Source organism: Streptomyces sp. NPDC054842 (assembly GCF_053611025.1).
In genome coordinates this window covers 57672-114913 of the sequence record NZ_JBSGZN010000010.1, presented here as the reverse complement: position 1 = coordinate 114913, position 57242 = coordinate 57672, and the positions used below count along the sequence as shown (strand labels likewise).

Sequence of the window (57242 nt, the reverse complement as noted above, 5' to 3'; positions counted from 1 at the left end):
ACTCCGCCGTGGCGGAACTGTCCGTCGAGATCACCGAACAACTGCGTGGGGAGATCCGCCGCCATGGCCAGCACTGAGACCAAGGCCGGCCCGGACGCCGGGAACCACGGCGACCTGGCCGGACTGGAAGCGGGCCTCGACGCACTGGAGACGGTCCAGACCGGGCGTACGCCCCTGCGCCAGACCCTCGTGCAGAAGGTGCTGCCGCCGCTCGTCGCCATCGCGCTGGTGCTGGTGGTGTGGCAGGCGCTGATCTCGTTCAAGGTGGTCGACGACCCCACCAAGCTGCCCTCGCCCGGCGACGTGTGGGCCGAGGTCGAGGACGCCTGGCTCGAGGGCAAGCTGCTCGGCTACATCTGGACGAGCGTCTCGCGCGGCCTGCTCGGCTTCCTGATGGCGCTGGCCATCGGCACCCCGCTGGGCCTGCTGGTGGCACGCGTGCGGTTCGTGCGCGCGGCCATCGGCCCGGTCCTGTCGGGCCTGCAGTCGCTGCCGTCGGTGGCCTGGGTGCCGCCCGCGGTGATCTGGCTGGGCCTGGAGCCGTCGATGATGTACGCGGTGATCCTGCTCGGTGCCGTCCCCTCCATCGCCAACGGCCTGGTGTCGGGCGTCGACCAGGTGCCCCCGCTGTATCTGCGGGCGGGCCGGACACTGGGCGCCAAGGGCCTGCTGCACACCTGGCACATCGTCATGCCGGCGGCGCTGCCCGGCTACCTGGCGGGCCTGAAGCAGGGCTGGGCGTTCTCCTGGCGCTCGCTGATGGCCGCGGAGATCATCGCGTCCTCGCCCGAACTGGGCGTGGGCCTCGGCCAGTTGCTGGAGAACGGCCGCACGGTCAGCTCCATGTCCATGGTCTTCCTCGCCATCCTCCTCATCCTGATCGTCGGTATCGCCATCGACCTGCTGATCTTCAGCCCGCTGGAGCGGTGGGTGCTGCGCAGCCGCGGTCTCCTCGTGAAGAGCTGATTCCCCATGCCCGTAGCCGCCCGCCCCGTCCTGCTGGTCGTCGCCCACGGCAGCCGTGATCCGCGGCATGCCGCGACGGTGCACGCCCTGGTACGGCGGCTGCGGGCGGCGCGGCCGGGTCTGCGGGTGGAGACGGGCTTCCTCGACTTCACCCTGCCGTCCGTGCAGGGGGTGCTGGAGTCCCTGGCGGCGGAGGGCGTACGGGACGTGGTGGCGCTGCCGCTGCTGCTGACCCGCGCCTTCCACGCGAAGGCGGACATCCCGGCGGTGCTGCGGGACGCGCCCGCGCGGCTGCGCGTCCGGCAGGCCGAGGTGCTCGGCCCGTCGCCCCTGCTGACGGCGGCGCTCGAACGCCGGCTGTACGAGGCGGGCCTCGGGCCCGCCGACAAGTCCTCGACCGGGGTCGTACTGGCCTCGGCGGGGTCCACCGACCCGGAGGCGATCGCAGTGATCGCTGACATCGCGCGGGAGTGGCGGCGCACCGGTTGGTGCGCTGTGCGGCCTGCGTTCGCCTCCGCGGCCCTTCCGCGCACGCAGGACGCCGTGCGCGAACTGCGTGCGCTCGGGTGCGAGCGGGTCGCGGTGGCGCCGTACGTCCTCGCCCCCGGCTTCCTGCCCGACCGCATCGCGCGGGGCGCCGCCGAGGCGGACGTCCTGGCCGAGGTCCTGGGCACGGCGCCGGAGGTCGTGCGGGTCCTGCTGGACCGGTACGACGAGGCACGGCGCCCCGCCCTGGCAGCGCTCGGCGCGTAGCCGCGACGACACGCGACGCCCGGGAATCCGGCCCGCGCCGCCGGCCTCGGGCGCACCCGCGCGAGGCGCGCAGACCCGGCGTCCCACACCTCTCCACGGCGAGGCTCGCCCGCCCGGCCGCGCGCACCCCTCCACCGCGCGGCGCGCCAGTCCGCCCTCGCACGCCTCTCCCCCGGCGCGCGCCGGTCCCGCCCTCGCACCTCCCTCCCCCGCGAGGCGCGTCCGCCTGGCGTCGTGTTCCTCAGTGGTCGGCCGCGCCCTGGCGCGGGTCCCGGCCGCTCGCGGCCAGCGCGCGGTCGAAGACGGGTGCGTCGTCGGGAACGGCGACCGGGTCGGCGAAGCCGTCGTAGCGGCGGTACAGCTCACCGTGCTTCTCGACCACGTCCAGCACGAGCCGGGCGGCGCCCTCCGAGACGCGGAACTCCTGGCCCGTGGAGACGGCGACGTCCCAGCCGTGGACCGCCATCTCCTTCACGATCATCTCCGCCACGTCGGCGGCCGGGATCGCCGCGGTGCCGAGGTCCACCTCTCCCTCCCACACCGCGGGGTCGTCCCAGGCGGCGACGGCGCGGTCGAGCTGCGCGGCGTACGCCTCGGCCCAGTCCGGGTCCGCCGTGAAGTCGCGGCCGGTCAGCTCGTCGGGGAGCGGCTCGCGCAACGCCCGGTGCTCCAGCCCGTGCGAGGTGTAGAGCACCCAGTGGTTCACCAGGGCGCGGACGTCCCAGCCGGCGCAGTGCGTGGGCCGGTCCAGCCGCGCGGTCGCGGCGTCCCGGGCCACCCGGGCGGCCTCGGTGGCGCACTCCCTCATGTACGGATGCACGTTCTTGTATGCGTCGCTCATGCGCCCCACGCTAGGAGCCGCGCCCGTGCCCCTTCTTGAAGAAACGCGACAGCCTCGGACGCCCTGCGGGGAGGGCTACGCGGTTCGGGGCCGCCGGCCCTGGACCTTGCCCCTGGGGCAGGCCCGATGGTCCCGGCATGGATCCCTATCTGACGCAGAGCGTCTACAGCGACCCCGGCGCACTCGACCTCGGAGCGCTTCCCCGTGAACCGGCCCAGCTCGCGAGGCTCGTACGGAATGTGATGATCCATCGGGGCGAGGGCGAACTGTTCGGCCATGCCGTGGACGGGCGGTGGCTGCGCGAGGACGCGGAGTCGCGCCGGGTGACGACCGTGCTGCGCCTCCTGCGGGAGCGCTCGGACCTGCCGCTCACCGAACGGCGGGAGCCGGCCGAGCGGTTCGTCGGGACCTGCCGTGACTTCTCGCTGCTGCTGTGCTCGCTGCTCCGGGCGACCGGGACCCCGGCTCGCCCCCGCTGCGGCTTCGCCGACTACTTCGTCGCCGACTGGTACGAGGACCACTGGGTCACCGAGTTCCGTCTGCCGGGCGTCGGTTGGCAGCTGATGGACGCGCAGATCGCGTACGGCCCCTACGACGTGTCCTTCGACCCGCTGGACGTCCCGCGGGACCGGTTCCTCGTGGCCGGGCGGGCCTGGCGGGAGTGCCGGGCCGGCCGGGCGGATCCCCGCTCCTTCGGCCTCAGCTGGGACGAGGGCCTCAGGGGTCTGTGGTTCGTCCGCGGCAACGTGCTCCGCGACCTGGCGGCGCTCAACGGCGTCGAGGTGCTGCCCTGGGACTGCTGGGGCCCGGAGATCGTCGACGACACGGGCCTCACGGACGGCGAACTCGCGTCGGTCGACCGCGTCGCCGCCGCCCGGACCGACGAGGAGGCGCGACGGCTGTACCGGGACCCGCGCCTCGCCGTCCCGGACGAGGTCGTCTCGTACACCTCCTACAGCGGGGTACGGAAGGTCAGGCTGCCCGGCCCCTGAAGGCGGCCTCGGCACGCGGAGCGGTCACGCGCGGGTGAGTTCCTCCAGCTTGACGACCGTGTTCCAGTTGCGGGTGGTGGCCGTGAGGCCCTTCAGGAGGCGGGGCTTCGACAGGGCCTCCCCCAGCTTCGAGCGGCCGAGGCCGTCGGGCGCGTACAGGTACAGGGCGCGGTCGCCGAGGCGGAACTCCTCGGGCAGGAAGGCCCCCGGGTCGACGGCGGCGAAACGCTCGGCGTCGACGGGCTCGGAGAAGTACGTGACGTGCAGTTGCCTGGACTCCAGTTCGGCGGCGGGGAACGGGCAGGCGTCGCGTACCGCCGCGAGGTAGGCGTGGTCGCGCACCAGCACCCCGACGGGGAACCCGAAGTGCTCCTCGACCGCTTGCGCCAGCTCGGCGGCGAGGGACCGCTCGTCGCCGTGGTCGCTGCCGAACACGGCGTTGCCGCTCTGCAGGTAGGTGGCGACCCCGGCGTACCCGAGCCCCTGCATCAGGGTGCGCAGCTCGGCCATCGGCACCTTCTTGCTGCCGCCCACGTTGATCCCGCGCAGCAGCGCCGCATACATCGTCATCCGCACACCTTAGAGCGGCCGCCGGCGGGCACGGGGGTGACGTGGCGGCCGGCCCCGGAGCGGCCACCGGCAGGCCGCCCCGGGCTCCCGCGGGGCGCACCCTGATCCACATCCCCGACAACTCCCTTTACGTGTAAGGGGCTTACATCATCCCCAGTGGGGAGGGACCGGGGGCCGGGGGGAGGAGCCGGGCCGGGGGCGGGTCACCGGCAAGCACGACGAGACGCTCTTATCCGCCCCATACCTTCGTAGTGCGAGGTGACGGCAGGGGGTTGTCACCACGGACGAGGGGGCAAGCCCGTCATGGGGAACGGAGACACGAGAGTGCGGGGCATCGCCGCCAGAGCGGGCGGCTGGAGCGCCCGGCACCGATGGGCGGCCGTCGGGATCTGGGTGCTGTTCGTGGTCCTGGCGATGGGGCTCGGCTCGGCCGCGGGCCGCGTCGACGTCAAGGACAGCGAGCAGCTCAAGGGCGAGACCAGCACCGCCGCGCACATCATCGAGGACGCGGGCATCGAGGAGCCGGCCGGCGAGACCGTCCTGGTCCAGGCGAAGGACGCGGGCACCAAGGCGACCGACGCCGGGTTCCGCAGCGCCGTCGCCGCCGTCGTCGAGGCGGTCGAGGCGACGGGCAGGGTCTCCGACGTGACCTCGCCGTACGAGACGAAGACCATCTCCAAGGACGGGCGCAGCGCGCTCGTGCAGTTCGACGTCCGGGGCGACTCGGACACGGCGGGCGAGCGCATCGAGCCGGTGCTGAAGGCCGTCGAGGGGGTGCAGAAGGACCACGAGGAGCTGCTGATCGAGGAGATCGGCGGCGCCAGCATGATGAAGACGTTCGACGACGCGTTCGGCGACGACTTCAAGAAGGCCGAGCTGTCCGCCGTGCCCGTGGCGCTCGGCATCCTGCTCATCGCGTTCGGCGCGCTGGTCGCCGCGCTGCTGCCGGTGGCGCTCGCGGTGACCGCGATCATGGCGACGATGGGCCTGATGGGCATCGTCAGCCATGTGATGCCGATGAGCGACACCGCCAACTCCGTGATGCTGCTCGTGGGACTCGCGGTCGGTGTCGACTACTGCCTGTTCTACCTGCGGCGCGAACGCGAGGAGCGCGAGGCGGGCCGGGACCCGCAGACCGCGCTGCGGATCGCCGCCGCGACCAGCGGCCGGGCCATCATCGTCTCGGGTGTCACGGTGTGCGTCGCCATGGCGGGCATGCTCTTCACGGGGCTGGCCGAGTTCGAGGCGATGGGCCTGGCCTCGCTGATGGTCGTGGCGGTCGCCATGGTCGGTTCCGTGACGGTGCTGCCCGCGCTGCTCTCGCTCCTCGGTGAGCGGGTGGAGAAGGGCCGTTTGCCGTTCCTGCACCGGGACAAGCGGCGCAGGAAGAACGAGGAGGCGCCGGCGCGTGCGGGCCGGGGCGAGAGCCGCTTCTGGAGTGCCGTGCTGCGGGGCGTGCTCGCCAAGCCGGGCATCTCCCTCGTCGTCGCGGCGGGCGCGCTGCTGGCCATCGCCGCACCGGCGCTCGGCATGAAGACCGAACAGCTCACGCTGGACAAGGAGTTCGGGGACTCGCTGCCCATCGTGGCGACGTACAACCGGGTCAACGAGGCGTTCCCCGGCGGCACGGAGCCCGCCGAGGTGATCGTCAAGGCGCGGGACATCAACTCCCCCGAGGTCAAGTCCGCGCTGGCCGACTTCCGCAGCCGGGCGATCAGTTCGGGTGCCACCCGCGGCCCGGTCGACATCAAGGTGCACGACGCGCAGAACGTCGCCTTCGTCTACGTCCCGCTGGTCGGCGGTTCCGACCAGGAGAAGGCGGGCCGGAGCCTGGACCTGCTGCGCGACGAGGTGCGGCCCGCCACGCTGGGCAGGGTGGACGGCGTCGAGGCGCCGATCACCGGACAGGTCGCCGGCTCGCGGGACTTCAACGACCAGCTCGTCGGCTCGGTGGTCCCGGTGTTCGCGTTCGTGGTGGTGTTCGCCTTCCTGCTGATGCTCCTGTCGTTCCGCTCGCTGACCGTCGCCATCACCTCGATCGTCCTCAACCTGCTGTCCGTGGGCGCCGCCTACGGCATCCTGGTCGGGGTCTTCCAGCACGGCTGGGGCGCCTCGCTGGTCGGCGCGGAGGGCGTGGGCGCCATCATCACCTGGCTGCCGCTGTTCCTCTTCGTGATCCTGTTCGGACTCTCCATGGACTACCACGTGTTCGTCGTCTCGCGGATCCGCGAGGCGCGGCTGCGAGGGCTGGAGACCAAGGAGGCCATCCGGCACGGTGTGGTCACCACCGCCGGTGTCGTCACCAGCGCCGCCGTCATCATGGTCGCCGTCTTCGCGATCTTCGGCACGCTGTCCATGCAGTCGATGAAGCAGATGGGCGTGGGTCTGGCCGCCGCCGTCCTGATCGACGCGACGATCATCCGCGGGGTGCTGCTCCCGGCGGTGATGGCCCTGCTCGGGGAGCGCAACTGGTACTTCCCGAAGTGGCTGCACCGTCTGCCCGACCTCACGCACGACGAGGCCCCGGAGCAGGTCTCCGGGCCGCCGCAGCCGCCGGCGGTCGAGGGCGAGCGGGTCGGCGTCTGACCGCTCACCGATGAGGACGTACGTGGCCGGGGCGCACGCGCCCCGGCCACGTCGTCGTGCGGTCAGGCCGCCGCCGCGACGTCCTCGCGCTCGAAGGAGTCGATGGTGCGGGTGAAGTCGCGGGTCGACAACAACAGCTTGTAGATGATGGCGAGTTCGAAGACCAGGAGCAGCGCCCCGGAGACGATCGTCGCCTCGATCACGGAGTCGAGGAGCGGTCCGAGGATGAACACGCCCATCTGGAACTCGATGCCGCTGATCAGGTGGGTCCGGATGCGGTGGCGCAGCAGGAAGGAACGGGCCCGCAGATACGACGGGAAGCGGTGCCGGAACTCCTGGTGCAGGTCGATGACCCGGGACGGCGGCAGCGCGGGGTCGTCGCCGGTGCCGTCCCCGGCAGCCGTCTCACCGCCGCTCGCGCCCACGGCCGTCACGTCACCCACGGGGGCCGGGCCGCCGGCGACGGCCGGGTCGGCGGTGGTCGGGCCGCCCGCGGACGCCGACGCCGCGCGGAGGTCCTGCTCGATGTCGGCCTCGGGGTTGTCGCGGAGCAGATCCTCCATGAAGGCCAGCTCGGCCTGGTTCTCCGCGCGGCGCGCCGCCCGCAGGCGGGCCTTGATCTGCTTGCGCATCGTGTGCCGGATCTTGAAGATCTCCAGCGAGTTGATGTAACGCAACGTGTCCAGGCCGACGACCGCGAGCGCCAGCCAGATGTAGACGGTCTCGCCGGTGCGCTGGTACTGGCCCGCCATCAGCGCCACCGCGCACACCATCACGCGGATGCGGTCGAAGACGAAGTCCAGCCACGCGCCGAAGACCGAGCCCTGGCCGGTGAGCCGGGCGACCTTGCCGTCCATGCAGTCGAGGATGAAGCTCAGGTGGTAGAGGAAGGCGCCGGCCACGAGCCAGCGCCAGTCGCCGAGGGCGAAGAACACGGACGACGCGAGACCCAGCAGGAAGGCGCCCCAGGTGATCTGGTTGGGCGTGATCCGGGTGCGCAGCGCGACCTGTCTCACCAGAGGCGTGGCGACCGGGTCGACGAGCAGCACGGTCCACCACGCGTCGCGCTTCTTCTCCGTGATGCGTCGGACCTCGGGCAGGGGCGGTATGTCTCGTCGTGGGGATCGCATGGGTCAACTTCCTGGCGTTCGACTGGAATTCATCTCACGCTAGGTAGCCGTTGTCCCAAGGAACAAGATCCCGCCCGTGCAACCTTCCCAGGGGGGTAACGGTCTCCCTTTCCGGACAAGTCCGTGACTTCTCCAGGCAGTACCCGCGTTATCCGAGCGTTATCGAATGACCTGTCCGTTATCCAACGTGCGCCAGGACTTCACCGTTGCCGTGCAACCGTGACGCACGGGGTGGACGAGGTGCCTGGACGGTGACGTTCCGGCCCATACGGGGCGCTTACACGGGACAAAGCGGTGCGCTCGATCCGTCTTCCAGCCCGGAAAAAAACATGCCGCTCCGAGGGGCCGGCTTCTCTCGTGCGGCCGGTCGTGTGCGGGGACCGCTGCGGTGGCCTCACGTCCCCCGGTCGCGACCGCGGGCCGGTGATCCCCACCTGCGGTCGCGGGCACGGGTGCGATCGGGTAGTACGGAGAGCAGGGGCCGGTCGGACGCGGAAGGACGGTTCCGGCCCGCATCCCGGGCTCCACGGCTGAGGTCACCGCTGGTAGCGCGCGAGCACCAGGTTCCCGTCCGTCACCAGCCGCTCGCGCAGCTCCGCCAGGCCGATCGCCCCGCTGTAGTACTCCTGGAAGGCGGGGGTGGCCACCTTGTCCTTCCACTCGGGATAGCCCCGGACGGACTGGGCGGGCGCCGAGCGCAGGTGCTTCGCCAGCGCCGTACCGGTCGCCCAGTCGTGCTTCGCGGTGTGCAGGGCCGGGTCCCGGAGCGCCTCGGTGCCCGTGGGGAGCATCCAGTCCCCGAGCGCGAGCCTGACCATGTTCGCGGGCCGGAGCAGGTGGGCGACGAACGCGGCGGCCTCCTTCTTGTGCGGGCTGTCCTCGGCCACGGACAGGGTCTGCGGGCTGACGCCCTGGGTGAGACCGTCGGCGCCCGCGGGGGCGGGCAGCACCCGCCAGTTGAAGCCCTTCGGCGCCTGCTGGACGAGCTGCTGCCGGTAGGAGAAGCCGAGCGGCACCATGGCGTACCTGCCGCCGAAGAATCCGGGCAGCGTGTCGGAACCGCCCATGCCGAGCGTCGTGCCCGAGGCGCTGCCGTCCGTGTTCACCCCGTCGTGGACGATCCGCGGCACCACCGCGTCGGCCGCCTCGAAGCGCACCTCCACCCGGCCGTCCGCGTCCCGGTGGAACAGCCGCCCGCCGGCCGACAGCGAGAGGTTGAGGGTCGCCGAGACCGGCTCCTTCAGGGGCCAGGCGACGCCGTACCGGCCCTTGCCGCTCAGCCGCTTCGCCACCGACCGGAACTCCTCCCAGCTCCAGGGGTCGCCGGGCGTCGGCACGCGCACGCCCGACTCGCGCAGCCGGTCGGCGTCGGCGACCAGCACGCGCGGCTCCTGGAGGAAGGGCACCCCGTAGATCCCGGCGCCGAACGTGACCGACTCCCAACTGCGCTCCGGGATGTCGGACGTGAGGCTCTCGGGGAGCAGGTCGCGCAGATCGGCGAGGTACCCGCCGTACGCGAAGTCCGCGAGGTCGTCCGAGGCGTCGTGGATGATGTCCGGTGCCTCGCCGCCCTCGAAGGAGGTGAGGAGCTGGTCGTGGACGCTGTCCCAACTGCCTTGCACGTACTTGACCTTGACGTCCCGGTGGGTGGCGTTCCACTCCTTCACCAGTTCCTTGTTGGCCGCGACGGACTCCTCCTGCCAGGCCAGGGACTGGAAGCGCAGCACGACCGGTCCCCCGCCGTCCGTCCCGTCGTCGCCCGAGCAGCCGGCCAGCAGCAGCCCGCACACCGCGAGGAACACGACCCACCGGCTCCGCCGCATCAGCTCTTCACCGCCCCGGCGAGCATGCCGCCCGTGATCCGTTTCTGGATGACCGCGAAGACGACGAGGGAGGGCAGCGTCGCGAGGAACGCGGCCGCCGCCAGCGGGCCGAGGTCCGCGACGCCCTCGGCCCCGATGAAGTGCGTGAGGACGACCGGCAGCGTCTGCTTCTCCGGGGTCTTCAGCAGCACGAGCGCGAAGAAGAACTCGTTCCACGCGCTGATGAACGCGAACAGTGCCGTCGCCACGATGCCGGGCGCCAGCAGCGGGGCCGTGACCGACACCAGCGTCCGCGCCCGGCCCGCCCCGTCCACCGCCGCGGCCTCCTCCAGCTCGGCGGGCACCGCCCGTACGTAGCCCACCAGCATCCACAGGGCGAACGGCAGCGCCCACACCACGTAGACCATGACGAGCCCGGGCACCGAGTCGATCATCCGCAGGTTCTTCAGCACCAGGAACAGCGGGATGATCACCAGCACGAAGGGGAACGCCTGGCTGACGACCACCCACCCGGTGGCCGCCCTGGCCAGGAGGGTGCGGTGCCGTGCCATCACGTACGCCATCGGCGTGGCGACGACCACGGCGATCAGCGCCGCCGCGAGCGCCGCGACCAGGGAGTTGAGGGCGGCGCGCAGCAGCGGCTGCTCGTCGAAGGCCTGCCGGAAGTTGGCGAGTGTCGGGGCCTCGGGGAGCCACGTCGGGTGCAGACTCGCCAGCTCCCGCGGCGGTTTGAAGGCCGTGGAGACCAGCCAGAGGAGCGGGAAGGCGAGGAACACGAGGTACGCCAGCAGCGCGGCGTACTGTCCGACCCGGCCCGCCCTGCCGGTCCGCAGGCCCGAGGCACCCCTGCGCGTGCGGGGCGCGCTCACCGGTCGTCACCTCCCCGCAGACCGGCCGCCAGGCGGAACGCGAGAATCACCGAGATCACCGCGACCATCACACATCCCATCGCCGCCGCGTATCCGAACTGCCCGTACCGGAAAGCCTCTTCGTACGCGAACAGCATCGGCAGCCGGGTGCGCCCGCCCGGCCCTCCGTTGGTGAGCACGTAGACCAGCGCGAAGGAGTTGACGTTCCAGATGAAGTTGAGCGCCGTGATGGCGAGCGCCACGGGTCTGAGGGCGGGCCAGGTGACCGTCAGGAAGCGCCGCCAGGCACCCGCGCCGTCCATCGCCGCCGCCTCGTGCAGTTCGCGCGGGGTGTTCTGCAGCCCGGCGAGCAGGGCGACGGTGGTCTGCGGCAGGCCCGCCCAGACGCCGACGACGATCACCGCGGGCAGGGCCGTGCCGAGGCCCGAGAGCCAGTCCCGGCCCTCGCCCAGGCCCAGGTCGCGCAGGGTCTCGTTGAGGATGCCCGCGTCCGGGTTGTAGACCAGCCGCCACATGATGCCGACGACCACCTCCGGCATCGCCCACGGGACGATCGCCAGCACCCGGGCCAGCCGGCGCAGCCGCAAGTCCTGGTTGAGCAGCAGCGCCAGGCCGAGGGCCAGCAGGAACTGCGGCACGGTGACGCCGACCGCCCACAGGAGGCCGATCCGGAACGAGTCCCAGAACAGCGTGTCGTGCAGCAGGTCCCGGAAGTTCAGCGCGCCGATCCACCGCGTGGGCGCGGTCCGGCCCGACTGGGAGTCGGTGAACGCCAGCGCGACGCCGTAGAGCAGGGGTCCGACGCTCAGCACGAGGATCGGGATCAGCGCGGGCAGCACCAGGAACCAGGCGCCGAAAGCGGCGGGCCCGGGGGTTCCGGCGCCCTCGCCCGCACGCTTGCCCGACCGCCTCGTCGCGGTCGCCTGTGTCACGGATTCGGCTCCTTCGGGCGGCTCGTACGGATCTCGGTCTCGTCGTCGCGGCACCGTGCGTCCAGGGGACAGGACCTCGTCATGGTCCTGACACCCTGACGCGGCGTCAAGGCCGGGCGTCAGCCCTTGTGACCGCTCCGACCAGTGCCGATGCGACACTGGCGGACGGATGGCCGGAACTCGCCGCTGGACGGGATCCGCGGCGGCCGGAACCGGGGACAAGGCGTGGCCGGGACGCCGGACACGCGGGAACACGGAGGCGGACGATGGACGAGGCACGGGCGCGGGACGTGCTGGACGCGGCGGGCGTGCTGCCCGGGACCGCGGGGGACGCGCGGCTCCTCGCGCTGGGCGAGAACGCGGTCTTCGCCGCCGGCGACCTGGTGGTCAAGGTGGGGCGCGACGCGGAACTCCTCGGCCGGGCGCGGCGGGAGCTGGACATCGCGGCCTGGCTCGCCGAGGCGGACGTCCCGGCGGTGCGCGCGGCCTCGCCCGAGGCGCTGCTGGTGGACGGCTGCCCGGTGACCGTCTGGCACCGGCTCCCCGATGCCGTACGTCCCGCGGAGCCCGCGGATCTGGCCGCGCTGCTGCGTGTGGTGCACGCGCTGCCCGCCCCGCCCTTCGCGCTGCCGCCCCGCGAGCTGCTGGGCGGGGTGGAGCGCTGGCTGCGGCTGGCCGGCGACGCGATCGACCCGGCGGACGCGGCGTACCTGCGCGAACGCCGTGACGGGTTCGCGGCGGCCGCCGCCGCCCTCATCCCGCACCTGGAGCCGGGCCCGATCCACGGCGACGCCCTGCCGCGCAACGTCCACGTCGGACCGGACGGGCCGGTCCTCGTGGACCTGGAGACCTTCTCCGCCGACCTGCGCGAGCACGACCTGGTGGTGATGGCGCTCTCCCGCGACCGCTACGGGCTGCCCGCCGAGGCGTACGACTCCTTCACCCGGACGTACGGCTGGGACGTCCGCGCGTGGGACGGCTGCGGGGTGCTGCGCGGGGCGCGGGAGACGGCCAGTTGCGCGTGGGTGGCGCAGCACGCGCCGGCCAACGCGAAGGCGCTGGCCGAGTTCGAGCGGCGGGTGGCGTCCCTGCGGGACGGCGACGACACCGTGCGCTGGTATCCGTTCTGACACCCGGCCGCGGGACTCCGCCGCTCACGTCCGCCCCTGGATCGTCCCGGCGGCCCGGCGCAGTTCCGCGAGGACGGTGCGCACGGCGCGCCGCGCGGTGCGCTCGGGCCGGTGGAGGGCGTCGATGTGCCGCCGGGCGCGGACCCCGCTCAGCGGTTTGAGCACCAGCGCGGAGTGCGCGCGCGTGGTCCAGCGCGGCATCAGGGCGAGCCCGCCGCCTGCGGCGACCGCCTCGGCCACCACCGCGAACTCGTTGATGCGGTGCGCGAGATGGAGACGGCGGCCCGCCGCGGTGGCGATGGCGTCGATGGTCGCCATGAGCGGGAAACCGTCGTGCACGGTGATCCACGGCTCGTCGGCGACATCGCGCGGGACGAGCCGGCGCTTGGCGGCGAGCGGATGGCCGACCGGCATGGCGACGTCGAGCGGTTCCCGCAGCAGGGTGGTCGCCGTCACCGTCCCCGGCCACGCCGGGGCGTGCTCCAGGCGGTGGGCGAGGACGAGGTCGTACTCCCTGGTCAGCGGCGGGAAGTCGTCCTGGGGTACGTCCTCGTCGGCGAGCGAGAGCCGGGGCCCGCCGGGCGCCGCCAATGCGCGCAGCAGCAGCGGGAAGAACGCCGAGCCCGCGCTGTGGAAGGCCGCGACCGACACCTCGCCGTCCGGCCGGCCGACGAACTCGGCGACGGTGTGCCGCGCCCGCTCCAGCGCGGTCTCCACCTCGATGGCGGCCCCGGCCAGGGCCTGGCCCGCGTCGGTGAGCACGAGCCGGCGCCCCTGGCGCTCGGTGAGCGGGACGGGGATCGCCCGCTGGAGCAGCCGCAGTTGCTGGGAGATCGCCGACGGCGTCACCAGCAGGGCCTCGGCCACCGCGGTCACGCTGCCCAGTTCGCCGAGCTCCCGCAGGATCCGCAGCTGCCGTTCGTCCATCTCCTCAGTGTAGGGAAACTGAAAGGTCGTTTAAGAGGTTGGCCCTGGGCTTCACGGAGCGGGCCGGGCAGGGTGGGCGCGTGCCTGATGCCCGCCGTACCGATGCGGTACTCCTGCTGGTCGCGCTCGTCTGGGGTTCGAGTTATCTCTCCGCCCAGACGGCCACGGCCGTCCTGCCCGTCCTCGTGGTGCTGTTCGCGCGGTACGCGCTGTCCGCGCTCGCCTGCCTCGGCCTGGTCGCCGCCGACCGCCGGTCCGGGGGCTGGACCCGCGACGAGCTGCGCGTCGGCGTGCCGCTGGGGATCACCCAGGCCGCCGTCCTGGTCGTGGAGACGTACGGGGTCGCGCACACGAGTGCCGCGAACGCGGGGCTGATCATCAGCCTGACGATCGTGCTCACCCCGCTGCTGGACCGCACCGGCCGGCACGGCGGGCTGCCGCCGTCCTTCTACGCCGCCGCGGGTGTCTGCCTGCTGGCCGTCGCCCTCCTCATGTCGGGCAACGGCTTCCACGCGCCCCGCCTCGGCGACCTCCTGATGCTCGCCGCCGCGGTGGTACGGGCGGTGCACGTCGCCCTGGTCGGGCGGCTGACCGCGCACCGGGCGGTCCGGCCGCTGCGGCTGACCACCGTGCAGACCCTCGTCGGCACGGCGGTGTTCCTGGTGCCCGCCGCGAGCGGTCTGCCGGACCTCGCCCGGGTGGGCGCCGGGGGCTGGGCGCAGCTGCTGTATCTCGCCCTGTTCTGCAGTGTGTTCGCCTTCCTGGCGCAGACGTGGGCCGTGCAGCGGACCTCGGCGAGCCGGGCCAGCCTGCTGCTGGGCACCGAGCCGGTCTGGGCCGCCGCGGTGGGCATCGGCCTCGCCGGTGAGCACTTCACCCCGCTGACCGGTCTGGGCGCGGCCCTGCTCGTCGCGGGGACGTACTGGGGCCAGGCGGTGGAACGCGCGCACCGGGCCCACCCGGAGCCGAAGGACGACGACAGTCCGCGCGCGGTCCCGTCACCCGTGCGGGAGGGAACAGCCGGCGGTCCACCCGTCCCGTCGTCCGCACCGGGGTGACGGGACGGATGCCAGGACCCGTCCGGTCACCTCGCCCGTGTCCTGATCCCGGAGGTCGCCGGTGGTCGACCCCGGCCCCTCGCTCCCGGCCCCTCGCATCTCACTTCTCGAAGCGATAGCCCATTCCCGCCTCCGTGATGAAGTGCTCGGGATGCGACGGGTCCGCTTCCAGTTTCCTGCGCAGCTGGGCCATGTACACCCGCAGGTAGTTCGTCTCCGTCGTGTACGACGGCCCCCAGACCTCCTGCAACAACTGTTTCTGGCTGACCAGGCGGCCGGTGTTGCGCACGAGCACCTCCAGCAGGTGCCACTCGGTCGGCGTGAGCCGTACGTCCTCGCCGCCGCGCCTGACCTTCTTGGCGGCCAGGTCGACGGTGAATCCGTCGGTCTCCACGAGGGCGTCGTCGCCCCCGCCGGTGGGCTCGGCGCGGCGGACGGCCGCCCGCAGCCGGGCGAGCAGCTCGTCCATGCCGAAGGGCTTGGTGACGTAGTCGTCGGCGCCCGCGTCGAGCGCCTCGACCTTCTCGTCGGAGGCGTGCCGGGCGGACAGCACGATGATCGGCACCCGGGTCCAGCCGCGCAGGCCCTTGATCACCTCGACACCGTCCATGTCGGGCAGGCCCAGGTCGAGGATCACCACGTCCGGGTGGCGGGCGGCGGCGGTCCGCAGGGCGGTGGCACCGTCGTGCGCCGCGTCGACCTGGTACTTGCGCGCTCTGAGGTTGATCACCAGCGCGCGCACGATCTGTGGCTCGTCCTCGACTACGAGCACCCGGGTCATGGAGTTCGCCTCTCGGTCTGTACGGGGTGTTCCGGACGTGCGGTCCCGGCCGGTACGGGTTGCGGAAGCCTGCCGCCCGGTCGTGCCGCGGGGAGGGTGAGGACCATCGTGAGGCCGCCGCCGGGGGTGTCCTCGGCGGTGAGGGTGCCGCCCATGGCCTCGGCGAAGCCGCGGGCGACCGCGAGGCCGAGGCCGACTCCGTTGCCGCGCGGGGCGTCACCGTAGCGCTGGAAGGGCGCGAAGATGCGGTCCTTGGCCTCGTCGGGGACGCCCGGACCGCGGTCCACCACCCGGACCTCGACCCGGTCGCCCAGGGCGCTGGCCGAGACCAGGACGGGCTCACCCGCGGGACTGTACTTGACGGCGTTCTCGACGACGTTGGCGACGACCCGCTCCAGCAGGCCCTTGTCCGTGGCGACCATGGGCAGGCTCTCCGGCACGTCCAGGACGACTGTCGACTCCCGCTCCGGTATGCCGCCCATCGCCAGGGGGACGACCTCGTCCAGATCGATCTCACGGATCAACGGGGTGACGGTGCCCGTCTGCAGGCGCGACATGTCGAGGAGGTTGCCCACCAGGTGGTCGAGCCGGTCGGCACCCTCCTCGATCGCGGCCAGCAGCTCGGCCTGGTCCTCCTCGGACCACTCCACGTCGTCCGAGCGCAAGGACGTCACCGACGCCTTGATCCCGGCGAGCGGGCTGCGCAGGTCGTGGCTGACGGCGGCCAGCAGCGCGGTCCGGATGCGGTTGCCCTCGGCCAGCTCCTTGGCCTGGTCCGCCTCCCGCTGGAGCCGCTGGCGGTCCAGGACGACGACGGCCTGGGCCGCGAACGCGGCCAGCACCCGGCGGTCGGAGGCGGGCAGCACCCGCCCGGACAACGCGAGGGCCATGTGGTCGCCGACGGGCATGTCGACGTCCGCGTCCTCGGGGCGCTGGGCGGGACGCGGGCCCGCACTGCCCGCGCAGGTCCAGGGGTCGACGTCACCGGCCCGTTCCAGCAGGGCCGCCGACTCCATGCCGAAGGTCTCCCGAACGCGCTCTAGCAGTGCCCGCAGGCTGGTCTCCCCCCGCAGCACGCTGCCGGCCAGGACGGACAGGATCTCCGACTCGGCACGCAGCCGGGCCGCCTGATGGGTGCGCCTGGCCGCCAGGTCCACCACCGACGCCACCGACACCGCGACGCCGACGAAGACCACGAGGGCGACGATGTTCTTCGGGTCGGCGATCGTGAGGGTGTGGACGGGCGGGGTGAAGAACCAGTTCAGCAGCGCGGAGCCCACGACGGCCGAGGCGAGTGCCGGGTAGAGGCCGCCGAGCAGGGCTGCCGCCACCGTCAGTGTCAGGAACAGCAGCATGTCGTTGGCCAGACCGGCGTCGGGTCCCAGGGTGAGCAGCAGGGTGAGCGGCAGGGGGCCCACGACGCCGATGAGCCAGCCCCAGACGATCCGTGCCCGGCCCAGCCGCGCGCCCCGCGCCACCGGCAGCCCGCGGCCCTTGCCCGCCTCGTCGTGCGTGATCAGATGCACGTCCAGGTCGGGGCCCGAGTCCCGGGCGACCGTCGCGCCCACGCCCGGTCCGAACATGTACTGCCAGCTCTTGCGGCGCGAGACACCCAGCACGATCTGGGTGGCGTTCACCCCGCGCGCGAAGTCCAGCAGCGCCGCCGGAATGTCCTCACCCACCACGTGGTGGAAGGTGCCGCCCAGATCCTCCACCAGGGTGCGCTGGACGGCCAGCTCCTTGGGTGAGGCCGAGGTCAGCCCGTCGCTGCGGGCGATGTAGACGGCCAGGACCTCGCCGCCCGCGCCCTTCTCCGCCAGGCGGGCCGCCCGCCTGATCAGCGTGCGGCCCTCGGGACCGCCGGTCAGGCCGACCACGATGCGCTCCCGTGAGCCCCAGATCTTCGACACCCGGTGCTCGCTGCGGTACTCCGTCAGGTACTCGTCGGCCCGGTCGGCCACCCACAGCAGGGCCAGCTCCCGCAGGGCGGTGAGGTTGCCGGGACGGAAGTAGTTGGACAGCGCCGCATCCACCTTGTCCGGCTTGTAGATGTTGCCGTGCGCCATCCGGCGCCGCAGCGCCGGCGGGGACATGTCGACCAGCTCGATCTGATGCGCGCGCCGCACCACCTCGTCCGGTACGGTCTCGCGCTGCCGCACGCCCGTGATCGACTCCACCACGTCACCGAGGGACTCCAGGTGCTGGATGTTCACCGTCGATATCACATCGATGCCGGCCGCCAGCAGCTCCTCCACGTCCTGGCAGCGCTTGTCGTTGCGGGAACCGGGCACGTTGGTGTGGGCGAGCTCGTCCACCAGCGCCACCTGCGGATGCCGCGCCAGGACCGCGTCGACGTCCATCTCGGTGAAGACCGCGTCGCGGTACTCCAGCTCCCGGCGCGGGATCTCCTCCAGGCCGTGCAGCATGACCTCGGTGCGCGGCCGGTTGTGGTGCTCCACGAAGGCCACCACGCAGTCGGTGCCGCGCTCGATCCGGCGGTGCGCCTCGGACAGCATCGCGTAGGTCTTGCCGACGCCCGGTGCCGCCCCGAGATAGATCCTGAGCTTCCCGCGTGCCATGTTCTCTTCTCTGCTCTCGTCGGCTCTCGTGTGTGGTTCCGGCAGTGGGAGGGACGGGCGCACGCCTCGAGGCGGCAGCCCGTCCCCGGCTCGGTGCTGAGGTGGCGGGGGTGGGAGGTGTCCGTCTCCAGTGTGCGGCGCAGCTCGATGACGAGCGCGCGTACGAGCTGGGGGCGTCCTCCACGACCAGCACCCGGGCCATCTGTGTGCGCCTGCCTGCCGGGCACGGGCCGGATCGGTCCGCGGGATTTCATGGCGGTGGGCGACGGGATGCGAGGGGGCCCGGGCCGCCTGCCCCGCGTGCCGCGGTGCGCACCCGTCAGCTCTTCGCCAGGAGTTCCTTGAGCGCGATGTTGAGTTCGAGGACGTTCACCCGGGGCTCACCCATGAAGCCCAGGGTGCGGCCCTCGGTGTGCTCGTCCACCAGCTTCTGGACCCGGGCCGCGGCCAGGCCGTTCCTCTCGGCGACACGACGGACCTGGATGTCGGCGTACTCGGGCGAGATGTCCGGGTCCAGGCCGGAGCCGGAGGAGGTGAGCGCGTCGGCGGGCACGTCGGACGGCTTCACCCTGTGGCCGGGCACGGAGTTGTCCTCGATGACGGCGGCTTTGGCGTCCTTCACCCACTGGATGAGCTCTTCGTCGTCGCCGGACCGGTTGGTGGCGCCGGACAGGATGAGCGTGTACCGGGTGTTGACGCTGTTGGTGCCGAGGCCGTTCTGCGGGCGGCCCTGGAACCACCTCGGGTCGGGCCGGGGAGTGTCCTGGCCCTTCTTCGTCGGCAGGTTGTACGCCTGCCCGATCAGGGACGAGCCGACGACCTTGCCGTCCGCCCTGGTCTCCGAGCCGTTCGCCTTGCCGTTGAACAGCGCCTGGGCGATGCCGGTGATCACCAGCGGGTAGATGACGCCGGTCACCAGGGTCAGCACGAGCAGGGCGCGCAGCCCCGCCCCGAGCAGCCGGGCGGTGTGCGTGAGGGAGTTGTTCATGGCCTTCAGCCGATCCCGGGGATGAGGGAGATGAGGAGGTCGATGAGCTTGATGCCGACGAAGGGGGCGGCCAGGCCGCCGATGCCGTAGACGGTGAGGTTGCGGCGCAGCATCCGGTCGGCGCTGACGGGCCGGTACCGCACACCTCTCAGCGACAGCGGCACCAGCGCGATGATGATCAGCGCGTTGAAGACGACCGCGGACAGGATCGCGGAGTCCGGTGAGGACAGGCCCATGATGTTGAGCCTGTCCAGGCCCGGGTACACCGCCGCGAACAGCGCCGGGATGATCGCGAAGTACTTCGCGACATCGTTGGCGATGGAGAAAGTGGTGAGCGCGCCCCGCGTGATCAGCAGCTGCTTGCCGATCTCGACGATCTCGATGAGCTTGGTCGGGTCGGAGTCGAGGTCGACCATGTTGCCGGCCTCCTTGGCGGCCGACGTACCGGTGTTCATCGCCACGCCGACGTCGGCCTGCGCCAGCGCGGGCGCGTCGTTGGTGCCGTCACCGGTCATCGCGACCAGCTTGCCGCCCGCCTGCTCCCGCTTGATGAGGGCCATCTTGTCCTCGGGCGTGGCCTCGGCGAGGAAGTCGTCGACGCCCGCTTCCTCGGCGATCACCTTGGCCGTCAGCGGGTTGTCACCCGTGATCATGACGGTCCTGATGCCCATGCGGCGCAGCTCCTCGAACCGCTCCCGCATGCCGTCCTTGACCACGTCCTTCAGGTGGATGACGCCAAGGACACGGGCGCCGCCGCTGTCCTCCACGGCGACCAGCAGCGGCGTACCGCCCGCCTCGGAGATGCGACCGGCCAGCGTGTCGGCGTCCTCGGCAACCGCTCCGCCCCGTTCCTCGACCCAGGCGACGACCGAACCGGCCGCGCCCTTGCGGATCTTCCGGCCGTCGACGTCGACGCCGGACATCCGGGTCTGGGCGGTGAAGGCGATCCACTCGGCGTCCGCCGGCTCACCCTGGTGGCGCTCCCGCAGGCCGTACCTCTCCTTGGCGAGGACCACGACGGAGCGGCCCTCGGGCGTCTCGTCGGCCAGCGACGACAACTGGGCGGCATCCGCGAGCTGGGCCTCGGTCGTACCGCGCACCGGCACGAACTCGGACGCCCGCCGGTTGCCGAGGGTGATGGTGCCGGTCTTGTCCAGCAGCAGCGTGGAGACGTCACCGGCGGCCTCGACCGCACGCCCCGACATGGCCAGCACGTTGCGCTGGACCAGCCGGTCCATGCCCGCGATGCCGATGGCCGACAGCAGCGCGCCGATCGTCGTCGGGATGAGGCACACCAGCAACGCCACCAGCACGACCATCGTCAGGTGCGTGCCGGCGTAGTCCGCGAACGGCGGCAGCGTGGCCACCGCCAGCAGGAAGACGATCGTCAGCGAGGCGAGCAGGATGTTCAACGCGATCTCGTTCGGCGTCTTCTGCCGTGCCGCGCCCTCCACCAGGCTGATCATCCGGTCGATGAACGTCTCACCCGGCTTCGTCGTGATCTTGACGACGATCCGGTCGGACAGCACCTTCGTACCGCCCGTGACGGCCGAGCGGTCACCGCCGGACTCACGGATGACCGGAGCCGACTCACCGGTGATCGCCGACTCGTCCACGGACGCGACGCCCTCGACGACGTCACCGTCGCCGGGGATGGTGTCGCCCGCCTCGCAGACCACGAGGTCGCCGATCCTCAGCTCCGTTCCCGGGACCCGCTCCTCCGCGCCGTCGGCCGGCAGCCGCCGGGCCACGGTGTCGGTCTTGGCCCTGCGCAGGGTGTCGGCCTGCGCCTTGCCGCGCCCCTCGGCGACGGCCTCCGCCAGGTTGGCGAAGACGACCGTCAGCCACAGCCAGGCGCTGATGGTCCACCCGAACCAGTCGCCTGGACTCTTGAAGGAGAAGACGGTGGTCAGCACGGAGCCGACCAGCACCACGAACATCACGGGCGACTTGACCATCACCCGCGGGTCGAGCTTGCGGAAGGCGTCCGGCAGGGACCTGATGAGCTGCTCGGGTTCGAAGAGGCCGGCGCCCACACGGCCCTGGGGGGCCTTGTGCCCGGTGGGGACGTCGCTGTGCGGTGCCCGCGTCGGCGCGGTGGCTGTGGACATCGAGTCCTCTTGCTCCTGTGTATGCGTACTCATGCCGCCAGCCCTTCGGCGAGCGGGCCCAGCGCGAGCGCCGGGAAGTAGGTCAGACCGGTGATGATCAGGATCGCTCCCACCAGCAGGCCGGTGAACAGCGGCTTCTCGGTGCGCAAGGTGCCCGCGGTCACCGGGACGGGCCTCTGCTCCGCGAGCGAGCCCGCCAGCGCCAGGACGAACACCATGGGCAGGAACCGGCCGAGCAGCATCGCGAGACCGATCGTGGTGTTGAACCACTGGGTGTCCGCGTCGAGACCGGCGAAGGCGGAACCGTTGTTGTTGGCGCCCGAGCTGTAGGCGTACAGGATCTCGGAGAAGCCGTGCGCGCCGGAGTTGGTCATCGAGGTGCCCGGCGTGGGCAGCGCCATCGCGGCAGCGGTGAGGACGAGCACCAGGGCCGGGGTGATCAGGATGTAGCAGGCGGCGAGCTTGATCTCGCGGGTGCCGATCTTCTTGCCCAGGTACTCGGGGGTGCGGCCGACCATCAGCCCGGCGATGAACACCGCGATGACCGCCATGACCAGCATGCCGTAGAGGCCGGAGCCGGTGCCCCCGGGGGCGATCTCCCCCAGCTGCATCCCGAGCAGCTGGATGCCGCCGCCGAAGCCGGTGAAGGAGGAGTGGAAGGAGTTGACCGCACCGGTCGAGGTGAGGGTCGTGGAGACCGCCCAGATCGACGAGGTGCTGATGCCGAAGCGGACCTCCTTGCCCTCCATGGCGCCGCCCGCGATGTCGAACGCGGGGCCCGGGTGGGCGAACTCGGTCCACATCATGAGCGCGGTGAAGCCCAGCCAGATCGCGGCCATGGTGCCGAGGATCGCGTAGCCCTGCTTCAGCGAGCCGACCATGCGGCCGAAGGTGCGGGTCAGTGAGAACGGGATGACCAGGATGAGGAAGATCTCGAAGAGGTTCGAGAACGGGCTCGGGTTCTCCAAGGGGTGGGCGGAGTTCGCGTTGAAGTAGCCGCCGCCGTTCGTGCCCAGCTCCTTGATGGCCTCCTGAGAGGCGACCGCGCCGCCGTTCCACTCCTGGGAACCGCCCATGAACTGGCCGACCTCGTGAATGCCGGAGAAGTTCTGGATCGCACCGCAGGCCACCAGGACGACCGCGGCGATCACCGAGACGGGCAGCAGGATGCGGGTCACGCCGCGCACCATGTCCGACCAGAAATTGCCCAGTTCACCATTGCGCGAGCGGGCGAAGCCCCGGACGAGCGCCACGGCGACGGCCATGCCGACGGCCGCGGAGACGAAGTTCTGTACGGCGAGACCGGCCGTCTGCACGACGTGGCCCATGGCCTGCTCGCCGTAGTACGACTGCCAGTTGGTGTTCGACACGAACGACGCGGCGGTGTTGAACGCCTGGTCCGGGTCGATGGAGGCGAAGCCCAGTGAGCCCGGCAGCACGCCCTGGAGCCGCTGGAGCAGGTAGAGGAAGAGGACGCCGGCGGCGGAGAAGGCCAGCACACCGCGCAGGTACGCGGGCCATCGCATCTTCGTACCGGGGTCGGCACCGATGCCCTTGTAGATCCACCTCTCCACGGTCCAGTGTTTCTCGGAGGAGTAGACCCTGGCCATGTGGTCGCCGAGGGGGCGGTGGACGAGCGCCAGTGCCGCGATCAGTGCGAGCAACTGGAGCACGCCGGCAAGTACGGGACCCATACCGCTCTCAGAACCTCTCCGGGAAGATCAGGGCGAGGACGAGATAGCCCAGCAGGGCGACGGCCACGACCAGGCCGACGACGTTCTCGGCGGTCACAGCTTCGTCACCGCCTTGGCAACGAGAGCCACCAGCGCGAACACCGCGATCGTGGTGACGACGAAGGCCACGTCGGCCATCGCAAGCTCCTAGATGAGGTACGGAAGTGAGTCGGACGAGTCGAGCAAAGCGCCCCTGTGGCCGGATCCGGCCGCCGTTGACGGGTCCCTTACGGCGGCCTGAACAGTTTTGACGCGATCCTTACGCCGCCCCCTCTCGCCTCCCCCTTCGACCTGCGGAAAGGGGGCCCGTACTGCCAGGTGCGGGCCGCGTGGGTGAACTCCGGCCCGACAGGCGGAACCTCAGCGGCGGATCACCGCCTGCGTCGCCCGTCGCGCCACGTGGCCCACTACGGGCTACCACCCGCCGGCTGCGCGGCGGCCGCTGCGACCGTCGCCCTCGCTCGGCTTCGGGAACGAGGACCGCGACGCGGGTGCCGGGCTCGACGGCGGCCGTTTCACGGACGTATGCGGCGATCGGGCGGCCGGGACCGGTGCTGGAGGGAAAGGGGACGAGCGGCACCCGGGGTCTCCAGTCGGCCCAGGCACGCTCCAGGGCGCACCCGCCCGGGTGACGTGCGGCGGCGTGCGGCGGCGTGCGGCGGACGCTTGCCGGCGAGCGGGCGGGGTGCGGTGGAGGCGGTGGACGCCTCCGAGTGGCGGGCCGGACGCGGTGAACGCCCGCCCGGAGGACGCACCGGTGAACGCCGTCCGAGGTGACGGCGGGGTGGAGGCTCTACCGGGTCACGGGCCGGGTGCGCCGGACGCCCGCCAGGATGCCGGGCCGGTGCCGTGGCGGACCGTCAGACCCGCTCGTCCGCGAGGTCCCGCAGGGGCCACATGCCGTCCACCACGGCCGCCGCGTCGCCCTTGCGGCGCAGGAAGCCCTGGAAGTCCGCCGCCCACTCGGCGTACCACTCGACCTGCCGGCGGTGCAGCTCCGCCGGGCCGAGGGACGCGACCTTGGGGTGGCGGACGGCTATCGCGGAGGCGAGGCGGGCCGCGGCGAGCGCGTCCGCCAGCGCGTCGTGGGCGGAGTCGAGCGCGATGCCGTACTCCGTGCACACCGCCTCCAGATTCCGCTTGCCGCGGCGGTAGCGGTCCACGGAACGGTCGATGGTGTACGGGTCGATGACCGGACCCGGGTCGGTGCCCAGCCGGTCGCGCAGGGACGGCAGTCCGTGGCGCCGCAGCTCGGCGGAGAGCAGCGTCAGGTCGAAGGTGGCGTTGTACGCGACGACGGGCACGCCCGTCTGCCAGTAGCCGACGAGGACGGCGGCGATCGCGTCGGCGACCTGGTCGGCCGGTCGGCCCTCGGCGGCCGCCCGTTCGTTGCTGATGCCGTGCACCGCCACCGCGTCGGCCGGGATCTCGACGCCCGGGTCGGCCAGCCACTCGCGGCGTCCGACCGGCTCCCCGCCCCTGACCTCGATCACCGCCCCGGTGACAATGCGCGCCTCGCGCGGGTCCGTCCCGGTCGTCTCCAGGTCGAAGCCGATCAGCAGCTCCCGGTGCCAGCCCATCGGCGGCCCCCCTTCTTCATGGTGCGTTCCCCCAGTGGTCCCCACGATCGCACGGGCCACTGACAACGCGAGGACCGCGTTCCGCTTGCGGGCCCGACGGCCCCGACGGGCACCGGCCGGGGGCCTGCCACGGGCCGGACCGCCGAGGGCCGGCAGTCAGCTCTCAGGACACCGGCCGCGAGTCGGACCAGGCGACCTCGAACTCCTCGCGGTACGTGGGGAAAAGACCCTCTTCGGTCGTGTCGTCCGGTTTGACCACCCGGCCTCCGCCGCGCAGGACCAGGACCGGCGCCTCCATGCCGCGCGTGCGGCGCAGATACGACTGCACGACGGCGACGCCGTCCGATCCGTCGCCGTCGACGAGGTAGGCGGTGAAGCGCGGGGTCTCGTCGAAGACCTGGATCTCGAAGGCGCCCGGGTCGCGCAGCCGGGAGCGGACCCGCCGCATGTGCAGGATGTTGGTCTCGACGGTGCGGCTCAGCTCACCCCGCTTGATGCCGAGTTCGCGTTCACGGCGCTTCACGGCGCTGGAGGCGGGGTTGAGGAACAGCAGCCGCACCCGGCAGCCCGACTCGGCGAGCCGCACGAGGCGCCGCCCGGAGAAGTTCTGCACCAGCAGGTTCAGGCCGATGCCGATGGCGTCGAGGCGGCGGGCGCCGCCGAAGAGGTCCTCGGCGGGGAACTGCCGCAGCAGCCTGACCCGGTCGGAGTGCACACCCACGACGTCCGCGTACCGGTCGCCGACCAGGTGCTCCACCGCGTCGACGGGCAGGCGGCGGGCGGACGGCACGTCGCCGCCCGCGCCGAGGATCTCCAGCAGGCGGGCCGAGGCGCGCTCGGCCTGGGCCAGCACGGCCTCCGAGAGGGCCCGGTTGCGCGAGACCACGTTCCGGGTGACTTCCAGCTCGTCCAGGGCCAGTTCGACGTCCCGGCGCTCGTCGAAGTACGGCTCGAAGCACGGCCAGTGCTGCACCATCAGCTCACGGAGCTGGGGCAGCGTGAGGAAGCTGAGGACGTTGTCGTCGGCGGGGTCGAGCAGATAGCCCTTGCGGCGGCTCACCTCGCGTACGGCGACGGCCCGCTGCACCCACTCCTGGCCGGCCGGCCCGGCCGCGGCGACCACCCACTCGTCGCCGTGGACCGGTTCGTAGATCGGCCGCAGCACGGCGGCCACGACCGCGCGCAGCCGCTGCTCGACCAGATTCAGCCAGATGTAGGCGCGGCCGGCCCGCTGGGCGCGCGTACGCACCTCGCGCCAGGCGTCGGCGCCCCAGTCCAGTTCCGGGCCGATGGAGCCCATCTCCATCGGCCGTGCCAGGGACACCGCGCCGGGCGGGACATCTGTGGAGTTCCCCTCGTGACCCTCGTCACCAGGAGGCAACTCCAGCCCTCCCGAGCCCACCCGTGCACCGCCTTCCGCTCCCCCGAGCTCTCCCCTAGTCAACGATCAAGGAAGGGTACTCCGGGACCGGTCGGCGGTGCAGCCCGATGGACAGGTCGCTTCTCAACTGCCTTCGCGGGGACGCCCGTTCTGGTCGGCGAGGTCAGCGGGAGTGAGCGGATTCATAGCGGTGACGTCACGCGGGGCGATCGAGAAGCCCTGCCAGTGGACCGGCATGGGCTGCTGGTCCTCGTCCCGGGCGATGTGGTGGAAGCCGATGTTCATCCACACGACGGGGTGGGTGAGCGTCTGTCCGTTGACCCACTTGTCGACGGACTTGCCGCCGCCGGTACCGCAGTTGCGCAGGTTGTCGCTGGCGAACTGCTCGCACTTCTTGTACTCGGTGAAGTACACGTCGCTCTTGGTGTACGGGCGGCCCGGGTACTTGGTGCTCGCGCCGGGGACGATCTCGTACGAGCGCGCGTGGTTGTCCTTGTTCTTGCCGGAGTTGCTGACGACCCGCCACCAGCGCATGTTCTTGGCGTTGCCCGCGAGTTCCTTGGTGACCTTGGTGCGGGTGGTCTTGTTGGTCGGGCCCTCGTTGCCCCGCGCGGGAGGCGTGACGACGGAGTCGTACTGCTCGATCTTGCTCTTGGGAGAGCCGTCCAGGCCGAAGTTGAGCCGCCAGAAGACGTTGTGGCTGTGGCTCGTGGCGTACGAGGTGGCGTTCTTGCCGATCGGCCAGCCGCGGCCGTCACCGGCGTCGTAGTCACCCGGGGAGAGGCTGCCGGTGGCGCCGACGTTCATGTGGAGGGTGCCGTCGTCCTGGAAGCGCCACTCGGTGATGTACTCGTACCAGCCGACCTGGTTGACCGTGTAGACGAGCAGGTCCTTGCCCTGGGTCTGCCAGACCTTGCTCGGGGTGTCGCCCTGCATGCGGTAGGCGTGTCCCCGCGAACGGGTCGTGGTGCACAGGCCGTTGACGTCGGCGTGCTCCGGGTCCCAGGCGTCCGGGACCTTGACGGACTTGATGGTGCCGCCGGGGCACTCGCCGGGCGCCATGTTCATCAGGCCCTGACCGAAGCCGGCGCCCGTGAGGTCGCTGTACTCGGCCTGGCCGTCGTCGTAGGGCACGTGGATCTGGGCGAGCTTGGCGCTGGTGAGGACCTTGATCGGCTGGGCCTCGCCCTTGGGCTGGTAGGAGATGTTCTCCAGGACCAGGCCGGCCTCGCTCTCGTAGTGCCAGCACATCCGCCAGGTGGTACCGGTGGCGAGCTGCTGTTCGATCTTGTAGGCCGCGCTGCAGTCGGCGGGTGCCGCCGGAGCGGCCTTGGGCTGGGCGACGGCCGGCCCCCCGGCCGTCGTCACACCGGCGGCGAGCAGGGCCGCGGTGAGGCCCACCGCCGCCCGGCTGCGGGCACGGCTGATTCTGTTGACGCGCATGAAGAAGTGACTCCCTTGCGAAAGAGCACGAAAGACGGGAAGAGCCACCGAGGCGGCCGGACGGTGGTCGGCCTGGCCGGGCGGCTCGGCGGCGGTCGGCCGCTCGGGTCAGCCGAGCTTGCCGACCTTGCGGGTGCTCAGGTCGATCACCAGGTCACGGCTGTCGATCCAGGGCCCGTTCCTGACCTTCGGGAAGAGCCGTACGCAGCGGTGGTCGCCGCAGTCGGCGAGCACCGCGGGCTGCGCCCCCGGAGCCGCGCGGTAGACCATGCTGTTGAGCAGCAGCTGGTCGGGCGAGGTGAGTTCCTTGCCGGTGGCGTCCTTGTAGTCCGCCTTCAGGCCCGCGCCGAGCGGATCGGCGATGAGCAGCCGGGCCGCCTCGGCCATCTCGTCACGGGCGATCGGCGGCTGGACGCCGTGCTGCGTGCCCGTCTGCTCGACCTTCCCGGTGTCGAGGTTGACGGTCCTGGTGACGAGGGTGTCGTTCTTGTAGTCGTAGAACGTCACGTCGGCGCGACGGGGCGCCGACGCGTCGTCCAGTTCCTCCACCTCGGGCTCGGCGAGGTTGACGCCGATGCGCTGCGGGCCGCGCTCGCCCTCGACGTTCTCGCCCGAGGAGAGCAGCTGACGGCTCAGCGCGATCCGCTCGACGCGCCGCAGCTCGTCGTCGGTGAGCGGGTCGCGCCCCTTGCCCTTGTCGCCCTCCGCCGGTGCCTGCTCGACGGTGCCGGGCTGCGCCGCCCCCTGCGCCGCCGCCCCGCCCTGCTGGGCGGTCGTGCCTGTCCCCTTGGCGTTGCCGCCGTCCGCGTCGTCGGCCCCCGCCGACCCCGGCAGGGTGACCGCGACCATCGCCGCCGTACCGGCCACCGCGACGGCCGCACCCGCCACCACCTTGCCCAGATGGCGGCGCACTATCCTGCGCACATTTTCCCCCTACTCCCCCTGTGTCGCTGAGAGTTCATCGAGCCCCACTGTTGGGCATAGTGCGTATGCCCTGGTCACCAGGTAAGAGGGAGGTAAGTCCCAGGAGGTTCCATCACTTTCGGGGAGACTCGGCCGCGAGTCGCCCTCGGTGGCACAGCACTACTGGAAGAGTCGTATCCATGCAGGTCTGGCCTGGAGAGGCGTATCCACTCGGCGCGACGTACGACGGCGCCGGCACCAATTTCGCGGTCTTCTCGGAGGCCGCCGACCGGATCGAGCTGTGTCTGCTGCACGACGACGGCTCGGAGACAGCGGTGGAGCTGCGGGAGACCGACGCGTTCGTGCGGCACGCGTACCTGCCCGGCATCATGCCGGGACAGCGTTACGGCTTCCGCGTGCACGGCCCGTACGCGCCGGCGCGCGGGCTGCGCTGCAATTCCGCGAAGCTGCTGCTCGACCCGTACGCGAAGGCGATCAGCGGTGACATCAAGTGGGGCGAGGAGGTGTACGGCTATCACTTCGGGGCGCCCGACAAGAGGAACGATCTCGACTCGGCGCCGCACACGATGGCGTCCGTCGTCGTCAATCCCTACTTCGACTGGGGGGACGACCGCCGCCCCCGTACGGAGTACCACCACACGGTGCTCTACGAGGCCCACGTGAAGGGCCTCACGATGAAGCACCCGGCGCTGCCCGACGAACTGCGCGGCACCTACGCGGCGCTGGCCCACCCGGCCATCATCGAACACCTGACCGGGCTGGGAGTGACGGCCCTCGAACTGATGCCCGTGCACCAGTTCGTGAACGACCACCGCCTGGTGGAGATGGGCCTCAACAACTACTGGGGCTACAACACCATCGGCTTCTTCGCCCCGCACAACGCGTACGCGTCCTGGGGCGACCGCGGACAGCAGGTCCTGGAGTTCAAGTCGGCCGTCCGCGCCCTGCACGAGGCGGGCATCGAGGTCATCCTCGACGTGGTCTACAACCACACGGCCGAGGGCAACCACCTGGGTCCCACGCTGTCCTTCAAGGGGCTCGACAACCCGTCGTACTACCGGCTCACCGACGATCCGCGCTACTACATGGACACCACGGGGACCGGCAACTCGCTGCTCATGCGCTCCCCGCACGTCCTGCAGCTGATCATGGACTCGCTGCGGTACTGGGTGACCGACATGCACGTCGACGGCTTCCGCTTCGACCTGGCGGCCACCCTGGCCCGGCAGTTCCACGAGGTGGACCGGCTGTCGTCGTTCTTCGACCTGGTGCAGCAGGACCCGGTCGTCTCCCAGGTGAAGCTGATCGCCGAGCCGTGGGACGTCGGCGAGGGCGGCTACCAGGTGGGCAACTTCCCGCCGCTGTGGACCGAGTGGAACGGCAAGTACCGGGACACGGTGCGGGACATGTGGCGGGGAGAGCCGCGCACCCTCGCGGAGTTCGCCTCCCGGCTGACGGGCTCCTCGGACCTCTACCAGGACGACGGCCGCCGGCCCCTGGCCTCCATCAACTTCGTCACCTGTCACGACGGCTTCACGCTGCACGACCTCGTCTCGTACAACGAGAAGCACAACGACGCCAACGGAGAGGAGAACCGCGACGGCGAGAGCCACAACCGGTCCTGGAACTGCGGGGCCGAGGGCGAGACCGACGACCCGGCGGTCCTGGAACTGCGGGCCCGGCAGATGCGCAACTTCCTGGCGACCCTGATGCTCTCGCAGGGCGTGCCGATGCTCAGCCACGGGGACGAGTTCGCGCGCACCCAGCACGGCAACAACAACGGCTACTGCCAGGACAGCGAGCTGTCCTGGGTGCCGTGGCCGGAGGACGGCAGTCCGCTGCTGGACTTCACGCGCGCGATGGTGTGGCTGCGGCGCGACCACCCGGTCTTCCGGCGGCGCCGCTTCTTCCACGGGCGGCCGGTGGAGGGCACGCACGACGACCTGTCGGACATCGCCTGGTTCACCCCCTCGGGCAAGGAGATGACCCAGCGCGACTGGGACTCGGCGCACGCGCGGGCGCTCACGGTGTTCCTCAACGGGCACGCGATCTCGGAACCGGGCCCGCGCGGGGAGCGGATCTCCGACGACTCGTTCCTGCTGATGTTCAACGCCTCGCCCAAGACGCTGGAGTTCGTGATCCCGGTCGATCACGGACGGCAGTGGGAGGTGATCGTCGACACGGCTCGTGCCGACGGGGTGCCTCCGGGAACCGGCCAGAAGGTCCAGGCCGGCGACCGGCTGACCCTGGTCGACCGGAGCATGACGGTATTGCAGCGGCCCGCCTAGCGCGGAGCCGGTGAGTGAGGGGCACGCACGCGTGGAGGGCGTCCGGCACGGGACGCCGCCCCCGCGTGTCGTGCCCCTTCGTCACGGCGGAGGCGGACGCGGAGGACCTCCGGACGGGGTGACGCGCTGCCCCGGTCGCCCGAAATCGGCCACCCGCGCGCGTGCGTCCGCATGAGTCCATGACACGAAGGGCGGCGGGGCGGGTACGTAGGTCTGCATGACATCTGAGCGTCCTGACCCCGTGACGGTCCCCACGGCACCCACCGCAACGTATCGGCTCCAGTTGCAGCCGGAGTTCCCCTTCGCGGCGGCCGAGGCGGCCGTGCCGTACGTGGCCTCGCTCGGCGTCTCGCACCTGCACCTCTCCCCCGTCCTGGAGGCCGTCCCCGGCTCGCTGCACGGCTACGACGTGGTGGACCACGGGCGCGTGCGGGCCGAACTGGGCGGCGAGGAGGGCCTGCGCTCCCTCGCCCGCACCGCCCGCGAGCACGGCCTCGGGCTGGTGGTCGACATCGTGCCGAACCACATGGCGATGTCCCCGCGCCACAACCGCCCCCTGTGGGAGGTCCTGCGGGAGGGGCCCGAGTCGCCCTACGCGCGCTGGTTCGACATCGACTGGCAGGCCCAGGACGGCCAGCTGCTGCTCCCGGTGCTCGGACACCCGTTCGGCTCGGAGGTCGGCCGGCTGAAGGTCGACGGCGACGTCCTGCGCTACTACGACCACGAGTTCCCCCTGCGCGAGGGCACCGAGGACCTGCCGCTCCCGCAGCTCCTCGACGCGCAGTGGTACCGCCCGGTGTGGTGGCGGCTGGCCCGGACCGAACTCAACTACCGGCGCTTCTTCAGCATCTCGGAGCTCATCGGGGTGCGGGTCGAGGACCCGGAGGTGTTCACGGCCACCCACGAGACCGTCCTGCGGCTGCTCGGGGAGGGCGTCGTCGACGGCCTGCGCGTCGACCACCCCGACGGCCTCGCGGACCCGGACACCTACCTGCGCCGCCTGCACGAGGCGACCGGCGGACGCTGGACGGTGGTCGAGAAGATCCTGGCCGACGGCGAACCGCTGCCGGCGTCCTGGCCCGTCGCCGGCACCACGGGGTACGACGCCCTTCGGCACGTGGACGGCCTCTTCGAGGACCCGGCGGGCGCGGACGAACTCCTCGACCGCTACCGGCGGTTCGCGGCTCCCGAGGCCGACGAGGGCGCCGACTGGGCGTCCACCGTACGGCGGGCCGCCCACGAGGTCGTCACCCACGAGCTGGCCACCGAGGTCGAGCGCCTGGTGCGCGCGGCGAGCCGGCTGTGCTCGACGTCGCCCCTGCCGGAGCTGCGCGACCGCACCCCCTGGGCGCTGCGCACCGCACTGCGGGAACTCCTCGTCCGCATGGAGGTCTACCGGCCGTACGCCTCCGGGGACGCCGCCTCCGTCGTCACCGAGGAGGCCGCGGCCGAGGCCCGGCAGGCGTTCACGGTGCCGGAGGAGGCCCAGGCCGTGGACGTCGTACGCGACCTGGTGCTCGGGCGGGCCGGGGACGGGCCGGGCCACGCCGAGTTCCGGACCAGGTTCGCCCAGACCTCGTCCGCGCTGCGCGCCAAGTCCATGGAGGACACCGCGTTCTACCGCTACGTGCCGCTCCTCTCGGCGAACGAGGTCGGCGGGAACCCGGGCAGCCCGTCGGTGTCCCCGGAGCGGTTCCACGCCTACTGCGCGCGCGTGCAGCGGGACTGGCCCTCGACGGGGACCGTGCTGTCGACGCACGACACGAAGCGCAGCGCCGACGTGCGCGCGGCCGTCTCGGTGCTCACCGAGTGCCCCGAGCGGTGGGACGCCGTCCTGGCCGAGGTGACCGCCCTCCGGGTGACCGGTGTGCCGGACCCGGCGCTGGCGTGGGCCGCCTGGCAGACGGTCTTCGGGCTCGGCCCGGCCGACGAGGCGCGGGTCCAGGGGGCGCTGGTCAAGCACGTCAGGGAGGCCGGGCTGCGGACCACGTGGACCGAACAGGACCCCGCGTACGAGGAGGCGGTGGCGGCCTTCGTCGCGGAGGGTCCCTGCGGCGCTCCGGGGCGGCTCGTGCACGAGTTCCGGGACACCGTCGACCCGCACGTGCGGGCCAACGTCCTGGGGGCGGCCCTGGTGCAGCTGACGATGCCGGGCGTGCCGGACGTCTACCAGGGCACGGAGGGCGAGTACCGGGCCCTCGTCGACCCGGACAACCGCCGTCCGTTCGCCCCGCAGGAACGCCCCTCGGCCAAGGCCGCGCTGACCACGGCCGCCCTGCGGCTGCGGCGGCGGCGCCCCGACGTCTTCGGCGAGGCGGCGACGTACGCGCCCCTGGACGCCGTGGGCCCGGCCGCGGACCACTGTGTCGCGTTCACGCGCTCCGGAGAGGTGGTCACGGCGGTGACGCGGCTGTCGCTGCGGCTGGCGGAGGCGGGCGGCTGGCGGGACACCCGCCTGGAGCTGCCGCCGGGCCGGTGGGCCGACGTGCTGACCCCGGGGCGGGAGTTCTCGGGGCACGCGCGCGTGGCGGAGCTGTTCGCGGAGCTGCCGGTGACGTTGCTGGAGCGGGTGCCGGAGACCGGTGGCGGCGCGGTCAGCGGAAGCGCACGAGAAGGGATCGCGGAGAACGGCTGAGCAGTCCCGTCGCGACGGGGCGGAAGCCCGGCGCCCAGCGCAGGTGCGTGCAGCGCGTCCAGCAGGGCGCGCAGGCCGAGTTCCGCCGTGCGGCGGGCCAGCCGGACACTGGGGCACCCCGCGTCGTCCCCGGGCCGCCCCTGGACCGCCTCCCCGATGCCGTACGGCAGTTCGCCGGGGTCGGCCCGGAAGGCGTCGTAGCGGTCCCGGTCGGTGAAGCGCGCCGGATCGCGGCCCGCTGCTCCGGGCAGACAGGCCACGGTCGCGCCCGCGGGCACGGCGCCGAACCGCGGACTCGCGCGCGACTGCTTCCGGCGGAGCACCGGGGTGATCGCCCCGCAGTGCCGGTACACCCGGACGGGTGACGTCCCTCATGGCGCAGGGCACGGGCGGCTCGCCGCGGAGCCGACGTGCGGGGCATGTGCCCGCCGGGTCCCGTGAGCAACCGGCTCCCGCGCCCGTACGCTCCCGGGGCTCGGGGCGGACGAGTGGCGCACGGTGGTGAACGGAACCGTCCCTCTCGCGCCCGTGGGCGCCGCGGCGGGACCCACGTATGGACGAGGTGTCGGACCGCCGCTGGTCGCTCGGGCGGTATGCCCGGCCCCGCCCCGACCGGCCCGTGCGCGCCCGGCGGGGATGTCCTGGCCTACGTCCCGGGGCGGGACGGCAGACGGCCCCCGACGGGTCGTCCCCCGGGGCCGTGACTGCCTCCGGGCGCCCCTCGGAGCCGCCCCCGTTTCCTTGACAGTTCACCGAGTCCGTGGAGTACTGCGGAGTGCGATGGCCGGGCGGACACGTCGGGGGTGAGTCCACTGCCGGAGCTGCGCTACCTGAGTGTGCCCGAACTCTTCTCGGCCGCACGGGCGCTGGCCGATCACCGGCCGGGACTGTGCACCCTGAGACAGGTCGGCGCCTCCCGCGCGGGCCGGGCCCTGCACCTGCTGTCCGTCGGCCACGCCTCCCGCGCCGTCCTGGTCGTCGCCGGGGCCCACGCCAACGAGCAGACCGGCGGTTCGACGCTGCTCGCCCTGGCCGAACGGGTGCTGAACGAGCGGGAGTTGCGGGCCGACACCTCCTGGCACTTCCTGCTCTGCGCGGACCCGGACGGCGCGAGCCTGCACCTGACGCCGGCGCCGCGCACGCTGTTCGACTACCACCTCGGCTTCTTCCGCCCCGCCGGTCCCGAGCAGCCAGAGTGGTCGCCGTCGGTCCTGCCGCCGGACCGGCTGCCGCCCGAGACACGGGCCCTGCTCGGTGTCATCGACGAGGTGCGGCCCTACCTCCAGGTGACGCTGCACGGCACCGATCTCGGGGGCAGCTGGGTGCAGTTGACCAAGGACGTCCCCGGACTCGCCGAACCGTTCGCCAAGTCCGCGGCCGAGCTGCACATCCCGGTGGAGGCGGGCCCCTCGGACGCCGCGGGCTGGCCGGCCTCGGGCCCCGGCGTGCACGTGATGCCGGGACCGGACACCCCCACGTCGTACCCGAGCATGCCCGACGACGCCCGGCACAGCACCTGGTACCACGCCCACCGGTACGGCGGTCTGACAGCCGTCGTGGAGGTGCCGATGTGGGCCGGCGACCTGGTCGACGATCCGGCGCCCCACCCGGCCCCCGCGGCGGCGCTGCGGCACCTGGCCCGGCGGCTCGTGCGGGACGCGGTCCAGGTCGAACGCGTCCTCGCGGACGCGCTGCCGCGGCTGCCGGGTCCCGACGGGCCGTTGTTACGGGCCGCCAGGTGGGCCCTGGACCTCGTCCCGGGACTGGCCGGCGACTGGGCCGAGCCCCCGCCGCCGGGAGCCACGGTGGCGTACGTGGGGAGCGTCGACGCCTTCGGGCGCCGTCTGCCGTTGCGGGCGGCGGCGATGCTGCTGCGGGTGCTGCGGGAGACCGACGACCGCGCGGCCCCCGGCCTCGAACGGCTCGTCGCCAACTGGAGCGAGGCCTTCACCGAGCACTTCCGCGCCCGCTGGGTACCACTGGAGCACCAGGTCGAGCACCAGTCCCGCACGGTCGTCGCGGCCGCCCGCCACGCCCGCGACCCGGCGGCGTGAGCCCGGACGCCACCGACGGCACGGACCGCGCGGACGAGTACGCGCGGCGCGGACGGCACGCACGAGTACGGGCGAGGCAGGGGGCTCTTGCCGGGTGGCGAGCGCCCGTACATGCGTCCCCGGGGGAGCCGGGTGTCAGGGCGTCAATCCGTCAGGGCGAACACCGTCCTCGTCTCGGCCGCCATTACGCAGGAGTTCGAGAAGGTGCGGCTGTACTCGGTGGGCCGCCCGGCCCACTCGCCGCGCGCCGACACGGTCACCGGCGCGTGGATCATGGGGCAGATCGCGTCGGCCCTCGGCCGGATGCGGGCGATGTCACCGCGTACGGCCCGGAGTTCGTCGCACGCCTGGGCCGCCCGCAGGTGTCCGTGCGGCGGGTCGCAAAGCAGGAGCGTGCCCCGGGTGGCCCCGGTACCGGCCTCGCCCGTGGTCACGGTGAGGTAGAGCCAGTCGCCGGGGACCGCCGCCCGGGCCGGTGCCGGGCCCAGCGCGAGGAGCGCGATCGCCGCCAGCAGACCGCCACGTACCGTTCGAGAGGTTTTCGTCATTCCCGGTGCATCGGCACGGCGGCCCGGGTTCCCCAGCCCGGCTCACCCGAACGGGAGGGGCCGGGTTCGCTCCGCCGGGCCAGTTCGAAGGCGGCGAGGACCACACGCGCCTGGAACTCCGCCTGCCGGGCGACCGGCACCCAGCGCGCCCCGTAGCCGTCGTGGTAGTCGGCGCACCACACGTCGATGAGCCGGTCCAGCTCCGGCAGCACGCCGGCCGCGGCGGCACCGGCGCCGGTCGCCAGTTGGTGCAGCAGTCCCGCCGTACGCAGCGCGACCCGGCGTCCCGAGATGCCGAGGGCGGTCAGGCGCGCGGTGTCCAGGGGCGGCAGGGGACGGGCGCCGCCGTCGTCGGTGTCGGGGTCCCAGGAGTCGGCGAGGCCGGGGCCGACCAGGAGATAGTCGTCGACCGGCGCGAGCAGGCGGGCCGCGTCCGGGACGGCGGACAGCGAGGGCCGCAGTTGCCGGAGCATGCCCTCCAGGAGCCGCGTGTCGCGGCGCAGCGACCCGCTCACCGACCGCAGCACCGCGTCGGCGTCCTGGGGCACCCGGGCGTCCTCCACGGCCGCCACGCCCCACATGGGCGCCTCGACCACGGCCGTCACCGTGCCGTACGCGTGCGGGTGGAACCACGTCGACTCCACCGCCGCCTCCGTGATGGCGGCGGCCAGGTCGCCGCGGCGCGGAGGCGGGATGCGGTAGACGGCGGGGCCGAGCGTCGGCCAGTACAGGGTGTCGTAGGGACCCAGTTCGCGCGGGATGCCCAGCCTCGCCGCGGTGTGCGCGACGCGCTGGGCGAGGCCCGGCAGCTCGCGGGTCAGCTCGACGAAGCCGCCGCCGACGTCGACGCCGTGCAGGGAGACCTGGAAGAAGGGCCGCAGCTCGTCCTGGAGGCCGAGGAGCGTGCGGGTCTCGGGCAGGGCGGCGCCCGCCGCGCCGTCGGGCAGCCACTCGGGCTGCTCCAAGAAGCCCGGGCGAAAGAAGTGCCGGAAGTAGCGGCCGAGGGTGTACGGGCCCGGCAGCCAGCGCTCGTTGCGGCGCGCGCCGTCCGGGTCGAGGCAGAGCAGCAGGTTCCAGGTGACGTCCGCGTCCTCGCACAGCCTCGGGTCGGCGAGCGTGCGCTCGGCGAGCCGCAGGACGGTGGCGCCGCCCACGGGCTCGTTGGCGTGCGGGCCGGCGACGACCAGGGCGTGGCGGCTGCCGTGTCCCACGGACAGCAGCCACATCGGGGTGCCCGCGCGTGAGGTCCCCGCGCGGCGCAGCCGGGCGTCCCGCGGACGGCGGGCGACGAGGGCTGCCGCGCGGGCGCCCAGCTCGTCCACGGTCGGATAGCGGAGGAGTGGCGGCAGGGCGCACCTCCACTGGACGGTGCCGTCGTTTCACCTGATGTGCGGAGAGGCGGGTAAGCAGAAGAGGGGAGAAGCGGAAATGGGGAGAAGCGGAGATGGGGAGAAGCAGGGAAGAGGACAGTCAGCCACGGCTCGCGGGGTACGTCAACACCCTTGGCGCGGCCGAAAGTTGGGCGACCTCACTGCGTAAACCCCAGGCCAGGGCTTTGCGGGCCGGTGTCGGCCCTCGGGCACGGAGACGCCGGGGGGACGCGCTCAGCTCCGGGGCAGAGGGGCGGCCGGAGCGAGCGCCGGCCCGGGGGCCACCGGCCGGCCGGGGCGAGCCGTGCGTCCGGTGGTCCTCACTCCGACGCGAGCGCCGTGCGTCCGGTGGGTTTCACTCCGACGTGAGCCGGAAGGACATCCGCCCGAAGCCGACCTGGTCGCCGTCGCGGACCACGGCGGCGCCGATGACCCGCCGTCCGTTCACCGTGGTGCCGTTGGTCGAACCGAGGTCACGCAGCACCCACATCCCGCCCTGGCGGCTCAGTTCGGCGTGCACACGGGAGACCGTGTCGTGGTTGAGCCGCAGACCGCTGGCGGGGTCCCGCCCTATGCGCAGTGGATAGCCGTTGCCCTGGTGGGGCAGCTGGAGCTTGGGAAGCCGCTCGGCCTGCCAGGCCCTGCGCAGCCGGAGGGGGAAGCCGGACACCGCCTCGACGGTGCCGAACACCAGCCGCGACCAGCGGCTTTCGGTGGACAGGTCGGCGGTGAGCACGGCGAGGTCCTCGGAGCGACGGGCGGCGAGCGCCAGTTCCATGCGCCGGATGAACGTGTCGTGCGAGAGGCGCCCCAGCGCGACGCCGTCACGGAGCACCTTCAACGCCCGGTCGCGCTCGGTGTCCGAGGGCCGCGCGGGGTACGTGTGGAACTCGAAGGACGACGTCACGCTCGTGATTGTCGGACAGCGGGAGCGGGGTGTCCAGGAAGCAGGGAAAACGGAACACGGCGGCCGACGCAAAGGTCCGGCGCGGCAAAAGGGTGGATCCAAAAGCGAATTGATCTCGCGTGACGCACCATGGACGGACTACGTCACGCTGAGCAGACGAGGGAGAACCGTCCGTGCAGTTCGAGGTGTGGGCACCACAGGCCGACCGGGTCACGCTCCAGTGCGGCGACTCCACGCGCGCGTTGGCGCGCGATCCCGACCGCCCCGGATGGTGGACGGGAGAGGCCGACGCGCGGGACGGGACGCGGTACGGCTTCGCCGTGGACGACGGGCCCGTCCTGCCCGACCCGCGTTCCCGGCGCCAGCCGGACGGCCCGGACGGGCTGAGCGCGGTCGTCGACCAGGCGCGGTACGCGTGGCGCCGGGACTGGGCGGGACGCGGCCTGCCGGGCGCGGTGCTCTACGAGCTGCACGTGGGCACCTACACGCGCGAAGGCACCCTGGACGCCGCCGCCGACCGGCTCGGACACCTGGCGGAGCTCGGGATCACGCACGTCGAGCTGATGCCGCTGTGCCCGTTCCCCGGCCGGCACGGCTGGGGGTACGAGGGCGTCTCGCTGTGGGCCGTGCACGAGCCGTACGGCGGGCCCGAGGCACTGAAACGGTTCGTCGACCGGGCCCACGAACTGGGCCTCGGAGTCGTCCTCGACGTCGTGCACAACCACCTGGGCCCCTCCGGCAACTACCTCCCGGCGTTCGGGCCGTACTTCACCGACACCCACCAGACGCCCTGGGGCTCCGCCGTCAACCTGGACGCGCCCGGCTCGGACGAGGTGCGCGCGTTCCTCGTCGACAGCGCCCTGGCGTGGCTGCGCGACTACCGTCTCGACGGGCTGCGCCTGGACGCGGTGCACGCCCTGGTGGACACGCGCGCGCTCCACTTCCTGGAGGAGCTGTCGACGGCCGTGGACGACCTCGCCGCCGACCTCGGCCGCCCGCTGTTCCTCATCGCGGAGTCGGACCTGAACGACCCGCGGCTCATCCGCAGCCGCAAGGAGGGCGGGCTCGGGCTGCACGCGCAGTGGAACGACGACTTCCACCACGCCCTGCACACCACCCTGACCGGCGAGGGCCAGGGCTACTACGCGGACTTCGCGCGGGCCTCGCTCGCGGCACTGGCGAAGACGCTCACGTCCGGCTACTTCCACGACGGCACGTACTCCAGCTTCCGGGAGCGCCGCCACGGCCGCCCGCTCGACCGCACGCAGGTGTCGGCGCACCGGCTGCTGGGCTACTCCCAGACCCACGACCAGGTCGGCAACCGCGCCCTGGGAGACCGGCTCTCCGCGGCCCTCTCCCCCGGCCTCCTCGCCTGCGGGGCCGCGCTGACGCTCACCGGACCCCTCACCCCGATGCTGTTCATGGGCGAGGAGTGGGCGGCGGGCACCCCCTGGCAGTTCTTCACCGACCACACGGACCCCGAACTCGCGGACGCCGTACGCCGGGGCAGACGCCGGGAGTTCGCCGCCCACGGCTGGGCCGAGGAGGACGTGCCCGACCCTCAGGACCCGGCGACCCGGGAGCGCTCGTGCCTCGACTGGTCCGAGCTGGAGCCGGGCCCCGACAACGCCCTGCACACGCGCGTGCTGGCCTGGTACCGGGAGCTGATCGCGCTGCGCCACCGCCTGGCCGACCTCACCGACCCCGACCTCGCGGCGGTCAAGGTGGCCTACGACGAACAGGCCCGCTGGCTCGCCCTCGGACGCGGCGACGTACGGGTCGCCGTGAACTTCGGCAAGGAGCCCGCGGTGATCCCCCTGGGCCTGCGCCGCGCCCGCGTACTGGCCGCCTGGGAGCCGGTCACGACCCCGGGCCCGGACGGCCTGCTGAGCCTGCCGGGCGAGTCGTGTGTGGTGCTCACGCAGGCTTGAGGGCTCATGGACTCCTGGGCTCATGAGCTTGAGGGCTTGAGGGGCTCGTAGGGTCACGAGGTTAAGGCTCGCGACTTGAGGGCCTGGTGAGGCTGGTGGGGGCCGGTGCCCCCCCCGCCCGCCCGGCTCACGCCGCCTACTCCGCGCCCTCCCCCAGGTCCGTGACCCGCTCCAGCAGGATCGGCTCCCACGCCCGGTGCAGCCGGGTACGCAGCAGTGAGGGCGACGCGCCGGAGGCCGTGCTCGCCGTCTCGTCGCGGAGCCGGGCGGCGAGGCGGATCACGGCGTCGCAGCGGGCCAGCCAGAGACCGCGCAGGCAGGGGCGCGCCCCGTATCCGGCGAGCGTCGCGGCACGTACGGCGGCCGGGGCGCCGACGGCGACGGCGAGTCCGGCGATGTCCTCGGCGGGGTCGCCGACCACGGCGCCGCTCCAGTCCAGGACGCCGCGCACGCGCCCGTCGGCGCTGACCACCAGGTGCTCGCCGCTGAGCGCGTGGTGGACGAGGACCCCGGCGCCCGGCTGAGCGGCGAGTTGGACCGCGGCGGACTCGGTGAGCCGGCCGAGCCGGGCGGGGTCGAACTCGTCGGCCGCCGCGAGCTGCCCGGCGGCCTCCTCGGCGGCGGTGCGCAGCGCGTCGAGTGCGCGCGGCGCCTCCCTGGGGACGCCGAGCGTCTCGGCCTGCCGCACCGGTACGTCGCGCAGTCCGGTGAGCAGTCCCGCGAGGTCCGTCTCGCCGACCGCCGAGACGGTGTGGTCCTCGGCGCTCCCGCCGGGCAGCCTGGCGTCGAGCGTGCAGGCCAGGCCGGCTGCCCACTCCCCCTGGGCGACGCTCACCGGAACCGGAACGGGAAGGTGCGGCCGTACGAGGTCGCGCAGACGCAGTTCGCGGCGCTGCCCCGTGGACGCGGCACGGTCGGGGGCGAGCCGCAGTACGTGCCGGGTGCCGACCCACCAGGTGTGCCGTTCGCCGCCCTCGGCGACGGGCCGGACGTCCGGTACGGCTCCGGCCGGCCCTCCGCGCGGGGCTCCGCCCCTCACCGCGTCGCCGCGCGCCGCTCCACCGCCCGCCGTTCCCGCCGCTTCCCCGCCGGTGAGCAGGGAGCGGACCACGGTGCGGACGGTGTCCTCGGTCGGTGTCGATGCCTGGATCATGGACGCGCCATTGCCGTTCGGGACGTGGACGGGGTGGGGGCCTTCCGGTGCCCGGTCAGCCGACGATCATCAGTTCGCGGCCGGTGGTGTTGAGGCGGCGTCCGCCGTCCTCGGTCACCGTCACGATGTCTTCGATGCGTACCCCGAACCGGCCCGGCAGATAGACGCCGGGTTCCACGGAGAAGCACATCCCGGGGACGAGCGGCTGTTCCTCGCCCTCGATCATGTAGGGCGGTTCGTGGGTGGTGACGCCGATGCCGTGGCCGGTGCGGTGGATGAAGCGGTCGCCGTATCCGGCGTCGGCGATGACCGCGCGGGCGGCCCGGTCGACGTCCTGGCAGGCGGCACCCGGGCGGACCGCGCGCACGCCCTCCTCCTGGGCGGCGCGCACGAGGTCGTGCACCGTGCGCTCCTCGTCGCCGGGCTCGCCGACGTGCACGGTGCGGGAGGTGTCCGAGCCGTAGCCGTGCTTGAGGCCGCCGAAGTCGAGGACGACCATGTCGCCGTGCTCGATGACGCGCTCGCCGGCCTCGTGGTGCGGGTTGGCGCCGTTCGGGCCCGAGCCGACGACGGTGAAGTCGACCTGGGAGTGCCCGTGCTGCCGGAGCAGGTCGGCGAGATCGGCGGCGACCTCCGTCTCCCTGCGCCCGGCGAAGGGCACCTTGAGGATCTCCTCGTACGTGGCGTCCGCGGCGGCACCGGCGGCGGCCAGCCGTTCGATCTCCGCGGCGTCCTTGACGGCGCGCAGCATCGGCAGGGCCTGGGTGAGGGAGGTGTAGCGGGTGTCCGGCAGGCGCTGCTGGAGGCCGAGCAGGTGCATGGCCCAGGCGTTGTCGCTGACGCCGAAGCGGCCGGTGCGGCCGAGGAGGGCGGAGGCGACCTCGTACGGGTCGGTGCCGTCGGTCCAGTCGCGGAGTGTCAGCGCGGAGGCCCCCACCGCGGCCGCCGCGTCCGGGGCCTCCAGGGTGGGCACGACCAGGACGGGGTCCTCTCCCGGCCTCAGGACGAGCAGGGTGAGCCGTTCGGTCTCGACGGGCCGGTATCCGGTGAGCCAGACCAGGTCGGGTCCGGGTGCGACCAGTACGCCGTCGAGTCCGGCGTCCGCGGCGGTGCGCGCCGCCCTGCGCATCCTCGCCGCGTAGTCGTCCGCGGTGAAGGGCGCGGGTGTGCCGGTCATCCGTGTCTCCGTTCGTCCGGAGTTCCCCCAGGGGCCTACGGGCAGCATCCTGCCCCTCCACCGCGGCGGACGCGAGCCGGTTGGACACGCGGCATCGGTGTCCGCGGTACGACGACCCCCAGGTGACGACACCCCACGTCTCCGTGCCTCCCCCCGCCTCTCCCACGCCGGCGCCCCCTCACAGCACGCCCCTGGGTTCTGTCTCTCTGGTCAGGGGCGGGTCCGGATGAGGATGCCGGCGAGGTGGAGTGCGGCCGGACAGGCGATGGCGAGCTTGTCGGTTCGTGGGGCCGGGCCGCGCCACTGCTTGAGGCGGTTGATGCGCCGTTCGACGGTGTTCCTCTGTTTGCAGGCCTCACGGTCGAAGCCGGGCGGGCGGCCGCCGTGGCCGAGCGAGCGGGAACCACGCCTTGCAGACGGACTAAGCACCAGAACTTGCGATCAACTACTGGTGCAGGACGCCAGTTCGGCGGGATCATGCCGGAAGTGAGGTGGGGGTTACCGTGACCGGCAACAACAGAAGGGCCTGCACACTGTTCCGTGGCGGTGTGGCCACGGCCCTCGTGCTGCTCGCGGTCGGTTGCAGTCCGGCAGAGCGACCGTTGGTCGCCATCGGCAAGGGTGCGGACGGAGACGTACGAGCTCTGCTGCGGCCCTGCGCGGACGGCGACTCCATCCGGGAGGTCTTGTTCCTGGGGAGGGATGAGAAGAGCGACAAGGCGCACCGTGCGTCCCAGGAAGGCTGGTCGATCCACCCGATCGATCCGGTCACCGGTGAGCAGGAGTTCAGCCTCTTCAGCCTCCCGACGGGCTGGCAGGGCGAGGCGGGTTCCGTCACGAAGCTGGCAGCGGAGGGGGACTACTCGGTGAGTTTCACCGTCGGGGCGAACGAGACTGTGCGCTACAAGGGCGTCACCAGTTTCACCCAGGCAGACATCGAGAGCCTGGCCCTTGGACAGTGGTGGTCCGACGGAAAGGCCATGAGCCGCGCGGAGTTCTTGGCGCAGGCGGACGATGCCTGCTCCTGAGGTGTTGTCCTCTGCGGTGAGCCGGACGTACCGCAGGTGGCTTCCGCGAGTCTGAGAAGTGCCGAGTAGGCGTCGCCGTACGCCCCCGCCGCACACACGCGCCGCACGGTCACGGTGACGGCGGCCCCCGGCACGCGCGCACTCGCCACCGCCCCAGGCCTCCCACACCGCTCCCCCTCACGTCACGACCCCCGGCGTCGCCGTCAGTCGTTGCCGGCCGCCGTCCGCGCGCCGGACGGTCAGGGTGGTGGCGGAGCCGGGGCGGGCGTCGGCCACCGCTCGCGCGAGGGCGTCGGCCGAGGTGACCCGGGTCGCCCCGAACGCCGTGAGCACGTCGCCGCGCACGAGGCCCGCGGAGTATCCGGGGCCGGGCACGTGGACGCCGACGACGAGCGCGCCCGCGCCGCCGGGCGCGTCGACGGCCTCGACCCCGAGAGTGGCCCGGGCGGGCTTGCCCGCGGGAGCCGAACCCCCCTGACCCGTTGCCGACTTGGACCCCACGGACGGGTCCCGCCCGGTGGACCTGCCCGGCCCCTCCGGGCGTTCACCCGGGGGTGACGGACCCACCGACGGTCCGGCCGCTCCGGGTGCCCCGGGACCGCCACCGGCACCGGCCTGCTTCTGCAGGGCGGCCAGTTTGCTCATGCCGATCACCGTGGCGCCCACGGTGCCGAGGCCCACGCCCGACAGCACCAGGGCCGTCCCCACGAACAGGCCGAAGAGCAGGGTCATGAGCCGCCTGCCGCGGCGCCGGGCGGCGTGCGGGCGGCGGGGCGCTCGGCCGCACGGCTTGCGGTCGCCCTCCGGCGGGGGATCTTCACCCGGCTCCCGGCCGGGCATCGGCTTGGGACGCAACGCAGTCTGTTCCATGGCTCGACCTCCGGCCCAAGCTCTACCCAACGCCTCGGCGCGCGACGATCCACCAACGAGTGAGACTTTCAGGAGCGTTCGAGAAGTCTGTCCACCATCGCCGCCGCGGCTCCGCGCAGTGACGCCCGTGCACGAGTTCCGTGCGGTGCACGACGCGCGGGGCCAGCAGCCCAGCGCACGCAGGGTCACGCCCGCCGGGGGCAGCGCCGCGACGTCTGCGGCCTCACCAAGTCGCCCACGCCGAGTACGACCCTGGTGCCGACGACTTCCTCACCGAGCGGCCGGCCTGCTCGCTGGTGGGCCACGAGGCGGCCGTCACCGTCGAGCCGGGGTCACTGGCGCACGCGCTGATCGGCTCAGGGAGGACGGTGGAGCGGTACTTCTGCGCGTACGGCCCGTCCCGCCACCTCGACACCTGCGCGCGCACGGCCTGCGCTTCAGTGGGCACGACGAGGACGGGCACGTACGGATGGCGGAGCTTCCCGGCCATCCGTTCCTCCTGGCCACCCTCTTCCAGCCGGAACTCGCCGGCGCAGGCTCGCACCCGCACGCGATCGTCCGGGCACTGGCGCGAGCCGCCGTGACACACGCGGCAACCGTCACCCGGGCCGGTCGGTCCGTGTGACCGGCCGGGGACGCCGTGCCCCGGCGCTCCCCGCGGACCCGCCCGAGCCGCCCCGGACGGCGAAGTCGGCGGGGGCGGCCGAGGCGCACCGGGACGGCCGGGCGCAGGTCACACGGAGGCCGGCACCGCGGGCGCCTGCCAGGTGAACGGCAGGGCGGGCACCTGGTCCGGGACGAAGCCGTGGGCGCGGCGCGCCAGGTCCGCGGCGCCGTAGCGGCGGCAGTCCTGGTGCCATTTCAGGATGCCGGCCATCCAGTTCTGGAGGTCCTCCACGTAGCCGCGCATGATGCCGCGGGCCTCCTCCGACAGCTTGAAGTCGTCGTACAGGATCGGCAGTTCGTGGGCGGCGACGTGCTGGAACTGCTCCATGCGCTGGGTCATCAGGTCGTGGACGACGCGGAGTGCGGTCGGGTAGTCGCAGCCGAAGAAGTTCTGCACGACGAGGATGCCGTTGTGCACCTCGCCCTCGTACTCGATCTCCTTCTGGTACGAGAAGACGTCGTTGAGGAGCATCGCGTAGTCCATCGCCGCGTTCTCCAGGGAACGGACCGGGCCGCTGCGGTAGACCTCCGGGGGGACCTGCGGGCCGTGGCCGAGCCGGCACAGGCTCATGGTCAGTTCGGAGCCGAAGGTGGCGCGGCGCATCTCCAGGTAGTCGACCGGGTCCGGGATGCGGTTCTGGATCTGGTTGGCCAGCTCCCACAGCCAGCTCTCCGTCATCACGTCGACGGCGGCCTTCATGGTGCGCCGCGCCTCGGGCGTCATACCGGCCGTCGTCCGCGTCCACAGGTCGACGAGCCCGCGCTCCATGCCGTTGGTGGGGACGAGGGGCGCCTCGCCGTCCAGGGGCATGCAGGCGGAGAGGCGCGCGGTGCACACCCTGGCCGTGGCGAGGTCGCGGCGGTGGCCGAAGACGAGCGGGTAGTAGTCGTCGCCGTAGGTGCCCCAGGCGAGCCACTGGGAGGCCAGGTCGAGGCCCTCCTCGGTGGCCTCCGGATGGATGCCGGCCGCGCACAACGGCAGGTCGTACGCGGCGAGTTTGTCCTCGTCCCAGACGCCCTCGCGCAGGATGCCCATGGCGTGCGCCCAGCCGGTGATGCGGTGCCGCGCGCCGTCCAGGTGAGGGCTGAGCGTCAAGGGGAACGGCATCTTGAAGTCGGGCAGCAGCGACGGGCCGACCTTCTGGAAGGGGACGTGGGTGAAGGAGCGCAGCCGCTCCGCCCCGGCCCCGGACAGCAGGGCGCCGACGTCGGCGGCGGAGGTGCCGAGCCCGGAGGCCCCGTAGGGCTCCGCGGCGAGGGCGCCCTCGTTCATGTAGCGGCTGGAGCGCAGGTGCCATTCGTGGCCGCCCGACTGCCAGTCCTGGAGTCCGCGCGCGTACGCGGCGACGGCCGCGACCTCGTCCGGGGCGAGCCCCTGCTCCAGGGCGACCGCGGGCACCTCGGTGAACGCCGTGTGCTCGAACTGGTGCAGCCGCGAGGTCAGCACGTCGTTGACGATCTCGGCGGCCTCCTGCGTCGTGCAGCCGAAGAAGGTCTCCAGGACGAGGACGCCGTTGCTGAGCTCGCCCTCGTCCTCGACCTCCCGCTGGTAGGAGAAGAGGTCGTTGCGCAGGTGCACACCGTCGGAGAAGGTCTCCATGAGGACCCGCAGCGGCCGTGATCCGGCGACCCGGGCGGGCACTTCGGCGGTCGCGTACTCGACGAGCCCCGCCGACCAGGGGGCGCCGCCCACCTTGCGGCGCATCTCGATGTACTCGACGGGGTTGGCGACGCGGCCCTCGTTGATGTTCGACAGTTCCCAGAGGGACTCGTTCAGCAGGTGCTCGGTGGAGACGGCGAACCGCCTGCGCCAGTCCAGGGACATCGAGGGCACCGTGCGCGCCCACAGGTCCGCGAGGCCCGCCTCCACCGGGTTCTCCGGCTCCGGTACGGGGGTGGCGATGTCGAGGGGCATGAACAGCGGCAGCCGGTCCAGGTACGCCTTGCCGCCCTCGCGGTCCTGACTGCGTTTGAAGGTCTCCAGGAAGTGGTCGTCGAAGAAGAAGACCCACACGTACCAGTCGGTGATGAGCGAGAGCGCGGGCCCGTCGCAGTCGGGGTGGGTGTAGGCGCACAACAGCCCGTAGTCGTGCGCGTCCAGGTCGGACTGCTCCCAGATGCCGGAGCCCTCCAGCATGCCCATGCCGCGCGCCCACTCGGTCGTGTGGGCGCGGGCCTCGTCGAGGTGCGGATTGAGCCGCGCGGCGTACGGCATGTAGAAGTGCGGGAGTTCGAACGGCTGCGTCATGGCCGGGCCCTACCCAGGCCCTCGCGCGGGCATCCGCGGGCCCGGACATGATCACACCATCGCGTGAATCGGGGTCGAACCGGCCCGCGCCGGGAACTCCGGACGCTCACCGCCCGCCACCTGCGCCGCCGGGTCCCTGCGTGCCGAAGCGCTCGGCGTACGGCCGGACTCCGGGTCGGGGCACGCGCCGCGGGTCCGCGTGCGCTCGCGTGCGCGCCCTTGTCCGGCGGCGGCGCGCGGGCCACCGTAGGGCCATGACCTCCTTCGTGCTGCCCCATGAACTGCACGGCGACGGCGCCCACAAGGTGTTCGCGGTGCACGGCTGGTTCGCCGACCGGAGCGCGTACGCGCCGGTGCTCGCCGACCTCGACCGCACGGCGTTCCAGTACGCGCTGGTGGACCTGCGCGGCTACGGCGAGGCCCGGGACGCGGCGGGCGCGTACACGACCGCCGAGGCCGCCGCGGACCTGGTGGACCTCGCGGACCGGCTCGGCTGGGAGCGGTTCTCCGTCGTCGGGCACTCGATGGGCGGCGCTGTCGCGCAACGGCTGCTGGCCCTGGCCCCGTGGCGGCTGCGCCGGATCGTCGGGGTCTCGCCGGTGCCCGCTTCGGGCCTGCCGCTGCCCGGGGAGCAGTGGGACCTGTTCGCGGACGCGGCGCACAGCGCGGACAACCGGCGCGCCATCATCGACTTCACGACCGGGAGCCGGCGCCCCGCGGCCTGGCTCGACCGGATGGTGGCGCGTTCCTTCGCGGTCAGCGACGCGAAGGCGTTCCGCGCCTGGCTGGACTCGTGGGCCGGTGAGGACTTCCACACCGAGGTGCAGGGGGCGACGGTGCCGGCGCTGGCCGTCACGGGCGCGCTGGACCCCGCCCTGTCGGCGGCGCTGATGGCGCAGACCTGGATGGGCTGGTATCCGCACGGCCTGCACCACGAACTGGTCTCGGCCGGGCACTACGCGATGGACGAGTCGCCGCTCGACCTGGTCGCCGTGGTCGAGGCGTTCCTGCGCGAGGACGGCGCGGGCACGGGCGGCGGCGCCGGTACGGCACGGGTGGAGGGCAGCGGGCCGGGTGTCGCGTCCGGGCCCGCGGGAGGGGGCGTGCCCCGCCCCGCCGGAGAGGGCGGGCAGCGCCTCCCGGCGGAGGGCGGGTCCGTGTGAGCGTGCGCGAGGCGCCGCCCGTCCCCGACGTCTTCGATCCGCGGCGGTACGGCGACGGGGTGCCGCACGCCGCCTACCGCGTCCTGCGCGATCACCACCCGGTCGCGCGCCAGGACGAGCCCGAGGTGCTGGGCTGGCCCGCCGGGCCGGGATTCTGGGCGGTGACCCGGCACGCGGACGTCGTCCGGGTGCTCAAGGACGCGGCGGTGTTCTCCTCGTGTCTGGGCGCGACCCAGATCCGCGACCCGGACCCGGCCGACCTGCCGTTCATCCGCCGCATGATGCTGAACCAGGACCCGCCGGACCACGGCAGGCTGCGGCGGCTGGTCAGCCGCGCGTTCACGCCGCGCCGCACCGACCGCTTCGAGGCGTCGGCACGCGAGCGGGCCCGCACGCTCCTCGCGGGCGCGCTCGCGGCGGCCCGTGCGGGCGACGGCACCTGTGACGTCGTCGCCGCGGTCACCGACGAGTACGCCCTGCTGAACCTCGCGGACCTGCTCGGCGTACCGGCGGGCGACCGGGGGCTGTTGCTGCACTGGACGCGGCGGGTCATCGGCTACCAGGACCCGGAGGAGGCGGGCGAACCGCTGCTCGACGCCCGGGGCAGACCGGTGAACCCGCGTTCCCCCGGCGCGCTGCGGGACATGTTCGCGTACGCCCGGGACCTGGCCGCCCACAAGCGCCGCCGTCCCGCCGACGACGTCATGTCCACCCTCGCCGCCGACCCCGAACTCACCGTCCCCGAGCTGGAGATGTTCTTCTTCCTGCTCACCGTCGCGGGCAACGACACCGTGCGCAGCGCCGCCCCCGGGGGCCTCGGGGCGCTCGCGGAGCACCCCGGGGTGTACGAGGGCCTGCGCTCCGGGCGGCACGAACTCGCCTCAGTCATGGAGGAGTTGCTGCGCCTGCATCCTCCGGTCCTCAGTTTCCGGCGCACCGCGGTCATCGACGTGACGCTCGCCGGGCAACGCGTCCGCGCGGGCGACAAGGTCGTGGTGTTCCACGCCTCCGCCAACCACGACGAACGGGTCTTCACCGAACCGCACCGCCTGGACCCGGACCGGAGCCCCAACCCGCACGTCTCGTTCGGGGACGGCCCCCACGTCTGTCTCGGCGCCCACTTCGCACGGCTGCAACTGCGCGTGCTGTACGAGGAGACCCTGCGGGCGGTGCCCGAGCTGCGGGCCGCCGGGCCGCCCGTCCGGCTCGTGTCCAACTTCATCAACGGCATCAAGTCCCTGCCGCTGCGGCTGATGTGAGCATCCCTCGCCGGCCGCGGAAAGCCCGAGACGGGCCGATTGCGCGGACCGGTTGCGGAATGCGCGACGTGGGCCGGCCGCGACAGGTGCGAGGCGGATCGGCCGCGTAGGGGTACGCCGGTCGGCGGGGTGCGCCGGTACGGCCCGACCGCCGTGAAGGCGACTCGTCAGGGCCTGGCCTGGATGAGGGCGTGCGTGCCGCTCGTCCGCCAGCGCTGTCCCTCGGCGGCGACGAGCGCGGACTCGGCCCGCGTGGTGAGGCCGACGACGACGTCGGACTTCAGGGTGCGCAGCGCGGCGACCGGGCCGGGGAAGTACGCCGTGGCGGCGGCGAAGGAGGTGGTGGGCGGCCACAGCCGGTCACCCACCAGGCGGCGGTAGTTGAGGTCGCCCTTCAGGATGGTCAGGTCGGCCCGCGCGAACTCGTCCGCGAGGTCGTCGGGCATGTCGGCGTAGGGCAGCGGGGCGCAGGAGAAGGGGTGGACGCGGACCGTCAGACGCCCGTCGGCCAGTGCGGACCACAGGCGCCGCCCCGACTCGGCGGCGGCCCCGCGTGCCCCGGTCAGCCGGCGCAGGGCGTCGAGCAGGTCGGCGGTCGTGGCGTCGGAGACGTAGTACGGGTACGGCTTCAGGTGCAGGACGGCCCGGTCCGCGTGGCCGTGGCGCAGCAGGTGGTCGACGAGGAGCAGGTCCGGGATCAGCTCCCGGCCCGCGTTGTCCGCGACCACGCACACGGTGCCGCCGGCCGGCAGCGACCAGAGCAAGGCGCTGTCGTCGGCGACGAGTTGGCCGGCGCCGGACGAGTCACCGGCGTCGGAGAGCCGGAAGCCCAGGTCGGCGCGGTTGCCCCAGAGCGAGCCGTGCAGGAGGGGCTGCCTCCGGTCCTCGGCCGGCCGGGAGGACAGCTCGTCGAGCGCGGCCAGTTCCGCCTCGGCCTCGGGGGTGTCGAGTTCGGCGAGCTTGAAGGGGCGGAAGGGGTCGACGCCCTGCCACGCTCCCGGTCCGAAGTAGCCGACGGCGTCCAGGAGCCGCCGGTAGAAGTAGCTCTCCGCCCACAGGAAGGGGACGTCGAACCAGGACTGGCCGACGTGGGCCCGCAAGCCCCAGTCGTCCCACTGCGCCCGGTCCGCAGCGTCGGGCGCGAGCGGTTCGACGACGCCCTCGGTGGCGCTGTCGAGCAGCGCGTCGAGTGCCCGCCGCTCCTCCGGTCCGTAGGGGAAGGCGTCCCGCACCTTCCGGATGAGCGCGGGGTGCCGCTCGGCCAGCACGCTGTGCGGGAAGGAGCGCGGGTCACTGCTGACGATCACGGGGGCGTCGGGCATGGTGGTGCGTTCCTCCGGGCGTCGGGCGGGGCTCGGGAAGGACACTAGCGTCCCGGTCCGGCCACCCCGCGGCACCGGGCCCGCACCCGGAACAGGGGTTCCGGGTGCGGGCCCGGTGCCGGGGCTCGGCGCTTCGGGGACGGCCGCCCGGCGCCCGTTCGCGCCGGCCGGCCGGCCAGCCCGTCCGTGAGGGCAGCCGTCCCGTCCGTGAGGGCAGCCGTCCCGTCCGTGAGGCAGCCGTCCCGTGCGTGAGGGCAGCCGCCCGGCCCGTGAGGGCAGCCGTCAGAAGGTCAGCTTCCAGCTGTTGAGCGTGCCGGTGTCCTGCGCGGCGACATCCTGCACGCGCAGCTTCCAGGTGCCGTTGGCGCTCTCGCTCGACGCGTCGACGGTGTACGTGGTGTTCACGTTGTCGGCGGAGTCCGAGCCGCTGGAGGACTTCAGGCGGTACGCCGAGCCGTCCGGGGCGATGAGGTCGATCACGAGGTCACCGCGGTAGGTGTGGGTGATGTCGACCCCGGCCTTGAGGGTGGCCGGCGCGTTGCCGCTGCGGCCGCTGACGGTGATCGGCGACTCGACGGCGGAGCCCGCGTCCGGGACGGCGAGGGCCGAGGTGCTGGTGAAGGTGGTGCCGGTCGAACCGCCGGTGCCGCTCACCGCCTGCACGGTCCTGGCCGCGTCGGCGAGACCGGCGCCGCAGCCGCCGGAGCAGGTGCCGGGCAGGGCACGGGCGTTGGCCTTGAGCGCGGACTCGATCTGGGCGGGGGTGAGCGCGGGGTTCGCCGACTTCATGAGCGCGACCAGGCCCGCGATGTGGGGCGTGGCCATGCTGGTGCCCTGGTAGTAGGCGTACGACTCGGTGGCGGGCGTCTTCGTGCCGGAGTTCAGCGTGGACAGGATGCCGTTGGCGGTGCCGGTGCTGGTCTGGCCGCCGGGCGCCGAGATGTCCACAAGCGTGCCGTAGTTGGAGTACGAGGCACGGGAGCCGGTGCGGTTGGTCGCGGCGACGTTGACGACGTTGTTGCAGCTCGACGGGGAGAAGCCGGAGGTGTTGGAGTTCTCGTTGCCGGCGGCCACGACGACGGTCGTCCCGCGGTTCACGGCGGCGGTGATGGCGCTCTGGGTGGCCGCCGTGCAGGCGCCGGCGCCGCCGAGGCTCATGTTGACGACCTTGGCGACGTTGGCGTTGGCGGGGACTCCGGAGACGGTGCCGCCGGACGCCCAGGTGATGGCGTCGATGATGTCGGAGTCGTAGCCGCCGCACTTGCCGAGGACCCGCAGCGGCGAGATCTTCGCCCCGTACGCGATGCCGGCCACGCCCTTGCCGTTGTTCGTGACCGCGGCGATGGTGCCGGCCACGTGCGTGCCGTGCCAGGAGGAGTTGCTCGAACCGGTGCCCGCTCCGCACGCGTCGGTGGCGTACCAGTCGCCCGGGTCCGCGGGGTTGGCGTCGCGTCCGTCGCCGTCGACCGAGACCGCGGGGTCGGAGATGAAGTCGTACCCGGCGACGATGTTGGCGGCGAGGTCGGAGTGCGTGACGTAGCCGGTGTCGATGACGGCGACGGTCACTCCGCTGCCGGTGGAGGTGGACCAGGCGCCGGGGACGTTCATGCCCGCGGTGGCTTCGAAGAGGTCCCACTGCTTGGTGTACTCGGTGTCGTTCGGGCCGGCCTGCGGGGTGTTGAGCCGGTCCGGGACGACGTAGGCGACCTGCGGGTCGGCGCGGTATTCGGCCATGACGTCGGCGACGTCGGCCTTCTCGAGCCGGTCGCCGAGGTCGACGAGGGCGGCGCCGGTGCCGAGGCGGCGCCGGAAGCCGAGGTCCTCGCCGGCCTCCTTGCCCTTCGCCTCGGCGTCGGCGGAGGCGGCCTCGTCGGATCTCGCCTCGGCGGCGGTGGACCTGTAGCCGACGATCAGGCGCTCGGCGGGAGTGGCCGGGGCGGCCCCGGCGGGAGCGGCGGTCTCCGCCCGGGCGGCGGGGGTCTGGGCGTCGACCGAGGTGGCGGTCGCGGCCAGCAGGGCGGCGGACACCGCGGCGACGGATATCAGCTTCCGTCCGGCGGTACGGGAGGGGGACGTACGCAAGGGCTTGCCTTTCGTGGCCGGCTCCGGGCAGCGCGGAGCAGCGGTCGATTCGCTTCGTCCTCGAAGCGGCGGGGGGTGAATCGAGACGTGCGCGGCGGCCGGCCGTACGCGAGCGGACCCGTGTGGGGGTTACCTGTGGGTCGGCTGTGCCCGAACGATAGGGAGGCGGCTGGTGAGGCGGATACAGGGGAAACCCTCGATCTGGCCGGAAAACACCCTCGCGGGCCGGCCGTTTCGACCGCGATCAGCGGAAGGGGCCCGCTTTGCCCCGGCGCTCCCGTCCGGCCGTCAACCCCGTTGGCCGGAACCCCACTTGGCGTCCGCCGGGGCGCGTCCGCGCGCCGCGCGCTGAACACGGGGCGCGGATCGCGCGTACTGCACGGGGAACGGCCCCCTTCGCGACAGCCCGAGGAGCCTCACCGGATGACCGCACATCGCCCCGCCGCCGCGGCTGCCGTCGCCGTGGCGCTCCCCTTGCTGCTGACGCCCCTCGCCGCGGGACCGGCGCAGGCCCACGGCGCGCCGACCGACCCGGTCAGCCGGGTCGTGGCGTGCTCGCCCGAGGGCGGGAGCCGGACCGGGTCCGCGGCCTGCCGGGCGGCGATCGCGGCGAACGGCGCCCCGTTCACCGCCTGGGACAACCTGCGGGTGGCCGGCGTCGACGGCAGGGACCGCCAGGTGATCCCCGACGGGCGGCTGTGCAGCGGTGGTCTGGCCGCCTACCGGGGGCTCGACCTCGCGCGCGCCGACTGGCCCGCCACCCGCCTCGCCCCCGGCGCCCCGCTGACCCTCGCCTACAGCTCGACAATTCCGCACACGGGCACGTTCCGGCTGTACCTGACGAAGCCGGGGTACGACCCGGCGAAGCCCCTGACCTGGTCCGACCTGCCCACGCGGCCGTTCGCGACGGCGACCGACCCGTCCCTGGTCAAGGGTGCCTACCGCATCGGTGCGAAGCTCCCCGCCGACCGGTCGGGGCGCCATGTGCTGTTCACGGTCTGGCAGAACTCCAGCACCGCGGACACGTACTACTCGTGCTCGGACGTGGTGTTCCCGCGGGCGGGGAACGGCGCCGCGAAGGACACGGGGGCGGCCGGCGCGGGCGCCCCGGCGAAGCCGACGAAGGCCGCGAAGCCCGCTCCCGCGACGACGCCCGAACCCTCGAAGGCCCCGCCCACGACCGGGGCGGCCCCGGCACCGGCCGAGGCCGCGACACCCGCCGCGGACGCCGCGGCCGGCCGGTCCGAGCCCGTCGCGGACAGCACCGCCGGGGGTCCGGGAGCTCTGCCACTGGTCGCCGGCGGCGCCGGGGTGCTCCTGCTCACCGCGGGTGTCGCGCTGAGCAGGCGGCGCCGCCGGGGCCGGGTCAGTTGACGAACACCACCGGGCTGCCTGCCTGGCTGGTGTCCCTGACGGGGGCGTAGCGGGCGGTGAAGAAGCCGTTGGCGAAGCACAGGGACGAGCCGGAGTACTTCGTGAACTGCTGGCCGGTGAAGGTGATGCTGTTGTCCGCGTTGCTCGCCGTGCCGCTCAGGGAGGGCGCCCGGTAGACGCAGTTGACGCTGCCCAGGAGGGTGCGCAGGACGACGGTGGTCTGCACGGTCGAGCCGCTGGGCGGTGTCACGGTCACGGTGCCGTCGGAGGAGACGGTCGTGCTGTACGGCAGGTTGTTGACGGTGATGCCGGTGACGCCCAGGACGCCGGGGACGTTGCTCGTGCAGCTGCTGCTCGTGAACGCGTGGCCGGTGAGCGACTCGGTCGCCGTGCCGGGCGCGGCCGGGTTGTCGGCGGCGGTGGCGGTGAAGGTCGACGCGGAACACGAGACGCCGCTGGTCCCGGTGGCGCTGGAGTAGAACGTGGCGGTGGTGCCGGCGGCCAGCGACGCCGACAGCACGTCGCCCGCGGCGACCGGGGTGCCGCCGGCAGTGCCGGTGGTGAGCACCGGGACGTCGGCGGCGGAGGCGGGGGCGGCCGCCGACACCGCGAGGGCGGCGGTGACACCGACGAGGGCGAGGAAGGACCGAGTACGCATGGGGATGCCTCTTCTCCGAAGTGGGGGGAGGTGCGGGTGGGTACGGAGTTCGTGGTGCGGTCGGTACGGGACCCTGCGGCGCGGGCGGGTACGGAACGCGCCGGCGCCGGGGGCGCGAGGGACCGCGCGGACGTACCGGACGTGCGTGCGGCGGGCGCCGGGGAGCCGGGGAGCCGGTGGCACCCGGAGCACGCGAGGGTACGGACGCGGCCCGGACGTGCGGGGAAGGGCGCGGCGGGCACGGCGTCCGGCGCCGTCCCGTGACGCCTTCTCCTGCGTGACGGACCGGCGGCGGCAGCCGTACGACCGGTCGCGGTCCGCGAGGGGAAGCGACCGCGCCGGTGCCCGGGGCGGTACTGAGCGGAGGTGCGCGCACCGCGAACCTGACACGTCGCCCGCGCCCCACGACGACGGCGGGGACCGGGAGGGCGACCTGCGCGGCGCTGCGGACCCGGCGCCACGGATCCGCTGAAACAGAGGAAGTTGTAGACCCGTCCCGGCCCCAACGTCAAGCGCCTGAACGGAAGTTGAGGAACCGCGAGCACACCCTCACGCACCCGTCGCACCCGGCCCCGGGCACGGGCGCCGTCCGCCGCGCCGGTTCCGGCGCGGGCCGCTCGGGGCGGGAAACGCGAGGTGGCCGGGCCGCCGCGCACACAGGCGCGGCACAACCGACACCGTTTTCCCACACGTGTCTTGACCCTTGGTGTAACCCCCGGTAACTTCCTGGTCGGCCACTGCGGCACGACGAGAAAGCCCTTGCTCCCACCGGGAGTTGCGAGGAGGCGTCCGCCGCAGCCGCTGTCCGCGCCAGGACAACACGCCACTGAACCCCTACCCGCATTCACTGTGACCAGGGAGCAGACATGGCCTCGTCCTCGGACGTCACGGCGTCCACCGGTCCCACCCCCGAGAAGCCGGAAAGCGGTTCCGCCGGCGGCACCGCAAGACGCGGGCGGGTCCGCCTGCGCCGCGCCGCCGTGATGGCGGTCCCCGCCACCGCGATCGCCGCCGGACTGATGATCCTCACCGCCCAGGGCGCGCTCGGCGTCCAGTTCGCCATCTCCGGCATGCCGTTCACCGTCACCGCGACGGAGCTGAACGGCACGGGCTTCGAGCAGTTCGGCGGCCTCGACAACATGGCGGAGGACAGCCCGAACGCCGGGGACACCGGCGGCCAGGTGCTCGTCGTCACGTCCGCCATCAAGAACGCCACCCTCACCAAGCTGTGCCAGAGCGTCGACCTCGGCGGCACCAACCTGGTCATCACCGCGGGCAGCGGCTCCGAGAAGGTGCAGGCGAGCCACCTCACCACGGACTCGACCGAGCTGTCCGGTGACGCGGCCTTCGGCAACATCGAGATCGGCAACGACGCGAGCACCCTCGACAAGGCGGGCGTCCAGGGCCCGAAGGGCGTCTTCAGCCAGCAGGCCGACACGGTCCGCATCGCCGACCTCCGGCAGACCAACTACGCGACCACGGCGGCGGTGTTCAAACTCCCGGGCCTCAAGCTGCGCTTCAGCGACAAGGCCTGCTGATGTCCGCCGAACTGGAGTCGGCGCCGGCCCCCGCGGCGACCGGCAGCCCGGAACCGCCCCGCGCCGGGCCCCGGGCGGCCTTCCGCGGCTGGCGGGCCCGGCGCCCGTTCTGGGGCGGGCTGCTGCTCGCCCTGGGCGGGGCGGAGATCCTGCTGACGGAGAAGGCCTCGCTGAAGGTCGTCATGCACATCGGCATGCAGGGCGTGGCCGGCTACCTGCTGCCCGCGGTGATGCTGCTGTGCGGCCTGCTGATCCTCTTCAACCCGGCGCAGCGGCTGTTCTACTCCCTCCTCGGCATCCTCCTGTCCCTGGGCACCTGGCTCACCTCCAACCTCGGCGGGTTCCTCGTCGGCCTGCTCCTCGGAGCCGTCGGAAGCTGTCTGTCCTTCGGCTGGCTGCCCGACCAGGAACCGCGCCGGCCCCTGTTGCGCCGACGCCGGCCGGGCTGACGTCCAAGCCCCGCGGGGCACTCCGCGTCGGCATTCGGCCAGGGCCCGCGAAGCGCCGGTGGAGCCGGGGCACCGCCGCGTACCGTGCCCAGGCGTAACGGCGTTCGAGTGCCTGGAGGCCCCGATGGGACAACCGCTCCCCTTACCGATCGACGCGACCGGCCGTGACATCCACGGCGAGGCGGCACGGATCCTGGCAAGAGGCGCGGCGGCCCGCGTCGAGCTGCCCGGCGGCGTGCCGGCCTGGGCCGTCGGCAGCCCCCGGCTGCTGCGACGGCTGCTGACCGACCCGCGGGTCTCCAAGGACCCGCGACAGCACTGGCCGCTGTGGATCGACGGCGTGATCTCCCCGGAGTGGCCGCTGTTCACCTGGGTCGCGGTGCGGAACATGTTCACCGCGTACGGCAGCGACCACCGACGGCTGC

45 protein-coding genes and 2 pseudogenes (2 of these 47 cut by a window edge) are annotated in these 57242 nt (G+C 72.8%); 19 read left to right on the top strand and 28 right to left on the bottom strand.

The genetic code is table 11. The annotated features are described in order from the left end of the window. The 3 genes in view from ACWGIS_RS10570 to ACWGIS_RS10560 are tightly spaced (at most 6 nt apart) and all read left to right on the top strand, a layout consistent with a single transcriptional unit that may run on beyond the window. Positions 1-77: the 3' portion of an ABC transporter ATP-binding protein gene (locus ACWGIS_RS10570; protein WP_453362001.1), read on the top strand. 712 nt of this gene lie to the left of the window's left edge; only the last 77 of its 789 coding nucleotides appear in the window; the start codon falls outside the window, past its left edge; the stop codon is at positions 75-77. Then, positions 64-966: an ABC transporter permease gene (locus tag ACWGIS_RS10565; protein WP_453362000.1), complete on the top strand. Its 903-nt coding sequence runs from the start codon at positions 64-66 to the stop codon at positions 964-966. The genes ACWGIS_RS10570 and ACWGIS_RS10565 overlap by 14 nt, the downstream gene beginning before the upstream one ends. A 6-nt stretch (positions 967-972) precedes the next feature. Next, positions 973-1719, top strand: a complete 747-nt coding sequence (locus ACWGIS_RS10560) for a sirohydrochlorin chelatase (protein WP_453361999.1) — start codon at positions 973-975, stop codon at positions 1717-1719. Between the two features lie 241 nt (positions 1720-1960). Here the strand turns inward: ACWGIS_RS10560 and ACWGIS_RS10555 are convergent, their stop codons facing one another. Further along, complete coding sequence (locus tag ACWGIS_RS10555; protein WP_453361998.1) at positions 1961-2560, bottom strand: TIGR03086 family metal-binding protein; 600 nt, start codon at positions 2558-2560, stop codon at positions 1961-1963. A 137-nt stretch (positions 2561-2697) separates the two neighbouring features. Between ACWGIS_RS10555 and ACWGIS_RS10550 the strand changes: the two genes are divergently transcribed. Next, positions 2698-3552, top strand: coding sequence for a transglutaminase-like domain-containing protein (locus tag ACWGIS_RS10550; RefSeq protein ID WP_453361997.1), 855 nt, complete (start codon positions 2698-2700; stop codon positions 3550-3552). 24 nt (positions 3553-3576) lie between these two features. Here the strand turns inward: ACWGIS_RS10550 and ACWGIS_RS10545 are convergent, their stop codons facing one another. Continuing rightward, the gene (locus tag ACWGIS_RS10545) at positions 3577-4122 is read right to left on the bottom strand and encodes a DUF1697 domain-containing protein (protein WP_453361996.1); all 546 of its coding nucleotides are present in this window, start codon (positions 4120-4122) and stop codon (positions 3577-3579) included. A 303-nt stretch (positions 4123-4425) separates the two neighbouring features. On the opposite strand from ACWGIS_RS10545, the gene ACWGIS_RS10540 reads away from it, so the two are divergent. After that, positions 4426-6708 (top strand): MMPL family transporter, encoded by a 2283-nt coding sequence (locus tag ACWGIS_RS10540; RefSeq protein ID WP_453361995.1) that lies wholly within the window; start codon positions 4426-4428, stop codon positions 6706-6708. 62 nt (positions 6709-6770) lie between these two features. Here ACWGIS_RS10540 and ACWGIS_RS10535 read toward each other — a convergent pair whose 3' ends face one another. The 4 genes from ACWGIS_RS10535 to ACWGIS_RS10520 form a co-directional block, all read right to left on the bottom strand. Continuing rightward, positions 6771-7838, bottom strand: coding sequence for a CDP-alcohol phosphatidyltransferase family protein (locus ACWGIS_RS10535; RefSeq protein ID WP_453361994.1), 1068 nt, complete (start codon positions 7836-7838; stop codon positions 6771-6773). Between the two features lie 536 nt (positions 7839-8374). Next, a complete protein-coding gene (locus ACWGIS_RS10530) occupies positions 8375-9661 on the bottom strand; it encodes an ABC transporter substrate-binding protein (protein ID WP_453361993.1) in 1287 nt (428 codons plus the stop codon). Next, on the bottom strand, positions 9661-10494 hold the full coding sequence (locus tag ACWGIS_RS10525) for a carbohydrate ABC transporter permease (protein WP_453362064.1): 834 nt from the start codon (positions 10492-10494) through the stop codon (positions 9661-9663). Before ACWGIS_RS10525 ends, ACWGIS_RS10530 begins: the two co-directional genes overlap by 1 nt. Positions 10495-10526: 32 nt before the next feature. Next, positions 10527-11462: a carbohydrate ABC transporter permease gene (locus ACWGIS_RS10520; RefSeq protein WP_453361992.1), complete on the bottom strand. Its 936-nt coding sequence runs from the start codon at positions 11460-11462 to the stop codon at positions 10527-10529. 266 nt (positions 11463-11728) lie between these two features. On the opposite strand from ACWGIS_RS10520, the gene ACWGIS_RS10515 reads away from it, so the two are divergent. After that, positions 11729-12592, top strand: coding sequence for a phosphotransferase (locus ACWGIS_RS10515; protein WP_453361991.1), 864 nt, complete (start codon positions 11729-11731; stop codon positions 12590-12592). 24 nt (positions 12593-12616) lie between these two features. On the opposite strand, the gene ACWGIS_RS10510 is transcribed toward ACWGIS_RS10515, so the two are convergent. Continuing rightward, positions 12617-13519 carry a LysR family transcriptional regulator gene (locus ACWGIS_RS10510; RefSeq protein ID WP_453361990.1) on the bottom strand — a complete coding sequence of 301 codons (903 nt, stop codon included), beginning with the start codon at positions 13517-13519 and terminating at the stop codon, positions 12617-12619. 80 nt (positions 13520-13599) lie between these two features. Between ACWGIS_RS10510 and ACWGIS_RS10505 the strand changes: the two genes are divergently transcribed. Then, entirely contained in the window at positions 13600-14577 is a 978-nt protein-coding gene (locus ACWGIS_RS10505; RefSeq protein WP_453361989.1) for a DMT family transporter, read from the top strand. Between the two features lie 100 nt (positions 14578-14677). On the opposite strand, the gene ACWGIS_RS10500 is transcribed toward ACWGIS_RS10505, so the two are convergent. From ACWGIS_RS10500 to ACWGIS_RS10455, 10 genes are all read right to left on the bottom strand, one after another. Next, on the bottom strand, positions 14678-15358 hold the full coding sequence (locus ACWGIS_RS10500; protein ID WP_453361988.1) for a response regulator: 681 nt from the start codon (positions 15356-15358) through the stop codon (positions 14678-14680). Beyond that, positions 15355-17937, bottom strand: coding sequence for an ATP-binding protein (locus ACWGIS_RS10495; RefSeq protein WP_453361987.1), 2583 nt, complete (start codon positions 17935-17937; stop codon positions 15355-15357). The genes ACWGIS_RS10500 and ACWGIS_RS10495 overlap by 4 nt, the downstream gene beginning before the upstream one ends. Before the next feature lie 319 nt (positions 17938-18256). Beyond that, positions 18257-18925, bottom strand: a complete 669-nt coding sequence (locus tag ACWGIS_RS10490) for a potassium-transporting ATPase subunit C (RefSeq protein ID WP_453361986.1) — start codon at positions 18923-18925, stop codon at positions 18257-18259. Positions 18926-18930: 5 nt separating this feature from the next. After that, positions 18931-21036, bottom strand: coding sequence for a potassium-transporting ATPase subunit KdpB (kdpB, locus tag ACWGIS_RS10485; RefSeq protein ID WP_453361985.1), 2106 nt, complete (start codon positions 21034-21036; stop codon positions 18931-18933). Between the two features lie 29 nt (positions 21037-21065). Then, positions 21066-22730: a potassium-transporting ATPase subunit KdpA gene (gene kdpA / locus ACWGIS_RS10480; RefSeq protein ID WP_453361984.1), complete on the bottom strand. Its 1665-nt coding sequence runs from the start codon at positions 22728-22730 to the stop codon at positions 21066-21068. Between the two features lie 7 nt (positions 22731-22737). Beyond that, positions 22738-22827, bottom strand: coding sequence for a K(+)-transporting ATPase subunit F (gene kdpF / locus ACWGIS_RS10475; protein WP_009326374.1), 90 nt, complete (start codon positions 22825-22827; stop codon positions 22738-22740). A gap of 802 nt (positions 22828-23629) precedes the next feature. After that, the gene (locus ACWGIS_RS10470; protein ID WP_453361983.1) at positions 23630-24349 is read right to left on the bottom strand and encodes an exonuclease domain-containing protein; all 720 of its coding nucleotides are present in this window, start codon (positions 24347-24349) and stop codon (positions 23630-23632) included. A 163-nt stretch (positions 24350-24512) separates the two neighbouring features. Beyond that, on the bottom strand, positions 24513-25751 hold the full coding sequence (locus ACWGIS_RS10465) for an SAV2148 family HEPN domain-containing protein (RefSeq protein ID WP_356175906.1): 1239 nt from the start codon (positions 25749-25751) through the stop codon (positions 24513-24515). Positions 25752-25853: 102 nt separating this feature from the next. After that, positions 25854-27173: a copper amine oxidase gene (locus tag ACWGIS_RS10460; RefSeq protein ID WP_453361982.1), complete on the bottom strand. Its 1320-nt coding sequence runs from the start codon at positions 27171-27173 to the stop codon at positions 25854-25856. A 108-nt stretch (positions 27174-27281) separates the two neighbouring features. After that, positions 27282-28097 (bottom strand): Tat pathway signal sequence domain protein, encoded by an 816-nt coding sequence (locus ACWGIS_RS10455; protein WP_453361981.1) that lies wholly within the window; start codon positions 28095-28097, stop codon positions 27282-27284. A gap of 179 nt (positions 28098-28276) precedes the next feature. On the opposite strand from ACWGIS_RS10455, the gene glgX reads away from it, so the two are divergent. From glgX to ACWGIS_RS10440, 3 genes are all read left to right on the top strand, one after another. Continuing rightward, complete coding sequence (gene glgX, locus ACWGIS_RS10450; protein WP_453361980.1) at positions 28277-30385, top strand: glycogen debranching protein GlgX; 2109 nt, start codon at positions 28277-28279, stop codon at positions 30383-30385. 217 nt (positions 30386-30602) lie between these two features. Then, positions 30603-33020: a malto-oligosyltrehalose synthase gene (gene treY, locus ACWGIS_RS10445; RefSeq protein WP_453361979.1), complete on the top strand. Its 2418-nt coding sequence runs from the start codon at positions 30603-30605 to the stop codon at positions 33018-33020. Between the two features lie 803 nt (positions 33021-33823). Then, on the top strand, positions 33824-35074 hold the full coding sequence (locus ACWGIS_RS10440) for a M14 family zinc carboxypeptidase (protein ID WP_453361978.1): 1251 nt from the start codon (positions 33824-33826) through the stop codon (positions 35072-35074). A 143-nt stretch (positions 35075-35217) separates the two neighbouring features. Here the strand turns inward: ACWGIS_RS10440 and ACWGIS_RS10435 are convergent, their stop codons facing one another. From ACWGIS_RS10435 to ACWGIS_RS10425, 3 genes are all read right to left on the bottom strand, one after another. Further along, entirely contained in the window at positions 35218-35622 is a 405-nt protein-coding gene (locus ACWGIS_RS10435) for an SSI family serine proteinase inhibitor (protein ID WP_453361977.1), read from the bottom strand. Beyond that, a complete protein-coding gene (locus ACWGIS_RS10430; RefSeq protein WP_453361976.1) occupies positions 35619-36944 on the bottom strand; it encodes a M14 family zinc carboxypeptidase in 1326 nt (441 codons plus the stop codon). The genes ACWGIS_RS10435 and ACWGIS_RS10430 overlap by 4 nt, the downstream gene beginning before the upstream one ends. Before the next feature lie 403 nt (positions 36945-37347). Beyond that, complete coding sequence (locus ACWGIS_RS10425; protein WP_453361975.1) at positions 37348-37899, bottom strand: FHA domain-containing protein; 552 nt, start codon at positions 37897-37899, stop codon at positions 37348-37350. A 173-nt stretch (positions 37900-38072) separates the two neighbouring features. On the opposite strand from ACWGIS_RS10425, the gene treZ reads away from it, so the two are divergent. Next, a complete protein-coding gene (gene treZ / locus ACWGIS_RS10420; RefSeq protein WP_453361974.1) occupies positions 38073-39830 on the top strand; it encodes a malto-oligosyltrehalose trehalohydrolase in 1758 nt (585 codons plus the stop codon). 136 nt (positions 39831-39966) lie between these two features. On the opposite strand, the gene ACWGIS_RS10415 is transcribed toward treZ, so the two are convergent. The 3 genes and pseudogenes from ACWGIS_RS10415 to ACWGIS_RS10405 form a co-directional block, all read right to left on the bottom strand. Next, positions 39967-40983: an aminoglycoside phosphotransferase family protein gene (locus ACWGIS_RS10415; RefSeq protein WP_453361973.1), complete on the bottom strand. Its 1017-nt coding sequence runs from the start codon at positions 40981-40983 to the stop codon at positions 39967-39969. A gap of 55 nt (positions 40984-41038) precedes the next feature. Then, a complete protein-coding gene (locus tag ACWGIS_RS10410; protein WP_453361972.1) occupies positions 41039-42160 on the bottom strand; it encodes an aminopeptidase P family protein in 1122 nt (373 codons plus the stop codon). 210 nt (positions 42161-42370) lie between these two features. Next, positions 42371-42547: pseudogene (locus ACWGIS_RS10405) on the bottom strand (IS5/IS1182 family transposase); the annotation flags it as partial. A gap of 116 nt (positions 42548-42663) precedes the next feature. On the opposite strand from ACWGIS_RS10405, the gene ACWGIS_RS10400 reads away from it, so the two are divergent. Continuing rightward, on the top strand, positions 42664-43188 hold the full coding sequence (locus ACWGIS_RS10400) for a hypothetical protein (RefSeq protein WP_453361971.1): 525 nt from the start codon (positions 42664-42666) through the stop codon (positions 43186-43188). Positions 43189-43365: 177 nt separating this feature from the next. Here ACWGIS_RS10400 and ACWGIS_RS10395 read toward each other — a convergent pair whose 3' ends face one another. Continuing rightward, on the bottom strand, positions 43366-44058 hold the full coding sequence (locus tag ACWGIS_RS10395) for a PDZ domain-containing protein (RefSeq protein WP_453361970.1): 693 nt from the start codon (positions 44056-44058) through the stop codon (positions 43366-43368). Positions 44059-44265: 207 nt separating this feature from the next. On the opposite strand from ACWGIS_RS10395, the pseudogene ACWGIS_RS10390 reads away from it, so the two are divergent. Then, positions 44266-44683, top strand: a pseudogene (locus ACWGIS_RS10390) (hypothetical protein); the annotation flags it as partial. Between the two features lie 108 nt (positions 44684-44791). On the opposite strand, the gene cyc2 reads toward ACWGIS_RS10390, so the two are convergent. Continuing rightward, positions 44792-46972 carry a germacradienol/geosmin synthase Cyc2 gene (cyc2, locus tag ACWGIS_RS10385; protein WP_453361969.1) on the bottom strand — a complete coding sequence of 727 codons (2181 nt, stop codon included), beginning with the start codon at positions 46970-46972 and terminating at the stop codon, positions 44792-44794. Between the two features lie 254 nt (positions 46973-47226). On the opposite strand from cyc2, the gene ACWGIS_RS10380 reads away from it, so the two are divergent. Together ACWGIS_RS10380 and ACWGIS_RS10375 are read left to right on the top strand one after the other, a co-directional pair. Next, positions 47227-48135, top strand: a complete 909-nt coding sequence (locus ACWGIS_RS10380) for an alpha/beta fold hydrolase (RefSeq protein ID WP_453361968.1) — start codon at positions 47227-47229, stop codon at positions 48133-48135. Then, complete coding sequence (locus ACWGIS_RS10375; RefSeq protein ID WP_453361967.1) at positions 48132-49394, top strand: cytochrome P450; 1263 nt, start codon at positions 48132-48134, stop codon at positions 49392-49394. The genes ACWGIS_RS10380 and ACWGIS_RS10375 overlap by 4 nt, the downstream gene beginning before the upstream one ends. Before the next feature lie 167 nt (positions 49395-49561). Here ACWGIS_RS10375 and ACWGIS_RS10370 read toward each other — a convergent pair whose 3' ends face one another. Next, positions 49562-50716: a damage-control phosphatase ARMT1 family protein gene (locus tag ACWGIS_RS10370; protein WP_453361966.1), complete on the bottom strand. Its 1155-nt coding sequence runs from the start codon at positions 50714-50716 to the stop codon at positions 49562-49564. Between the two features lie 282 nt (positions 50717-50998). Then, on the bottom strand, positions 50999-52798 hold the full coding sequence (locus ACWGIS_RS10365; protein ID WP_453361965.1) for a S8 family peptidase: 1800 nt from the start codon (positions 52796-52798) through the stop codon (positions 50999-51001). Positions 52799-53221: 423 nt separating this feature from the next. Here ACWGIS_RS10365 and ACWGIS_RS10360 point away from each other — a divergent pair, with 423 nt between their 5' ends. Then, a complete protein-coding gene (locus tag ACWGIS_RS10360; protein ID WP_453361964.1) occupies positions 53222-54172 on the top strand; it encodes a lytic polysaccharide monooxygenase in 951 nt (316 codons plus the stop codon). Here the strand turns inward: ACWGIS_RS10360 and ACWGIS_RS10355 are convergent. Then, complete coding sequence (locus ACWGIS_RS10355; protein WP_453361963.1) at positions 54165-54830, bottom strand: Tat pathway signal sequence domain protein; 666 nt, start codon at positions 54828-54830, stop codon at positions 54165-54167. The genes ACWGIS_RS10360 and ACWGIS_RS10355 overlap by 8 nt on opposite strands. 866 nt (positions 54831-55696) lie before the next feature. Between ACWGIS_RS10355 and ACWGIS_RS10350 the strand changes: the two genes are divergently transcribed. The 3 genes from ACWGIS_RS10350 to ACWGIS_RS10340 form a co-directional block, all read left to right on the top strand. Then, positions 55697-56368, top strand: coding sequence for a DUF6230 family protein (locus tag ACWGIS_RS10350; protein ID WP_453361962.1), 672 nt, complete (start codon positions 55697-55699; stop codon positions 56366-56368). Further along, complete coding sequence (locus ACWGIS_RS10345) at positions 56368-56817, top strand: DUF6114 domain-containing protein (RefSeq protein WP_453361961.1); 450 nt, start codon at positions 56368-56370, stop codon at positions 56815-56817. The genes ACWGIS_RS10350 and ACWGIS_RS10345 overlap by 1 nt, the downstream gene beginning before the upstream one ends. A gap of 124 nt (positions 56818-56941) precedes the next feature. After that, positions 56942-57242: the start of a cytochrome P450 family protein gene (locus tag ACWGIS_RS10340; RefSeq protein WP_453361960.1), read on the top strand. The gene runs 962 nt beyond the window's last position; only the first 301 of its 1263 coding nucleotides appear in the window; its start codon is at positions 56942-56944; the stop codon falls past the right edge of the window.

Bases quoted from the DNA above. Each gene is read 5' to 3' on its own strand.
- ACWGIS_RS10380 (WP_453361968.1), top strand. From the start codon at position 47,227: ATGACCTCCTTCGTGCTGCCCCATGAACTGCACGGCGACGGCGCCCAC.
- ACWGIS_RS10490 (WP_453361986.1), bottom strand. From the start codon at position 18,925: ATGAACAACTCCCTCACGCACACCGCCCGGCTGCTCGGGGCGGGGCTG.
- ACWGIS_RS10565 (WP_453362000.1), top strand. From the start codon at position 64: ATGGCCAGCACTGAGACCAAGGCCGGCCCGGACGCCGGGAACCACGGC.
- ACWGIS_RS10555 (WP_453361998.1), bottom strand. From the start codon at position 2,560: ATGAGCGACGCATACAAGAACGTGCATCCGTACATGAGGGAGTGCGCC.
- ACWGIS_RS10435 (WP_453361977.1), bottom strand. From the start codon at position 35,622: ATGACGAAAACCTCTCGAACGGTACGTGGCGGTCTGCTGGCGGCGATC.
- ACWGIS_RS10415 (WP_453361973.1), bottom strand. From the start codon at position 40,983: ATGATCCAGGCATCGACACCGACCGAGGACACCGTCCGCACCGTGGTC.
- ACWGIS_RS10460 (WP_453361982.1), bottom strand. From the start codon at position 27,173: ATGCGCGTCAACAGAATCAGCCGTGCCCGCAGCCGGGCGGCGGTGGGC.
- cyc2 (WP_453361969.1), bottom strand. From the start codon at position 46,972: ATGACGCAGCCGTTCGAACTCCCGCACTTCTACATGCCGTACGCCGCG.
- ACWGIS_RS10515 (WP_453361991.1), top strand. From the start codon at position 11,729: ATGGACGAGGCACGGGCGCGGGACGTGCTGGACGCGGCGGGCGTGCTG.
- treY (WP_453361979.1), top strand. From the start codon at position 30,603: ATGACATCTGAGCGTCCTGACCCCGTGACGGTCCCCACGGCACCCACC.
- ACWGIS_RS10395 (WP_453361970.1), bottom strand. From the start codon at position 44,058: ATGGAACAGACTGCGTTGCGTCCCAAGCCGATGCCCGGCCGGGAGCCG.
- ACWGIS_RS10370 (WP_453361966.1), bottom strand. From the start codon at position 50,716: ATGCCCGACGCCCCCGTGATCGTCAGCAGTGACCCGCGCTCCTTCCCG.
- ACWGIS_RS10410 (WP_453361972.1), bottom strand. From the start codon at position 42,160: ATGACCGGCACACCCGCGCCCTTCACCGCGGACGACTACGCGGCGAGG.
- ACWGIS_RS10550 (WP_453361997.1), top strand. From the start codon at position 2,698: ATGGATCCCTATCTGACGCAGAGCGTCTACAGCGACCCCGGCGCACTC.
- ACWGIS_RS10350 (WP_453361962.1), top strand. From the start codon at position 55,697: ATGGCCTCGTCCTCGGACGTCACGGCGTCCACCGGTCCCACCCCCGAG.
- ACWGIS_RS10560 (WP_453361999.1), top strand. From the start codon at position 973: ATGCCCGTAGCCGCCCGCCCCGTCCTGCTGGTCGTCGCCCACGGCAGC.
- ACWGIS_RS10495 (WP_453361987.1), bottom strand. From the start codon at position 17,937: ATGGCACGCGGGAAGCTCAGGATCTATCTCGGGGCGGCACCGGGCGTC.
- ACWGIS_RS10355 (WP_453361963.1), bottom strand. From the start codon at position 54,830: ATGCGTACTCGGTCCTTCCTCGCCCTCGTCGGTGTCACCGCCGCCCTC.
- ACWGIS_RS10360 (WP_453361964.1), top strand. From the start codon at position 53,222: ATGACCGCACATCGCCCCGCCGCCGCGGCTGCCGTCGCCGTGGCGCTC.
- ACWGIS_RS10345 (WP_453361961.1), top strand. From the start codon at position 56,368: ATGTCCGCCGAACTGGAGTCGGCGCCGGCCCCCGCGGCGACCGGCAGC.
- ACWGIS_RS10535 (WP_453361994.1), bottom strand. From the start codon at position 7,838: ATGCGATCCCCACGACGAGACATACCGCCCCTGCCCGAGGTCCGACGC.
- ACWGIS_RS10500 (WP_453361988.1), bottom strand. From the start codon at position 15,358: ATGACCCGGGTGCTCGTAGTCGAGGACGAGCCACAGATCGTGCGCGCG.
- ACWGIS_RS10510 (WP_453361990.1), bottom strand. From the start codon at position 13,519: ATGGACGAACGGCAGCTGCGGATCCTGCGGGAGCTCGGCGAACTGGGC.
- glgX (WP_453361980.1), top strand. From the start codon at position 28,277: ATGCAGGTCTGGCCTGGAGAGGCGTATCCACTCGGCGCGACGTACGAC.
- ACWGIS_RS10540 (WP_453361995.1), top strand. From the start codon at position 4,426: ATGGGGAACGGAGACACGAGAGTGCGGGGCATCGCCGCCAGAGCGGGC.
- ACWGIS_RS10545 (WP_453361996.1), bottom strand. From the start codon at position 4,122: ATGACGATGTATGCGGCGCTGCTGCGCGGGATCAACGTGGGCGGCAGC.
- kdpA (WP_453361984.1), bottom strand. From the start codon at position 22,730: ATGGGTCCCGTACTTGCCGGCGTGCTCCAGTTGCTCGCACTGATCGCG.
- ACWGIS_RS10470 (WP_453361983.1), bottom strand. From the start codon at position 24,349: ATGGGCTGGCACCGGGAGCTGCTGATCGGCTTCGACCTGGAGACGACC.
- kdpB (WP_453361985.1), bottom strand. From the start codon at position 21,036: ATGTCCACAGCCACCGCGCCGACGCGGGCACCGCACAGCGACGTCCCC.
- ACWGIS_RS10530 (WP_453361993.1), bottom strand. From the start codon at position 9,661: ATGCGGCGGAGCCGGTGGGTCGTGTTCCTCGCGGTGTGCGGGCTGCTG.